Origin of the sequence: Streptomyces sp. NPDC001985 (assembly GCF_040296845.1) — a bacterium.
In the GTDB taxonomy this organism is placed as follows: Bacteria; Actinomycetota; Actinomycetes; order Streptomycetales; family Streptomycetaceae; genus Streptomyces.
The window spans coordinates 1-57,671 of the sequence record NZ_JBEOYB010000053.1 but is presented as its reverse complement, the minus strand read 5'-3'; the positions used below and the strand labels follow the sequence as shown (position 1 = coordinate 57,671).

41 protein-coding genes (1 of these 41 running past the window's edge) are annotated in these 57,671 nt (G+C 73.8%); 25 read left to right on the top strand and 16 right to left on the bottom strand.

Translation table 11 applies throughout. The features are described 5' to 3' along the window. The 8 genes from ABT122_RS23210 to ABT122_RS23175 form a co-directional block, all read left to right on the top strand. Positions 1 to 155: the 3' end of a nuclear transport factor 2 family protein gene (locus ABT122_RS23210; RefSeq protein WP_351555410.1), read on the top strand. The gene continues 259 nt to the left of window position 1, outside the view; only the last 155 of its 414 coding nucleotides appear in the window; its start codon lies off the left edge, out of view; its stop codon occupies positions 153 to 155. Beyond that, complete coding sequence (locus tag ABT122_RS23205) at positions 155 to 637, top strand: anthrone oxygenase family protein (protein ID WP_351555407.1); 483 nt, start codon at positions 155 to 157, stop codon at positions 635 to 637. Before ABT122_RS23210 ends, ABT122_RS23205 begins: the two co-directional genes overlap by 1 nt. Positions 638 to 805: 168 nt before the next feature. Further along, complete coding sequence (locus ABT122_RS23200) at positions 806 to 4,138, top strand: DUF6603 domain-containing protein (protein ID WP_351555404.1); 3,333 nt, start codon at positions 806 to 808, stop codon at positions 4,136 to 4,138. Positions 4,139 to 4,158: 20 nt separating this feature from the next. Continuing rightward, positions 4,159 to 6,345 carry a hypothetical protein gene (locus tag ABT122_RS23195; protein ID WP_351555401.1) on the top strand — a complete coding sequence of 729 codons (2,187 nt, stop codon included), beginning with the start codon at positions 4,159 to 4,161 and terminating at the stop codon, positions 6,343 to 6,345. 13 nt (positions 6,346 to 6,358) lie between these two features. Then, on the top strand, positions 6,359 to 10,039 hold the full coding sequence (locus tag ABT122_RS23190) for a hypothetical protein (RefSeq protein ID WP_351555399.1): 3,681 nt from the start codon (positions 6,359 to 6,361) through the stop codon (positions 10,037 to 10,039). After that, on the top strand, positions 10,036 to 11,130 hold the full coding sequence (locus ABT122_RS23185; protein WP_351555397.1) for a hypothetical protein: 1,095 nt from the start codon (positions 10,036 to 10,038) through the stop codon (positions 11,128 to 11,130). Before ABT122_RS23190 ends, ABT122_RS23185 begins: the two co-directional genes overlap by 4 nt. Positions 11,131 to 11,168: 38 nt before the next feature. Next, positions 11,169 to 12,713: a cell surface protein gene (locus tag ABT122_RS23180; RefSeq protein WP_351555395.1), complete on the top strand. Its 1,545-nt coding sequence runs from the start codon at positions 11,169 to 11,171 to the stop codon at positions 12,711 to 12,713. A gap of 32 nt (positions 12,714 to 12,745) precedes the next feature. Next, positions 12,746 to 13,876: a hypothetical protein gene (locus tag ABT122_RS23175; RefSeq protein WP_351555392.1), complete on the top strand. Its 1,131-nt coding sequence runs from the start codon at positions 12,746 to 12,748 to the stop codon at positions 13,874 to 13,876. Positions 13,877 to 14,034: 158 nt separating this feature from the next. Here ABT122_RS23175 and ABT122_RS23170 read toward each other — a convergent pair whose 3' ends face one another. Further along, positions 14,035 to 14,646, bottom strand: a complete 612-nt coding sequence (locus ABT122_RS23170; RefSeq protein ID WP_351555390.1) for a LysE/ArgO family amino acid transporter — start codon at positions 14,644 to 14,646, stop codon at positions 14,035 to 14,037. A 66-nt stretch (positions 14,647 to 14,712) separates the two neighbouring features. Here ABT122_RS23170 and ABT122_RS23165 point away from each other — a divergent pair, with 66 nt between their 5' ends. Next, the gene (locus tag ABT122_RS23165; RefSeq protein WP_351555388.1) at positions 14,713 to 15,633 is read left to right on the top strand and encodes a LysR family transcriptional regulator ArgP; all 921 of its coding nucleotides are present in this window, start codon (positions 14,713 to 14,715) and stop codon (positions 15,631 to 15,633) included. A 511-nt stretch (positions 15,634 to 16,144) separates the two neighbouring features. On the opposite strand, the gene ABT122_RS23160 is transcribed toward ABT122_RS23165, so the two are convergent. Beyond that, complete coding sequence (locus tag ABT122_RS23160; RefSeq protein WP_351555386.1) at positions 16,145 to 19,975, bottom strand: CHAT domain-containing protein; 3,831 nt, start codon at positions 19,973 to 19,975, stop codon at positions 16,145 to 16,147. Between the two features lie 70 nt (positions 19,976 to 20,045). Here ABT122_RS23160 and ABT122_RS23155 point away from each other — a divergent pair, with 70 nt between their 5' ends. The 3 genes from ABT122_RS23155 to ABT122_RS23145 all read left to right on the top strand — a co-directional run bounded on the left by ABT122_RS23155 (position 20,046) and on the right by ABT122_RS23145 (position 22,339). Then, on the top strand, positions 20,046 to 20,489 hold the full coding sequence (locus ABT122_RS23155; protein ID WP_351555384.1) for a hypothetical protein: 444 nt from the start codon (positions 20,046 to 20,048) through the stop codon (positions 20,487 to 20,489). A gap of 4 nt (positions 20,490 to 20,493) precedes the next feature. Further along, positions 20,494 to 21,378 carry a hypothetical protein gene (locus ABT122_RS23150; RefSeq protein WP_351555382.1) on the top strand — a complete coding sequence of 295 codons (885 nt, stop codon included), beginning with the start codon at positions 20,494 to 20,496 and terminating at the stop codon, positions 21,376 to 21,378. A gap of 220 nt (positions 21,379 to 21,598) precedes the next feature. After that, positions 21,599 to 22,339, top strand: a complete 741-nt coding sequence (locus ABT122_RS23145) for a class I SAM-dependent methyltransferase (protein ID WP_351555379.1) — start codon at positions 21,599 to 21,601, stop codon at positions 22,337 to 22,339. 192 nt (positions 22,340 to 22,531) lie between these two features. Here the strand turns inward: ABT122_RS23145 and ABT122_RS23140 are convergent, their stop codons facing one another. After that, the gene (locus ABT122_RS23140; RefSeq protein ID WP_351555376.1) at positions 22,532 to 23,956 is read right to left on the bottom strand and encodes a sulfatase-like hydrolase/transferase; all 1,425 of its coding nucleotides are present in this window, start codon (positions 23,954 to 23,956) and stop codon (positions 22,532 to 22,534) included. Between the two features lie 171 nt (positions 23,957 to 24,127). After that, positions 24,128 to 24,220 (bottom strand): putative leader peptide, encoded by a 93-nt coding sequence (locus tag ABT122_RS23135; protein ID WP_332903363.1) that lies wholly within the window; start codon positions 24,218 to 24,220, stop codon positions 24,128 to 24,130. Positions 24,221 to 24,598: 378 nt separating this feature from the next. On the opposite strand from ABT122_RS23135, the gene ABT122_RS23130 reads away from it, so the two are divergent. Further along, positions 24,599 to 24,814 carry a DUF6243 family protein gene (locus ABT122_RS23130; RefSeq protein ID WP_351555373.1) on the top strand — a complete coding sequence of 72 codons (216 nt, stop codon included), beginning with the start codon at positions 24,599 to 24,601 and terminating at the stop codon, positions 24,812 to 24,814. Positions 24,815 to 25,293: 479 nt separating this feature from the next. Here the strand turns inward: ABT122_RS23130 and ABT122_RS23125 are convergent, their stop codons facing one another. Continuing rightward, on the bottom strand, positions 25,294 to 25,701 hold the full coding sequence (locus tag ABT122_RS23125) for a VOC family protein (RefSeq protein ID WP_351555370.1): 408 nt from the start codon (positions 25,699 to 25,701) through the stop codon (positions 25,294 to 25,296). Between the two features lie 202 nt (positions 25,702 to 25,903). Then, positions 25,904 to 27,346: a polysaccharide lyase 6 family protein gene (locus ABT122_RS23120; protein ID WP_351555367.1), complete on the bottom strand. Its 1,443-nt coding sequence runs from the start codon at positions 27,344 to 27,346 to the stop codon at positions 25,904 to 25,906. Between the two features lie 597 nt (positions 27,347 to 27,943). Here ABT122_RS23120 and ABT122_RS23115 point away from each other — a divergent pair. From ABT122_RS23115 to ABT122_RS23095, 5 genes are all read left to right on the top strand, one after another. Then, a complete protein-coding gene (locus ABT122_RS23115) occupies positions 27,944 to 28,981 on the top strand; it encodes a helix-turn-helix transcriptional regulator (RefSeq protein ID WP_351555364.1) in 1,038 nt (345 codons plus the stop codon). Positions 28,982 to 29,350: 369 nt separating this feature from the next. Further along, a complete protein-coding gene (locus ABT122_RS23110) occupies positions 29,351 to 29,968 on the top strand; it encodes a cobalamin B12-binding domain-containing protein (protein WP_351555361.1) in 618 nt (205 codons plus the stop codon). Further along, positions 29,965 to 31,332, top strand: a complete 1,368-nt coding sequence (locus ABT122_RS23105) for a methylaspartate mutase (protein ID WP_351555358.1) — start codon at positions 29,965 to 29,967, stop codon at positions 31,330 to 31,332. Before ABT122_RS23110 ends, ABT122_RS23105 begins: the two co-directional genes overlap by 4 nt. Before the next feature lie 136 nt (positions 31,333 to 31,468). Then, positions 31,469 to 33,622: an FAD/NAD(P)-binding protein gene (locus tag ABT122_RS23100; RefSeq protein WP_351555355.1), complete on the top strand. Its 2,154-nt coding sequence runs from the start codon at positions 31,469 to 31,471 to the stop codon at positions 33,620 to 33,622. Beyond that, complete coding sequence (locus ABT122_RS23095; RefSeq protein WP_351555352.1) at positions 33,619 to 35,358, top strand: AMP-binding protein; 1,740 nt, start codon at positions 33,619 to 33,621, stop codon at positions 35,356 to 35,358. The genes ABT122_RS23100 and ABT122_RS23095 overlap by 4 nt, the downstream gene beginning before the upstream one ends. A 426-nt stretch (positions 35,359 to 35,784) precedes the next feature. On the opposite strand, the gene ABT122_RS23090 is transcribed toward ABT122_RS23095, so the two are convergent. From ABT122_RS23090 to ABT122_RS23075, 4 genes are all read right to left on the bottom strand, one after another. Continuing rightward, on the bottom strand, positions 35,785 to 36,543 hold the full coding sequence (locus tag ABT122_RS23090) for an iron ABC transporter ATP-binding protein (RefSeq protein ID WP_351555349.1): 759 nt from the start codon (positions 36,541 to 36,543) through the stop codon (positions 35,785 to 35,787). Beyond that, positions 36,540 to 37,589 carry an iron chelate uptake ABC transporter family permease subunit gene (locus ABT122_RS23085; protein ID WP_351555346.1) on the bottom strand — a complete coding sequence of 350 codons (1,050 nt, stop codon included), beginning with the start codon at positions 37,587 to 37,589 and terminating at the stop codon, positions 36,540 to 36,542. The genes ABT122_RS23090 and ABT122_RS23085 overlap by 4 nt, the downstream gene beginning before the upstream one ends. Then, a complete protein-coding gene (locus ABT122_RS23080) occupies positions 37,582 to 38,544 on the bottom strand; it encodes an iron chelate uptake ABC transporter family permease subunit (RefSeq protein WP_351555343.1) in 963 nt (320 codons plus the stop codon). Before ABT122_RS23080 ends, ABT122_RS23085 begins: the two co-directional genes overlap by 8 nt. Before the next feature lie 67 nt (positions 38,545 to 38,611). Next, positions 38,612 to 39,598, bottom strand: a complete 987-nt coding sequence (locus ABT122_RS23075) for a siderophore ABC transporter substrate-binding protein (protein WP_351555340.1) — start codon at positions 39,596 to 39,598, stop codon at positions 38,612 to 38,614. Between the two features lie 214 nt (positions 39,599 to 39,812). On the opposite strand from ABT122_RS23075, the gene ABT122_RS23070 reads away from it, so the two are divergent. Beyond that, positions 39,813 to 40,172: a hypothetical protein gene (locus ABT122_RS23070; protein ID WP_351555337.1), complete on the top strand. Its 360-nt coding sequence runs from the start codon at positions 39,813 to 39,815 to the stop codon at positions 40,170 to 40,172. Positions 40,173 to 40,298: 126 nt separating this feature from the next. Here the strand turns inward: ABT122_RS23070 and ABT122_RS23065 are convergent, their stop codons facing one another. Further along, positions 40,299 to 43,055, bottom strand: a complete 2,757-nt coding sequence (locus ABT122_RS23065) for a SpoIIE family protein phosphatase (protein ID WP_502976191.1) — start codon at positions 43,053 to 43,055, stop codon at positions 40,299 to 40,301. Between the two features lie 519 nt (positions 43,056 to 43,574). Between ABT122_RS23065 and ABT122_RS23060 the strand changes: the two genes are divergently transcribed. The 3 genes from ABT122_RS23060 (at position 43,575) to ABT122_RS23050 (ending at position 46,286) form a co-directional block, all read left to right on the top strand. Then, entirely contained in the window at positions 43,575 to 44,081 is a 507-nt protein-coding gene (locus tag ABT122_RS23060) for an RICIN domain-containing protein (protein ID WP_351555334.1), read from the top strand. Between the two features lie 564 nt (positions 44,082 to 44,645). After that, positions 44,646 to 45,392 carry a phosphotransferase family protein gene (locus ABT122_RS23055; RefSeq protein WP_351555331.1) on the top strand — a complete coding sequence of 249 codons (747 nt, stop codon included), beginning with the start codon at positions 44,646 to 44,648 and terminating at the stop codon, positions 45,390 to 45,392. A 288-nt stretch (positions 45,393 to 45,680) separates the two neighbouring features. After that, on the top strand, positions 45,681 to 46,286 hold the full coding sequence (locus tag ABT122_RS23050) for a GOLPH3/VPS74 family protein (RefSeq protein WP_351555328.1): 606 nt from the start codon (positions 45,681 to 45,683) through the stop codon (positions 46,284 to 46,286). A 213-nt stretch (positions 46,287 to 46,499) separates the two neighbouring features. Here the strand turns inward: ABT122_RS23050 and ABT122_RS23045 are convergent, their stop codons facing one another. Continuing rightward, positions 46,500 to 47,594: an endonuclease/exonuclease/phosphatase family protein gene (locus ABT122_RS23045; protein ID WP_351555325.1), complete on the bottom strand. Its 1,095-nt coding sequence runs from the start codon at positions 47,592 to 47,594 to the stop codon at positions 46,500 to 46,502. A gap of 333 nt (positions 47,595 to 47,927) precedes the next feature. Here ABT122_RS23045 and rph point away from each other — a divergent pair, with 333 nt between their 5' ends. Together rph and ABT122_RS23035 are read left to right on the top strand one after the other, a co-directional pair. Beyond that, a complete protein-coding gene (gene rph / locus ABT122_RS23040; protein WP_351555322.1) occupies positions 47,928 to 50,558 on the top strand; it encodes a rifamycin-inactivating phosphotransferase in 2,631 nt (876 codons plus the stop codon). A gap of 1,076 nt (positions 50,559 to 51,634) precedes the next feature. Continuing rightward, a complete protein-coding gene (locus ABT122_RS23035; protein ID WP_351555319.1) occupies positions 51,635 to 52,498 on the top strand; it encodes an AfsR/SARP family transcriptional regulator in 864 nt (287 codons plus the stop codon). 97 nt (positions 52,499 to 52,595) lie between these two features. Here ABT122_RS23035 and ABT122_RS23030 read toward each other — a convergent pair whose 3' ends face one another. The 4 genes from ABT122_RS23030 to ABT122_RS23015 all read right to left on the bottom strand — a co-directional run bounded on the left by ABT122_RS23030 (position 52,596) and on the right by ABT122_RS23015 (position 55,910). Then, entirely contained in the window at positions 52,596 to 53,387 is a 792-nt protein-coding gene (locus ABT122_RS23030) for a hypothetical protein (RefSeq protein WP_351555316.1), read from the bottom strand. 179 nt (positions 53,388 to 53,566) lie between these two features. Then, on the bottom strand, positions 53,567 to 54,337 hold the full coding sequence (locus ABT122_RS23025) for a thioesterase II family protein (protein WP_351555313.1): 771 nt from the start codon (positions 54,335 to 54,337) through the stop codon (positions 53,567 to 53,569). Further along, positions 54,334 to 55,626 (bottom strand): cytochrome P450, encoded by a 1,293-nt coding sequence (locus ABT122_RS23020; RefSeq protein ID WP_351555310.1) that lies wholly within the window; start codon positions 55,624 to 55,626, stop codon positions 54,334 to 54,336. Before ABT122_RS23020 ends, ABT122_RS23025 begins: the two co-directional genes overlap by 4 nt. Next, positions 55,623 to 55,910: an acyl carrier protein gene (locus ABT122_RS23015; RefSeq protein ID WP_351555307.1), complete on the bottom strand. Its 288-nt coding sequence runs from the start codon at positions 55,908 to 55,910 to the stop codon at positions 55,623 to 55,625. Before ABT122_RS23015 ends, ABT122_RS23020 begins: the two co-directional genes overlap by 4 nt. Positions 55,911 to 56,742: 832 nt before the next feature. On the opposite strand from ABT122_RS23015, the gene ABT122_RS23010 reads away from it, so the two are divergent. After that, on the top strand, positions 56,743 to 57,528 hold the full coding sequence (locus ABT122_RS23010; RefSeq protein WP_351555304.1) for a thioesterase II family protein: 786 nt from the start codon (positions 56,743 to 56,745) through the stop codon (positions 57,526 to 57,528). Positions 57,529 to 57,671: the final 143 nt, after the last annotated feature.

Below are 57,671 nucleotides of genomic sequence, written 5' to 3'. Positions count from 1 at the left end.
CGGCCCGCTTCACGATTCACGCCCGGATGCGCAAGGGCGAACCGATGGCCACACGCGTCCACATGTTCGCCGAGTTCACCCGCGACGGCCGGTTGCGACGGGCCGAGCAGCTCACCCGGTCCGTCGCCCCCACCGCGCCCGGGGCGGACGGGTGATGCGCGCGCGCGTCCGGTGGGTCCTGGGCCTCGCCCTGCTGTCCACCGGCGCCCTGGCCGGAGCGTTCGGCTACGGAGCGGCCAACCTCGTCCCCACCTTTCAGGCCGTACCGCTCGACATGAGGCTGTCCTTCCACGCTCAGCTGATGCGGATGAACGGCATCACCATGCAGGCCGCCATGGGCGTCTCGACGCTCAGCGCCCTCGCGCTCGCCGCGATGACACGTGGTGACCCGCGGTGGCTGGCCGCGGGAGCCGGGCTCCTCGCCCTGGCGTCCTTTCTGATCACGCGTCTCGGCAATGTCCCCATCAACGGCCGCGTCAAGGAGTGGGCGGCCGGCTCGGCGCCCGCCGGTCACGCCGAGGTCCTGGCTCGCTGGGAGGCGTTCAACCACGCGCGCACGGGCGCCGCGTTCGCGGCCTTCACGCTGCTGATCCTGCTCGCCCTGCGAGGTGGTGACACCGGCCGCCCCTCCCGGTGAGCCACGGGCCACGGGCCCGCGTCACGGCCGCGCCCCGGTGGTGGTCCCGGGGCACGGCGGCCGGCCTCCCGGGCGACTGTTCCGGAATCAATAAATCCAACCGAATATCTGTACGAACTATTGAATGGCCGGAAAAACCTGTTTCACCACCCCCTATACGGGTTTCCGGTGGAGGAGTCCGCCGCCCGTGCCATGATTCCGCCCGGCCTCACCACCACCTCGACGCCCGGGGAGATCATGGCCCTCTCGCTCCAGGAACTGCTCAGCCTCTTTCCCGGCTCCGACGACGACTTCGGCATCCCCTTCGAGCGGCTCAGAGACCTGGGAGGGGTGCCCGAACTGCTCGCGACCTGGCTCCAGTCGTCGGATCTGACCGTCAGGGGTTCCGTCCCGGACCGGGGGACCCTGACCGTCGAAGGGAACCTGTCCTTCACCCTGGTCGACGGAGCCTGCCCCGTGGTCGTGTCCTTCACCGCGGACGCCGCGCAGACGGTCACCGGGGTCAGCCTCGACTTCACCCTCCCGTCGTCGGACGACGCGGAGACAGCCGGTGCCGCCGGCGAGAACGGCGAGAACGGCGGGAGCGAAGAGGAGGACGAGGAGGACGAGGAGGACCCCGGTCTCGCGCCGCATCTCGTCCTCACCGCCGGCCTCCAGCTCTCCGCCGCGCTGTCCCTGCCCTTCGCCGGCGGGGAGAAGGAGATGGTCTTCACCGCCGGCTACGAGGGCGGCACCCTCACCGGCGACTGGTCCTCCGACGAGGGCCTGTCCTGGGACGACATCGCCGGCGCCCTCGGCACCGCCCCCGCCGAACTCCCGCCCGCGCTGGTGCCCTCGCTCCACCGGGTGGCCTTCGTCTACGAGAAGCGCAGGCGCGCCGTCGTCCTGAGCGCGCGCACCGAGTACGTCCAACTGGCCTGGGCCTCCCTGCCCCGGAGGCGCTCCGCCATCGGCACCGGACGCCGGCTGCGGGCCGTCCTGCTCCAGGGCGTCCACGAGGCGGGTCTCGCCGACCTCCCCACCATCGGCGAGCACATCCCGCTGGAGGACGATCTCGTCCTCGCCGGGCTCCAGGCGTTCCACCTCTCCGCCCCCATGAGGGCCCGCGCGGTGAAGGCCGTCAACGAGCTCATGGCCGACGCGGGCGTCGGACTCGGACTGCCCTCCCGCGATCTGACCGCCGGAGCCTCCGTCGCCATCACCGGCGGTATCGCCCTCACCGCCAGGAACTACGCCCTCGTCCATCCCTTGCGCCGCAGAAAGCCCGGCACCGGCCCGGGACCCGGACCGGTCCCGCCGCCCTTCGCGCCCGTACCCGCCGCTCCGCCGGTGCTCCCGGCCGTCGCCGGGGACGACGACACCCCCGAGCCGGCCAAGGCGTCCCTCCCCGTCGACGCCGTCCTCGGCCCCCTGCGGATCGCCGAGATCTCCCTCGGTTACGACGAGGGCACCGTCCGCGTCACCATCGACGCGACCCTCGACGCCGGAGGGGTGGAACTCAGCGCCTCCGGGCTCGGTTTCACCGTCCGCGTCGACGCGGGCGACGGCGACTGGGAGTTCACCCCCGTCCTCAGCGGTCTCGGGCTCGCCTACGACCGGCCCCCCGTCAGAATCGCCGGCGCCTTCCTCGCCAAGCGGTCCGAGCCGCCCTACGAGCAGCTCTTCGCGGGCATGGCGGTGATCGAGGCCAAGGTCGTCAGCGTCAAGGTCCTCGGCGCCTACGCCCGTGCCGAGGGAGGATTCCCCTCGCTCTTCCTCTACGGGGTCCTCGGCGGGCGCTCCGGCCTCGGGCCGCCCCCGTTCCAGGTGCGCGGCATCGCCGCGGGCTTCGGCTACAACAGCTCCGTACGGGTGCCCGCCCCCGCCGACACCCCGTACTTCCCCCTCGTCGCCGAACTCGCCCACGGCGGGGAGGCCCGGCCCCCGCTGGAGGTCCTGGACTCCCTGCTCGACGGCACCGGCGGCAGGGCCGCCTGGATCACCCCCGAACCCGGGCGGATCTGGTTCGCCCTCGGCATCGACTTCACCGTCTTCCGGATGGTCGACGCGCAGGCCCTCGCCCTGGTGGAGCTGGGCGACGACTTCACCGTCGCCGTCCTCGGACTCGCCACCGCCTCCTTCCCCCTCGGCCGGGGCGACGGCCCCGTCCTCGCCCGCGTCCAGCTCGCCCTCCAGGCGCTCTACACCTCGCGCGACGGCATGCTCGCGCTCGCCGCCGAACTCACCCCCGAGTCCTTCGTCCTCGACCCCGACTGCCGGCTCACCGGCGGGCTCGCCTACCGCACCTGGTTCTCCGGGGCCCACGCCGGGGACTTCGTCTTCACCCTCGGTGGCTACCACCGCGACCTCGACGTCCCCGCCCACTACCCGACCGTCCCCCGCCTCGGCTTCACCTGGGGCATCTCCGACGTCGTCACCATCCGGGGCGAGGCGTACTGCGCCCTCACCCCCGCCGCGCTGATGGCGGGCGGACGACTGGAGGTGGCGTTCCACTCGGGCATCGTCGACGCCTGGCTCACCGCCCGTCTGGACGCCCTGATCCAGTGGAAACCCTTCTGGTTCCGGCTGGGCATCGGCGTGCGCGTCGGCTTCTCCGTCGACCTGTGGCTCTTCACCGTGCGGGGCGAGGTCGGCGTCGACCTCGACCTGTGGGGGCCGCGCGTCGGCGGCATCGCCACCGTCCACCTCTGGTGCGTCGACTTCGACATCTCCTTCGGCGCGAGCGCCCGGAGGACCCCGCCCCCGGTCTCCTGGACCGAGTTCCAGGAACAGCTGCCCGCCCGGGACGAGATGCTGCGCATCACCCCCCTCAGCGGCATCCTCCCCGAGGACGAGTCCGTCCGGGCCCGCCGCGCCGCCGCCGGGGACGAGCGCTGGGTGGTCTCCGCCGACGGCTTCTCCTTCTCCACCACCACCGCCGTCCCCGCGTCCAGGGCCACGGCCGGGACGCGGGAGGTCGACGGCGAGCCCCTCGACATCCGGCCCATGGACGCCACCGGGATCGACTCCGCGCACACCCTGACCGTCACCCTGGACGATCGGCCCTTCGACCCCCACGCGCACGGCTGGGTGATCACGGAGGACACCTCCGCCGTGCCGCGGGCGCTCTGGGGCACCGGGGAGCCCGACGCCCACGACCCGCTCGTGCCCGGACGGCTCCTCGGGCTCACCGTCGTCGTACCGCCGCCGCAGGACGGCCCCACCCCCGGGGAGATGACCGATGTCTCCCTCGGCCACGAGGACCTGGCGCCCAGTGACGCCCTGCCCCTCACCCCCGCCGACCCGCCCGCCGGCCCCGTGCCCGAGCGCTGGCAGGGCAGCGGCCCCACCCCCATCGGCACCATCGCCGCCACCATCGCCGGGAGCACGGTTCCCGCCCGTGACGCCCTCCACGAGGAGCTGACCGCCCTCGGGCTCGCCCCGCCGGACCACCACGACCCCCTGGACGGCTTCGCCGCCCGTGCCGCGAGCACCTTCACCGCCGAACCGCTGACGATCTGACGCGCGCCACGGGAGCCGCCATGACCCAGACAGCCGCCGGGGAGACCCCCCGGTTCACCGTCCACTTCCACGACGACCACATCGCCCCCGCGCCCGCAGGGCTCTACACCGCCGCCCTCGAACACGTCATCGAGGGCCCCGGTGTCGACGACGCGCTGCCCGCCGTCCGCCAGGACTTCGAGATCCGGGCCCCGCAGTTCACCCTGGACACCTCCTTCGTCCACGCCCTGCACCCCGCGCCCGGTGCCTCCGGCGCCTTCGAGTACGTCCTGCCGCACATCACCCTCAACCGGCTGATCCTGCCGTGGGAACGCAGCCCCGACCCGGACGACCCCACCCTGCCCTGGCTGGCGCTGCTGCTCTTCGCCGAGGAGGAACTGCCCGGCGACCCCAAGGCCCAGGGCACCACCCGCACCCGCACCGTCCGCGAGCTGATCGGGACCGCCGACCCCGCCGTCCTCACTCCCGGCATCAACCGCGTCCCGGACGAACTGCTCGACAGCGAGTGCGCCACCGTCGACATCCCCGCCGACGTCTACACGGGCCTGATCCCGCGCAAGCGGGAACTGCGCCACCTCTGCCATCTGCGCCGGGTCCGCGACCGGCAGGCCGCCCGGGTCACCGGGCCCGCCGGCGAGATCCTGGAGGCCGGGGAGTACGGCGTCGTCGTCGCCAACCGCTTCCCCCGCACCGCCGGACGGTACGCGGCCCACCTCGTCTCCCTCGAAGGCTTCGCCGACCACCTCGGCGGCGCCCGCCCCACCCAGGACACCGTCCGGATGGTGTCCCTCGTCGCCTGGTCCTTCGAGGCGGCCCCCGACGCGGGCGGCCACTTCGCCGCCCTCGTCCGCGCGCTCGCCGAGGACCCGGTGGGACTCGGACTGCGGCTGACCGGCGGGCGGCCCGCACAGGGCCCCGCCGCCGACCGGCTCGCCCGGGGCTACGCACCCGTCGGCCATGTCCTGCCCTCCGGGGAGCGCACCCTCGCCTGGTACCGGGGGCCGTTCACCCCCGTCGTCCCCCGGCAGCCGCCCGGATTCGGCGACACCCCGCTGCTGCGCGCCGACGAAGCCCTGGTCTACCTCACCGACACCGGGGTCTTCGACGTCAGTTACGCCTCGGCCTTCACCCTCGGCCGGGCCCTGGCCCTGGCCGACGACACCCTCGCGAGCGCGCTCACCGCCTTCCGCTCCCGCTCCCGCCGGGTCGCGGCCAGAGCCCTGGCCCACTCCCGTACCGCCGTCTCCCTCGCGGCGGACAGCGCCCACCCGGCCCGCGACCGCTTCCACCGGCTCATCGAGGACGGACTCGGCGACCGGCTGCGCCAAGCCGCCCGCACCACCGGGACCCCCGCCGCCGGGAGCGCCCGCCGCCAGGGCGGGGGAGTGCCCCGCCCGCCGTCCGCCACCGCGCTGCGGAACGGGGCACTCCGCGCCGGGCCCCTCCACGAGGGCCTGCTCCGCGCCCTCGAACAGCCCCTCGCCGAACTGCGCGACACCGTCGACCAGGTGGCCCTGATCGCCCGGACACCCCTGCACCACCTGGTGCCCGACGCCCGGATGCTGCCACCGGAGAGCCTGCGGTTCTTCCATGTCGACCCCTGGTGGTGCACCGCCCTGCGGGACGGCGTCCTCAGCACCGGCATCGGCACCACCCTGGACGAGGAAGTCGCCCGCATGGCCCGCGCCACCCTCGGCGAACCCCGCCCGCTCTCCGGCCTCCTCATGCGCTCCGCGCTGGTCCGGGGCTGGCCCGAGGTCGTCGTCGAACCCCTGAGCACCGCGTCCGGACTCCTCGGCACCGTCCACCGCAGGGTGATCGGCCCCGATCTGCTCCTCTGCCTCATCGACGGCGTGCCCGACGAGGTCGTCCTCCGCGAGCCCCACGCCGGAATCCACTTCGGCGTCGACGAGAACGACCGCATCGGGCTGCGCCGGCTCACCCCACCGGTCGGGGACTCCCTCGGCGAGGAGGCGGCCTTCCCCGCCGACGGCGGCATCACCCGCTTCCTGCGGACCTCCCACGGCGGTGCCGTCCCCGAGATCCTGAGCGTCACCGAGGGCCCCGATCCGCTGGTTCCCGCGCTGGCCGCCGCCCTGCGGGAGCGCGGCGAACTCCCCGACGGCCAGGACCTGTCGCCCGGGGCGCTCGCCGCGGAACTCGTCAACGCGCCGCAGCGGATCTCCTTCACCCCCGGCCGACGTTAGGAACCCGTACGCGATGGACTCCACGACATCCCTGATCGTCCCCGTACAGGTGGACACGCTGCTGGTGAACAAGCGCGTCCGGGCCAACGAGCCCTTCCGCCGCTGGTATCCCGACTTCGAACGGCTCGACCAGCGGGAAGCGCCCGAACCCGACCCCTTCGGCAGCGCCTCGTCCGACAAGCCCGGCCTCGGCGCCCATGTGCACTGGCAGCTCCCCGACGCGCTGCGGCGCGGAGAACAGGACGGACCCGCCGGGCGGGTCGAGTTCCGGTACGTGCCCAACCGCTGGCTGGTCGTCCGCTACAGCCGCCCCGCGACCGCCCCCGGAGCGACCCCCACCGCCGCCGGCTGGGTCGTCGACAGCGACTTCCTCGACGACGACGAGGGCACCTCCGCCTTTCTCGACCCCGCCGCGCCCGGACTGGTGCCGGCCTGGATCGGCCGCGCCGTCCCCGTCACCACCGAACCCTTCGACGGACGGGTGTCCGACACCCCCTTCCTCACCGCCGTCGGCCCCGGGCTGCCCACCTTCTCCGCCTTCCAGCCCTACAACGAGAACGTCTTCTCCCTCCACGACCCGCTCACCGGCCTCACCGAACCCAGCCTCATCGGCTACGCCGTCGTCGGCTGGTACTCCGACCCGGAGTGGGACATCCTCCACGCGCCCCCCGGCGGCGATGTCCGCGCCTGGCTGGACACCCTGCGCTGGGCCACCACCGATCCCGCCCTCACACCCACCCGCTCCTACTGCGCGGGCACCTCCCTCGGTCTCCGCTGGGACCCCGACGGCGACCGCCCCACCCCCGACCGCAAACCGGACGACATCAACGCGATCGACATCGCCGTCGGCCATGTCGCCCCCGACGCCGCCACCGCGCTCACCCCCGCCGCCCTGGACGACCCCGAAGCGGCCCTGCTCTGGGAGGCGTTCGGCTACGACCTCCTCGACGTGCTCGACGAGGACGGCGAGAGCGCCCTCGACCAGGCCCTGCGCCGCACCTGGTTCGGCGCCGAGGAGGGCGGCCACCGGTGGCGCGTCGTCGACCGGCCCCGGCCGCCGGGCGGGGAACGGCGGCAGCGCGCCGCCCGCGAGATCACGGCGGAGCGGGAGTGGCTGGACGGGCTCAACCGGGCCCAGTCCGACCACGACACCGCCCTGCGCGAACTCGCCCACCTCCAGCGCCGGCTCTACGGACTGTGGTGGCTGCGGGGCCGCCGCACCAGGCCCCCCGGGTGGGACACCCTCTGCGACGCCCGGCTCGACCCGGCGGCGGCGGACTCCCTCGCCACGGACGTACGGACCGCCACCGAAGCGCTGTTCGGCGCGGACGGGCTGCGCTCGAAGGTCCCCTGGGGCGACACCGCCGGGGAACTGGCCGGGAGGATCGCCGAGTTCGCCGAGGGCCACATCGCCCCCGACCGCGAACTCCAGCGCTGCCCCGAACCCTCCTTCCACAGCACCCCCGACCCCTCCATCGTCGTCCGGGGGGCCCGGCTCGACCGCCCGCTGACCGACGAGGACGCCCTGCCCTGCCGTACCGCGGCCGAGACCGTCACCGGTGTCGTCATCGACGGTGCCATGGCCCCGGCCCCGGCCGAGCCGCCCGCGCCCCGGCTCGGCGGAGTCCCCGGACAGGACGTGATCGCCGCGCTGCTGAAGGAGTTCTTCCTCCTCGACCGGGCGGCCCTCAGCGGCGACGACCTGGAACAGGCCATCGCCGACCCCGGCACCCGGGTGCGGGGCAGCGTCGCCCGCTGGACCCGCCCCTGGGAACAGCCCTGGTCCCCGCTCCACCTCGTCTGGAAGACGGACTGCCACCCCACCCCGTACCACAGCGCCGGCACGGACCACTGGAGCTTCGACGGCACCCGCTACACCTGGGACGGCACCGGCGCCGTGGACCCCGCCACCCTCACCGGACGGGCCCTCCTCAACCCGCTGCTCCCCTTCAACACCCGCTCCCGGCTCACCCAGCACATCCGCACCCACCCCCGGGGGCCCGTGGCCGAACTGGCGGCCCTGCGGGAGAGGACCGCCGAGGACGACGAGCTGTCCCAGCGCATCGACGGGGTGAACCTCTGGCTCGCCCAGCACTCGCCCGCCTTCAACCTCCGGACCGACCTCGTCGACACCAGCAGCTCCCGCGTTCCGCTGAGCGAGGTGCCCGACCCCGGCCCGGTGAGCGAGCCGCCGAGGGAGTTCCGCCCCGTCCGCGCCGGACAGCTCGCCTTCGAACAGCTCCATGTCATCGACCGCTTCGGCCGCTCCCTCGCCGTCATCAGCCCCGACAACCATCTCCAGTACGCGGTGAAGCGCGCCGACAGCGTGGTCCCGGACATCCCGGTCAACGAGGAGAACGCGTACCGCTACATCCAGCTCCCGCCCCGGCTGCTCCAGCCCGCCCGGCTCCGCTTCGACTTCGTCTCCGCCGCCGACGACCACCGGCGGATCGTGGCCGACGACGGCCCCGAGGCGGCGGACGGGGACACCCCCGTCTGCGGCTGGCTGATCGTCAACCGGCTCGCGGACTCCCTGCTGGTGCACGCCCCCGACGGCACCGCGCTCGGTGAGATCAGGGCGGTGCTCGACACCGCGCACCGGAGGGCGGCCGACTGGGACCCGCTGCCCGGTTCCCCGTACCCGGAGGCCGGCGACGGCACCGGCCCCGGGCGGGAGTTCCGGCAGGACCTGCCCCACCTCCACGGCTTCGTCACCGGACTCCTCGACGGCGGCCCCGACGCCTTCGACGCCCTGCTCGCCACCGTGGACAGCGCCCTGTCCGCGACCGCGCCCCAGGGCGAGGACACCAGCCTCGCCGCACTCGTGGGACGGCCCATGGCCCTGCTGCGCGGCCGGGTACGGCTGGAGCTGGACGGGCCCGCGATGACCGCGTCCTCCTGGGAGGAGGTCCTCGCCCCCTCCGCGCCCGAGTTCACCGAGTACCGGTGGAATGTCCGGCTGGGAGCGGGGGACATCGTCAGCGACGGGCTGGCGGGATTCTTCACCGGCACCGACTACACCACGCTCCACACGGTCGCCGAGCGCCCCTCCGCCGGGCCCGCCGGCCCACCGGACCCTGACCGGGACGGTGACGGCGAGCGCGCCGGCGGCGGACCCGGCGCCCCGGGCTACACCGTCCCCATCGACGGCCGCGAGATCGCGCTGCGGGCGCGCCCCGCGCGCGGTGACCATTCCCCCGAGGGCTCCCGCGAGGACGAGGACACCGCCTGGCTGACCCTGCTCGCCGATCCCTGGGCCGCCGTCCACGCGGTCAGCGACATCCTGCCGGTGGCCCGGCTGGAGCTGCCGGAGACCTGGGTGCGCACGCCGCTGGGCCGGGTCCGGCTCGCGTTCCGGACGGGTCCGCTGCTCGCGGGCGTCCGGAAGGTTCCCGGAGCGGAGGGAGCGGAGGGAGCGGAGGGAGCGGGAGGCGCGCGGGGCGAGGAGGGCGCCGAGGCCGTCGACCATCTGGTGATGCCCCACCCCTCCGGCCGGCGCGGCACCTGGTCCTGGGCCGAGCCCGCGCCCGGGAGCGGCGGGGCCGGTGACTGGACCACTCTTCCCCTCGCCCCGCCCGACCCCGCCCTGGCCCTCTCCGACACCACCCCCGCGGCCCGCTCCGGCTACCTACGGCTCAGCGGGGCACTCGACGAGTCCGGCTCCGGCGAACAGCCCCCAGGGAGCAGCGCATGACCACCCCCCTCGGCTATCGCGTCCGCACCAGCCCCTCCCCGCTGCGGATCAGCACCGCCGCGCGGGACAGCCACGCGACCGTCGAGGTCGTCGTCACCAACGACGGCCCGGAGCCCGCCGTCCGGGAGGCCGTCACCGTCTCCCTTCCCTCCGGCACCGGGCCCGGCAGCCTCACCGCGCTGCCGCAGGCCGTCAGCGCCCGGGTCGACGACCCCGCGTGGACGGCGGAGCACCGGGGCGGCGGGGTCTTCGCGCTCCGCCCGGCCGTCCCCGGCACCCCGCTGCCGCCCGGTGGCCGGATCACGCTCACCCTGACCGGGGTCGTCGTGGACCGGGTGCCCGGCACCGTGACCGTGGACATCGCCGAGGCCCTTCCGCCGGGCGGTCCGCGGCGGACCACGGCGGCGCACGCGGTACGGCTGGCGAAGGCCGCCCCCGACGCCCTGCTGGAGGACTTCCGGCCCGACAGCGCGGGCGTGGCCAACGGCGAGACGGTGACCCTGACCTGGAAGTGCCGGGAGGGCCCCGACTTCGAGCTGTTCCACGACGACCAGCGCATGCCCGTCAACGGCTTCATCAGCGACGGCAGCGGCCGCTGGACCTCGCCGCCCCTGACCCGGGCCACCGCCTTCATGCTGCTGGCCTCCACCACCGAGGACGGAGCGCCGGTCACCTACGGGCTGACCACCGCCGTGACCGTGGACATCCCCGATCTGGAGGTCGGCGATCTCGACGCCAACGGCACGGTCAGGCTCTTCGGACAGGCCCAGGAGCTCCCGGTCACCACCCAGAGCGAGGCCACGACGTACTTCGCCGACACCGACGGGATCTTGACCGGATACGTCAAGACCGTGTCGTCCGGCAACATGGCCGAACTCTCCGTGCTGGTCACCCCGCCGGGGCTGGGACGGCAGAAGTTCGCCGCCCAGTCCTGGGACGTGCGCGGCGGCACCGACAACCAGGAGGCGAGCCTCTTCGTCCCCGTGCCGAAGGACTCGGTGATCCGGGTCGTCTCCAAGGGGCTCGACTTCACCGCCGCCCTGACCTGGTTCCCCTTCGGCACCGGCCCGCTGCGCGAGCACACCCCTTGACGACCGCCGACCGGCCACGCGACCCCAGGAGTCCCGCCATGACCTCCCTCGTCCCCTCCGGTATCGACGCCGCGTTCGGCGTCCCCGGCCCCTCCGGCCCGCTGATCTGGTTCGTCCGGGGCGGCTGGGCGGTGGAACACGACGCGGGGGCGGTCGCCCCGCCCCTGCGCGGCGCCGCCGTCGCCGACCTGTGGCCGAAGCTGCCCGCCGCCTACCGGGGCGGGTTCGACGGCGCCTGCGCCACCGACGGCCCGGAGGTCCACTTCTTCAGGGGCGCGACCACCGTCCGGTACGACGTGGTGCGGAACGAACCCGTCGGCGGTACCTCCCCGGTCGCGATCGGCAGCCGCTTCCCCGGACTGAACAGGGACGCCCCCGACTTCACCCAGGGCATCGACGCCGGGTTGCCGAACCCCGACGGCACGCTCTACTTCTTCCGGGGCGAACGGTGTGCCGTCTACGACCCCGAGGCCGACGAGGTCCTCGACCACGGCACCATCGCCGAGATCTGGCGCACCCCCGAGTTCCCCGACGCGGAGGTCCACCGGGGTGTCGCGGCGGCCTTCAGCCACCCCGCGACCAGCAATGGCCATCTGGTCACCCGCGACGGCGTCCGGGCCGCGCGGTGCAACACGGACCGGGGCAGGATCACCTCCGAGCCGGCACCGCTGCGGGAGCGCTGGCCCCACCGGACCTTCCTCGCCGTGACCGACAGCACCGAGGAACTGCTCCGGGTCCACGACGCGGCGACCGGGCAGCTGATCCGGCAGACCTCGATCGGGCGCTCGGGCCAGGTCGCGTTCTCCGCCGACGGCTTCCTCGGCTTCGCCCCCGTCCACCAGGACCGCCATCTGGTCGTCTGCGACCTGACGGCGGGGACGCTGGACACCGTGGACCTCGGGGGCAGCCCCTACGGGGTCACGGCGCTGCCCGACGGCTCCGCCGTCTGGGTCGGGGATCTCGAAGGCCCGTGCGTCCACGCCGTCGACACCGCCACCGGAACCGTCACACCGATCGAGGCCGGACGCACTCCCTCGGCGCTGGTGGCCGCCCCCGACGGGCGCTTCGTCCATGTGAGCTGCCGGGGCGACGGGGACGTGGCGGTGGTGGACACCGCGAGCGGCACCGTGAGCCGCAGGCTGGGCGAGCTGTCCACACCGGCGGATGTGGTGGTCACCCCCGACGGCCGCGGCCTCGCGGTCCTCGACCCGTCGTCCGGCAGCAGCTTCGTCGCCCTGCTGACCACCTCGGGGGCCGGTTCGGCCCGGCTGGTGGAGACCGGCCGGGATCTCATGGGCATCGCCGCGGCCCCGGACTCCCGCACGGTCTACGCCGCCGACCTCGGACGCGAGGTCCGGGTGATCGACATCCCGGGCGCGGCCCAGACCGGCACCATCACGGCCGGCGGACGGTCCTCCTCGGTCGCCGTCACCCCCGAGGGCGACCGGCTTCTCGTCGTGGGACAGCGGGCGGACCGGGTCGAGATCTTCGACACCGCGAGCGGCGAGAAGACCGGGGAGATCCCGCTCGGCGCGGCCCTCACCGAGTACGCCTATCTCTCCACCGGCCCCGCCTGGGGCTGAGCGCACCACCGGACGGAGAAAGGAGCACCGCCATGGCCCGCCGCAGCCCGGGGGAGAGCCTCCTCGCGGTCACGTACACCGTGACCACCCGGCCCTCGCCCCTCCAGGTGTCCCAGGGCGCCACCCCGGCCCTGGCCTCCGTGGACGTGGTCCTCACCAACCACCGGGACGAGACCGTGGTCCCCGAGGAGATCGTCTTCGCCTTTCCGGTGGGGGACGGCCCAGGGGACCTCACGGCCAACCCCGGCGGTATCGAGCCCCGCCTCGACGACTCCAGACGCTGGCGGCTGGAGCCCGAGTCCGACCGCCCCGGCGCCTTTCTGCTCACGCCCAAACGCGGGGGCGAACTGGAGCCGGGGGAGGAGTTGGTGGTGACCTTCGCCCATATCCAGATCAATCCGGCGGTCGGCACCAGCAGGCTCACGGTCACCGAGGCCGTGGAGGGCGGCGGCGGGCCCCAGCACGAGGACCACCCCCTGGCCAAGGTCCCCGCCGGGTTCACCGTCGGCGACCTCCGCCCCCAGTACCTCCTCGTCGAGAGCGGTGAGGGCGCCGTCCTCACCTGGCGCGGCGAGAGCGGGCCCGGGGCCGTCTACACCATGCTCCACGCCGGTGAGCCCGTCGATGTCACCCGGGTCAGACGCTGGGAGTCCCCAGCCCTCCACCAGGACACCGCGTTCACCCTGGTGGTCGAGGTGACGGTGGACGGCGGCACCGCCGAGTACGCGCTGAGCACCCTGGTCACCGTCGCCCGGCCCGATCTGACGGTCCGCCGTCTCACGGTCGGGGGCAGGGTCGCCCTGACCCCCGTCCCCGTGGAGTTCGCGCTCGACGAGGATGTCCTCGTGCGCGAGTGCGCGGCGGAGACCGACGGCCTGCTGATCGGGCACATCCTCGCCGACGAGGACATCACCGACCCCGCCGCACCGGCGCCGACCCTCGCGGTGACCGTCACCGTCGGGGGAGCCGCCCGCCGCAGCAGTGTGCAGTCCCGGACCGCCGCCCGCTCACCCGAGGACCCGGGGAGCGGTCTGACGGCCCTGGTGCCCCGGGGAGCGGCCGTCCGGATCACCCGCGACGACCGCGCCGCGCACACCCACCGGCTCACCTGGATTCCGTTCGGCACCGGCGAACTGGGGACCGCTCCCGAGGCCGTGCCCTAGGTCGTCTCTTCCGGATCGTGCCGGGCTCGCGAGCCCCGACACCGCGCCCCGCCGCGTGGTCGTCGGTCGCCGGCGCTCCGCGTGGGCTCCCTCCTCCGCCTCGCGATCCACGGCACCGGACCCCGCTCACCGGTCCGGCCCGATCCGAGAGAAACTCCCTAGCCACCCACCAGCAGGTTCACCCCGAGAACGACCATGGTCGTGGCGACCAGGCCGTCCAGCACCCGCCAGGAGGACGGCTTGGCCAGGGGACGGCTCAGCAGCCGCGCGCCGAAACCGAGCGCCGTGAACCAGCACAGGCTCGCGAGCACGGCCCCCGTGCCGAAGGCCCAGCGCAGCGGCCCGCGGTCGGCCGCGATGGAGCCGAGCAGCAGCACCGTGTCGAGGTACACATGGGGGTTGAGCCACGTCAGGGCCAGACAGGTGAGCACGGCACGGCGCCGGGACCCGCCGGGGGCGTCGCTCGCCCGCAGAGCCGAGGGGCGGAACACCCGCCGCGCGGCGACGAGTCCGTAGCCGATGAGGAAGAGACCACCCACCAGGGCGACCGTGGTCAGCGCCGCCGGCCAGGCCGTGACGAGCGCACCGATGCCGGCGACGCCCAGGACGATGAGCACCGCGTCGGACAGGGCGCAGATGCCCACGACGGGCAGGACCGCCTCGCGCCGGAGCCCCTGGCGCAGCACGAAGGCGTTCTGCGCGCCGATGGCGACGATGAGCGAGAGACCGGTGGTGAAGCCGGCGATGACGGTGATGAGTTCCTGGGGCATGCGGGCCACCGTAGAAAGCCCTGCGCCATCAGTACAGCTACGTTTTCTTCACTATCATGAGCGGATGTGATGAGAGAGCTTCCACTGGACCAGGTGCGGACCCTGCTGGCCGTGATCGACGAGGGGACGTTCGAGGCCGCGGCGAACGTGCTGCATGTGACACCGTCCGCGGTGAGCCAGCGGGTGAAGGCGCTGGAGCAGCACACGGGACGGGTGCTGCTGCTCCGCACCAAGCCGGTGCGGCCGACACCGTCCGGTGAGATCGTGGTGGGCTTCGCCCGCCGGCTCGCCCTGCTGGAGCGCGAGGCGCGGTCCGCGCTGGGCATGGCGGGCCCGGACGAGCCGATCCAGATGTCCGTCGCGGTGAACTCCGACTCGCTGGCCACCTGGTTCCTGGCGGCGCTCGGCAGGGTGCCGGAGGAGTGGCGGCTCTGCTACGAACTGCGCCGCGAGGACCAGGACCACACGGCCGCCCTGCTGCGCGACGGCCTGGTGATGGCGGCGGTGACCTCGTCGCCGGAGGCCGTGGCGGGGTGTTCGGCGCGCCTGCTGGGACATATGCGGTACGTCCCGGTGGCACAGCCCCGCTTCGCCGCCCGCCTGCTGGGCCGGGGGACGGACTCCGACCCGGTCGGCCTCCTGGCCGCTGCCCCGATGGTCTGTTTCGACCGGCGCGACGACATCCAGGACGCCTTCGTGCGGAGACTGCGGCCCGGCCTCCCGGCGAACCTCCGGCGCCACTGCGTGCCCACATCGGAGGGTTTCGTGGAGGCGGTGGCGGCGGGCATGGGCTGGGGCATGGTCCCCCTCGTCCAGGCCGCCCCGCTGCTCGCCTCCGGCCGTCTGGTCGACCTCGTCCCCGGCCACGCGACGGATGTCCCGCTGTACTGGCAGCAGTGGAAGCTGGACTCACCGGCGCTGGCCGCCGTGGCCGAGGCGGTGGCGGCCGAGGCCGCCGAAGCGCTGAGCGACCCGGAGCCGTCCTGATCGCCGCCGGAATACGGCGCTACGCCTCGGACAGGCTCCGCGCGGGGGCGCGGAGCCCAGGGCAGCGGCCCCGGGGCCGGACGGAGCCCCTGCCCCTCTCGCCCGCCGCGTGGCCCGCACTGTCGCGCCCGGCCCGCCGCCCGCCGCCGGTTCACGGACTCCCCGGCAGGGAAGGGGATCGAACCAGGAAGCAGGCCCTGACGCGTCCGCTCGGTGCGGGGGCCTCGACGGGGACGGCGGGGATCGACGGAGCCGGCGGGGCCAGGGGCGGATCGTCGGGCGGGGCTGCTTCCCGCCGCGCCGGGGAGCCGCTGCCCCGGACTCCGCGTGGAACGGGTGCCCGAGCGGCGCGGGCCACCCCGTCGGCCGCTGGCTCGACCGGGGGAACGGCCCGTCGCCCGTGGCGCGCCGGGCCGCCGTGCTGAACGGCGTCCGGCTCCCCGGGCCGCCGGAGGCCGGGGCGGCCCGCTGACGGTCGCGTACCCCGCCCCCGGTGTGTGCTCCCGCGCGCTCAGGGCCCCGCGTGGACCTGACAGGCCCACAGACTCGGTGTCCGCGGATACTCCTCCCGCACCTCGCGGACCGTCCGGTGCAGCGCCGCCGCCGTGCCCGCCACCTCCAGCGAACCGTCGGCCGCCGCCAGCCGCTCGTAGACACCCCGCGCGATCCGCGCTCCCACGATGTCGTCCACCTGCCACAGCGAGCCGATGACATGGGGGAAACCGGCCATCTGGAACGCGCTCACGATGTGCACCGACTCATCGGCCAGTCCGGGGCTGGTGCGCAGGGTGTCGCACGCCGACAGATAGGCCAGCCGCGCCCCGGGCAGCCGCAGCCGGGCCAGCTCGCGGACCGTCGGCGAACCCGCCGGCCCGTGCAGCACCAGCCGGCTGTCCGACGGGCGCAGCGGATCGCTGACGGCATGACAGGCGAAGTGCGCGTACGGGTGCTCCCGCAGCAGCCTCTCCACCGCGGCACGGTTCGCCGCGCCGCCGTTCAGCACCACGGCACCGGGCAGCCGCTCGCCGAGCCAGCGGGCCTCCTCGCGCGCGCCCGGCAGCCCGGGCAGCCCCTCCGCGTCCGGGACCGCCACCACGAGCACCCGCCCCGGCGGGCCGGAACTCCCGCGCAGCCGGGCCCTGGCGTGGTGCAGCGCCCGCAGCGTCGGTGTGTACGAGGACACCACCAGGTCCAGCGCGCCCGGCCCGCCGCCCGCCGGGGCCGCCGCGTGCAGCGGAAGCGACCCGAGCGGCCCGCCCGGCGACCACCACAGTCTCGGCGGCAGCACCCCGGGGGCCGGGGGAGCGGTCAGCCCCAGCCACCCCAGCACCGGGCCGGCGACCGCCTCCCACAGCCACTCCAGCGTCCTCCGCACCTCCTCCTGCGCCCGCAGCGCCCCTTTCCGGCCGCACTCGGGCGCCGCCAGCAGCGCCAGCGCATCCTGGAAGCGCCCGGTGCGCGCGGCGACCTCCCGGGCGGTGAGCCCCGGCAGCGGTACCGCGCCGACCGACCCGGCGGTGATGACCAGCGCCCCGCCCGGGCCGCCCCCGGGCGACTCCGGGCCGCCGGGGGAGTGGACGAGCACCACCGGACCGTCCGCCGCCATCGCCCGCAGCTCGCCCTCCTCCCACGCGCGGACCGGGCTGAACAGCCGCAGCCCGGGAAACCGGTCCCGGATACGGCCGATCAGCTCCCGCCACTCGGCCGCCGCCTCCTGCCGGGCGTCCGCGGCCGTCCCCCCGCCGTGCCCCGCCGGCGCCCCCTCACCGCCCTCACCCGCCCATGGCCCGCCCCCGGCGGTCGCCGCGTCCAGCCGCTCCCGCAGCCGGAGAAACCGGCCGGCCAGCTCCGGCGCGCGGGACGCCAGCTCGGTGAGGTCACCGGCCACGTCGAAGGCGTGCGAGAGCAGCACCCCCCGCGCCTGCTCCAGCAGCCGCACCGCGAGCCCCGGGTCGCCGCAGCGCAGCGCACAGGCCGCTGCCTCGGCACCCAGACCCACCGTCCGGCTCAGCCGGAACTCCTGGTCGTCGCGGACCAGATGGCGCGGCGAGACGGCGGGCAGCAGATCGACCGCCGTGGTGAAACCCTCCAGCGCCCGCTCCGGGCGGTCCAGCGCCGCCCATGCCCTGCCCCACTCCCGCGCCGCGTCCAGCCGGTCGGACGGCGCCCCGTGCGGCTCCAGGGCCCCGGCGCGGAACGCCTCCGCCGCCGCCGTCAGATCCGCCCGTGACGGGCCCCGGCCCCGGGGTTCCGCCAGCACCGTCCCCAGGTGCCACAGCCGGGCCGTGAGGTTGGGGTGCCCGTCCGGTGTCGCGTCCACCGCCGCGCGCAGCAGCGCGACCACCTCGTCCCGCGCCGCGCCCGACCCGGGCGCCCGCACTCCCGCGTACCGCGCCTGCGCCGCCGCCACCAGCGCGCCCGCCCGGTACGCCGCCCCGTGCGGAGCGTCCGCGACCACCCCGTCCGCCAGCGCCGCCGCCTCCCGCAGATACCGCCGCCGGCCGCTCACCCCGGCCAGCGTCAGCAGCGCCAGCGCCAGATTCAGCCGCCGCTGCGGCAGCAGCGGCTCCGTGTCCGGTGTCAGCCGCACCGCCTCCCGCAGCCGTTCCACCGCCCCGGCGACCGCGTCCGGGTCCGGCGCGCGCTCGGTGCCGTGCAGCATCGCCGCCCCGGTCGCCGACACGATCGCCGCCCGCTGGGCGGGCGGCAGCCCCGGCAGCGCCGCCGCCCGCTCCCGGCACTCCACCGCCTCCCGCAGATCCGCCGAGTCGTCGGCCAGCCGGAACCGCGCCAGCAGCGCGCCGCTGAGATTGAGCAGCCGCCCGCCGAGCATCGAGTGCTCCCCGGGGGTGAGCGCCACGCACGCGCGCAGCACCTCGACCGCCTCCGCCGGACCGGCCCCCGGCGCTCCCGCCCGATGGCCGGTGAGCAGCACACTTCCCAGGTCGTTGAGGACGGCGGCCCGCTGCGGATGCCCCGGAGGCGTCAGCGTCAGCGCCTCCCGCAGCCGCGCCACCGCCGTCGCCGCGTCCCCGGGGCCGCCGGCCCCGCGCTCGTACCGGGCTCGCAGCTCCAGACCGGTGTTCACCAGCCACTGAAGCCGCCGGCCCACCGGCTCCGGGCCGTCCGCGCCGCCGTCCTCCGGGACCTCGCCGGCCAGGGCCCGTTCCCGCGACCCGTCCGGGTCCGCCGGGTCGCCGCCGCCCCGGCCGCGCAACCGCAGCGCGGTCGCCAGCGTCTCCCGCGCCCTGGCCCGCCCCCGGGGATCGGACCACGGCGTACCGTCCGCCTCCCGCAGCAGAGCGATCGCCTCGGTGAGATCCGCCGGAGCCGCCACGAACCGGTACCGCAGGACCAGCGCCCCCGCCAGCGCCGCCAGCCCCGCGCCGCGCCCTTCCGGATGGCCCGGCGCCGCCCGCCGGAGGAGGGCGACGATCTCGTCGTGCTCCCGGGCGCCGCCGCCGTCCCGGGCCAGCCGCAACTGGAGCATCAGGCCCAGATTCCCCTGATACCGGCCGAGTTCGGGGTCGCGCCGCCCGGTCTGGTCCACAACGTCGCGGGCGGCGCCGATCGCCTCGTCCAGATCCTCCGGGTGGTGCCCGCGCTCGTACCGCTCGGCGAGCGACAGCGCGTAGTTGCTCAGCGCCGGCAGCCGGTCCGGATCGTCCTCCGGGAGGAGCCGCACGGTCCGCCGGATCATCCGCAGGGCGTCGTCCAGCAGATCCGCGTCGTTCCAGGCGCGGGCCGCCGCGAACTGAGCCGCCGCCAGATGCGACAGCAGCGACGCGTGCGCCGCCCGGTCGTCCTCCGGGGTGGCGAGCACCGCCAGCGTCCCGGCGCCGACGGCGGACGCCAGCAGCTCGTCCCGGGACCGGCCCGACCCCCGGAGTCCGGCGGCGAACGCGGCGAGCCGCCCGTCGTCCCCGGGACCCGCCCGCCGGGCACCCTCGGCCGCCGCCAGCGACGCCCGGCAGACCGCGTCCCACTCGGCAGGACCGTCCGCCCCGTCCGGACGCGGCCGGGTGCCGACGGGCACCGCAGCGAAGCCGGCGGCCAGTTCGGCCGGTACGGCGCCGGGGTCCGCCGCCCACACCGGATGCAGCAGCGTCCCCGCGCAGACGCCCTCGACCCTGCCCCGGCCCTCCCCGAGCGCCCCGCAGCGGGCCCAGTACAGCCATCCCGCCAGCCACCGGGCCGACAGATCCGTCCGGAGGTCGCACCCCCGCAGCAGACCCCTCAACTCGGCGTCCGCCGCCGGGCCGAACAGGGCCGCGGCCTCCCCGCTCTCCTCCGCCCGCCGCAGCCGGCCGGCCACCGCGCTCCGCCAGTCGATTCCCGCCATGCCCCGTCGGTCCTTCCCCCGTCACCGGTCCGTGTGCCAACTCTGCCCCGACTACGGCAGACTGATCACTATGACGGCATCGGACAGGACCCGGGAACGCGCCGCGTCCATCGCCGCGCTCTGCCTGTTCCTCGGCGAGGCCGGCGGCCCGCACCGAGGCGACCGGAGGGTCTCCGGAGCCGCCGAGCGGGCCCGCGAACTGCTCACCGGGGCCGCCCGGCCCGGGCTCCCCGACGACGCCCTCCGGGATCTCGACGAAGCCCTCGGGGCACTCGACGAAGCGCTCCGCGCGGCCGGGGACCCCCGCGGCCTCCGCGGTCGCGGCAGGGGCCCCGGGGGTCCCGTGCCCGGACCCGGGCTGCCCGGCCTCGGCCGGACCGTCAAGGTGGCGGTCTGCCCCGGCGAACTGCTGCCGTGCGGGCGCCGCGAACGCGCGAAGGACCTGTGGCCGGCTCCCGTCTGCGCGGCCCACGGCGGCCGGATGGCCAAGGAACGGCTCGGCCGGGAGCCGTGACCCGATGAACCCGTTGCTCGCCACGCTCGGCGGCAAGCTCACCGAGCGCTGGCTCAATCTGCTGGTCCTGCCCGGCGCGCTCTTCCTCGGGGCCGCCGCCGCCGGGACCACCCTCGGCCACGCCCACGCGCTCGACCCCGGCCGGCTGCGCGCCGCCCTGGACGACCTGGCCGCCCGCCCGGCGCTGGACCGCGCCGGGACAGCGGCCGTCGTGGTGGCCGCGGTGCTGCTGCTCTCCTCCGCGCTCTCCCTGGCGGCGCAGTTCCTCGGCACGGCGATCGAACGCCACTGGCTCCGCGAGACCCGCTTCCCGCTCTCCCGGGCCCTCGCCCGCCGCCGTGCGGCCCGCTGGGCCGAACTGGACCGGCGGGTCGGCGAGGCCATCACCGACCCGGACGCTCCCGCGGCCGGGATCGTACGCCTCACCCGCGCCCGCGACCGCCTCGCCCTGGCCCCGCCGACCCGCCCCACCTGGTACGGCGACCGGATGGAGGCCGCCGCCGAACGCGTCCTCGCCGTCTACGCCGTCGATCTCGCCGCCGTGTGGCCCCGGCTGTGGCTGATCCTGGCCGAACCGGCCCAGCGGCAGATCGAGACCGCCCGCGCCGGGCTCGCCGCCGCCGCCCGCCTGGCGGCCTGGTCCCTCGGCTGTCTCGCCCTCGCCGTCTGGTGGTGGCCCGCCCTCCTGGCCGCCGCCGGCTGCGCGGCGATCGCCCGCACCCGGGCCCGCGAGTCCGTCGAGGCGCTGGCGGAACTGGTGGAGGCGGCCGTGGACGTCCACGGCCGCGATCTGGCCGTGCTGACGGGCATCGCGGACCCGGAGACGGCGGAGCCGCTCAGCCGCGACGCCGGGGACCGGATGTCCGAGTACTTCCGCAAGGCCGGCTGAGACGCGGACCGGAGGCGCCGGCCCCGGTTGTGGGCCATGTCCCGGGCCCGGTTCGGGCGGCGGCCCGGGGAGACGCCCGCAGCGCGGAGGGGCCCCGGGACCACCCGCCCCGGCGCCGAGGGGTTCGCCCGCCGAAGCCGGTCGCGCGGGCGTCCTCACCGCCCTGTTGGCTGAAAGAAATCGTGCGCGCCGCTCCGGGCTCCGCGCGTACGGTCTGCCGATGGACGATCGGGATGGTTATTTCGGCGAGCGTGTCGCGGCGGTCTACGACCAGCGGGAAGGAGAGATGTTCGCCCCGGGCGTGGTGGACCCGACGGTTGACTTCCTGGCGGGTCTGGCCGGCGGCGGGCGCGCCCTCGAACTGGCAATCGGGACGGGGCGTATCGCGCTGCCGCTGGCCCGGCGCGGTGTCGAGGTCCACGGCATCGACGTCTCCCGGGCGATGGTCGGCCGGCTGCGTGCCAAGCCGGGTGGTGAGGCGATCGGTGTCACGATCGGTGATGTCGCGACGGCGAGGGTGGACGGGACGTTCTCCCTCGCGTATCTGCTCTTCAACACGATCATGAACCTGACGACGCAGGCGGAACAGGTGGCCTGTTTCCGCAACGCCGCGGCTCATCTGGAACCCGGTGGCCGCTTCGTGATCGAGGTGATGGTTCCCGATCTGCGCAGACTCCCGGCCGGGCAGAACGCCGTGCCCCACCACGTGGGCCCGGATCGGTGGGCCGTGGACATCTACGATGTCGCCACCCAGGCGACGAGTTCGAACTACATCGCGTTCGCCGACGGCCGGGGCGAACTCTTCTCGATTCCCTTCCGGTACGTATGGCCGTCCGAACTCGATCTGATGGCCCAGCTGGCCGGGCTGACACCGCGCGAGCGGTGGGACGGGTGGACGAGGGAGCCCTTCACCAGTGAGAGCCGCCGGCACGTCTCGGTCTGGGAGAAGCCCGTCGGCTGAGACCGAGGCGCACCGGTCCCGCCCGGGTGCCGGCCTCAGCGCCTGGAGCCCCCTGCTCCCGGCCTCCGCGCGGACCAGGGCCGCCCGGCTCCGCCCCCGCCCCCGCCTCGTGGGGCGTCCTCTCCCGGCGGCTCCCGGAGGCGGCCCCGGCGGGCCCGGTCGGCCGACCGGGCCCGCCGTGCGAGGACCGTGTCACGAGGCGTACGGCAGCAGCCCCCGGTCGATCCCCTCCCACGCGGTCCTCAGCTCCGCCAGCAGCCCGGGCTGTACGGCGGCCTGGTCGGCCTGCTCACGGAGGTCCTCGGAGAGCCGGTAGAGGCGGTCCCTGCCGTCCTTTCCGCGGTAGTACTTCCACTCGCCGCGCCGCAGCGCCCGCTCCCCCCGGACCCGCCAGAACAGGTCGCGCGAAGGTGCCTCGGCGCCGTGGAGCAGATAGCCGGCGAGGCTGACACCGTCGAGCGGGTACGCCGGATGCGGCCGCGCGCCGCCCACCTCCAGAAGGGTCGCCGTCCAGTCGGGGGAGTACACCGGGACCCGGCTGACCTGCCCGCCCTCGATCCGCGCGGGCCACCGCAGGATCGAGGGCACCCGGATACCGCCGTCCTGGAGCGACCCCTTGTTGCCGCTGAGCGGCCAGTTGTACGAGAAGCGCTCGCCGCCGTTGTCGCTGGCGAAGAACACCAGGGTGTCCTTCTCCTGCCCGGACCGCTTCAGGGCGGTGAGCACCTTGCCGACCGAGCGGTCGAGGTCCTCCACCATCTGCCGGTACTTCGCCAGCGAGCCCCCGTCCTGGTGCCACAGCGCCCGCCGGTCGCCCGCCTTGATCCGGCGGACGATCTCGGCGCTGGTCTCCTCGTCGCCGTCGGCGATCCATGGCCAGTGCGGGGTGGTGAAGTTCAGGTTGAGCAGCCAGGGCGCGCGCCCCTGGTCGCGGCTGACGTACTCGACGGCCCGCTCGGTCAGGACGCGGGTGTAGTAGCGCAGGTCCCTGTACTCGGCGTCGCCCTCGTATAGGTCGTACTCCCCACCGGAGCTCAGCTTCGAGTAGTACTCCAGCGCCCCGCCGAAGTTGCCGAAGAACTCGTCCCAACCGGACCGGGTGGGGCTGTAGTCGGGCAGATGGCCGCAGTGCCACTTGCCGATCAGCGCGGTGCGGTACCCGCTGTCGCGCAGGAGCGAGGCAAGGGTGGGATGGGTGGGTTCGAGCCCCACCGAGCGGTCCGCTATCGGCTCGGCGAGCCCGCCTTTCGTACGGCCCGGGTAGCGGCCGGTGTAGAGGCTGAACCGGGTGGGCGAGCAGGTCGCGGAGCCGCTGTACGCGTCGGTGAAGCGCACACCCTGCCGGGCGAGCCGGTCCAGATGGGGGGTGCGGATCTCCGGGGCGCCGTAGGAGGACAGATCGGCCCAGCCCAGGTCGTCCCCCAGGATGAACAGCACGTTGGGGCGGCGGGCGCGCCCGCCGGGGGCGCGGGTGGCGCGGAACGGACGTTCGCCGGGAGGCGTTGCGGCGCTGTCGGCGGCGGCGTCGGCGGCGGCGGAGAGTCCGAGGGCCGCCGCGGCCCCGGCGGCGGTACCGCCGAAGGCGCGCCGGGACAGAGGGGAGTCGAAGGAGGTCACAGGGGTGCTCCAGGGCAGGGATGCGGGCTCCGGGGGGGTGCGTGGCACCGCGCGGAGACGGGGGCCGGGAGCCGGGACGGGGACCGGGGCTGCCGGGTGAGGGGAGCGGCGTGCCGGGGCGTGCCGGATCAGCCGGAGGGCTGACGAAGCGTCAGAGGAGGGCGGGGTGCGTCAGACGCGACGACAGATGGCGCTCGCGACACGGACCAGGTCGACGTGGCGGCGCTCCACAAGACGGACCCGCAGGTCACCCAGTGGCTGCATGGCTCCAGACCCTCCCCGATCCCCTTCCTCCTGTCAACGGCCCGCCCACCCCTCGAACCTCCGCCGGAGCCCGGCCGGCAGCGAGCACCCCGCTCTCCCCGGGCCGGGCGGTGTGCCCGCCGCCGCGCCGCACCGGGAGGCACCGCGCCACGGTGACGACAGGTGCCTGATCCGCGACGGAGAGTCCGGTCGCCGCCGGGGCCGCGAACGGGCTGGTGCGCGCGGTCGGCGGAACCGGGTAACCTCTTTGACATGTTCTTCCAGGCGCCGATTCACGAGTGAGAGCGTGATGGGCCGCCGCTGACGTCCTTCGATGTCGCCGCCCGTCCCCCACCGATGAATCCGTAGATCACTTCACCTTACTTACCGGGAGAGCCCGTGACCGTGAGCAAGAACATCAACAATCCCGTGGGCATGGGTGGCGGCCAGCGCAAGAGGCTGTCCCGCGCCGAACGGCAGAACAACGGCCCGCACCGCAACCTCGACCGCCAGAGCGCGGCCGACCAGAAGGCGGAGCTGGTGCGCAAGATGCGCGAGAAGGCGGGCGCGGCCGGGAGCGCCGGGCAGGCGGGCGACGACACCGCTCAGAGCTGACGTCCACCGCCCCGGGGCGGCACCGCACGGACAGGGCCCGGACCGCGACACGCGGTCCGGGCCCTGCGCTGCCTGTTGCCGTACCGGGCTGGTGGACGACAGGGGCGGTGCCGAGGGTGTCCCGTGCGAGCTGCTGTGCGTGCCGGTGGCGCTGCGGGACGCGGTGCGGCGCCGGGAGATCCGGGTAGTGGGGGCGAACCGGTGGCGCGGCCCGGGGGGCGACCCGCCGGCGGACTTCGAGGGACCGGGCAGGTCCCGCGCCGGTTCACCCGGTCCCGCGCGGGAGGACCCGGGCGTCCCGGAGGCCGTCGGGACGGCGCACGGCGAACGCGCCGCCCCAGCGGCGGGGCCGCAGCCCCGGGCAGTCGCTCGGCGCCGCTCGCCACCCGGCGGCGGCCCTGCGGGAACAGGGCCCGGACCTGCGGGGCGGGTTCCGGTGCGGCCGGCGGCCGGAGAGCGCCGGGGCGCGGGCGCGCGCGTCAGTTCTCGCCGGCCGACGGGTCCATCCACACGACCTCCCAGGTGTGTCCGTCCGGGTCGTCGAAGGCCCGGCCGTACATGAAGCCGTGGTCCTGGGTCTCGCCGGTGGGTGTTCCGCCTGCCGCGACGGCCTTCTCCACCAGTTCGTCGACCTTCTCCCGGCTCTCCGCGCTGAGCGCGAGCAGCACCTCGCTGGAGGTGGTCGAGTCCACGATCCGCTTCTTCGTGAACTCGTTGTACTTCTGGTGGGTGTGCACCATCACGACAATGGTGTCGCCGAGCGGTATCGACGCCGTGGTGTCGTCGCTGAACCGGTCATTGATCGAGTAACCCAGTTCGGTGAAGAACTTCCTGGACACGTCGAGGTCGCGGGTGGCCAGGTTGATGAAGATCATCTGCTGGTGCATGGCTGGGTCTCTCCCGGGGTCGTCATGGTGTTCGAGAGGGTGGACCGGGCCGTGGCGCGGAACTCATCGGTGGCCCTCCGGGGATTTTCCGGATTCCGGTGGTCGCCCTCACGGTCGCGGGCCCGGGAGACGGGCGGACGGCTCCCGCGCCGCTCCGGCCGGGCGGCGCGGTGGCCCGGCCGGAGCGGCGCTCACGGGGTGCTCACGCCGCGTTCGGGCCCACGTCCGCCGGGGTCAGCGGGGAACGGACCGGTGCCGCCGTCGCGTACTGGTCCGAGCCGATGTCACGGCTGCCGCCACGGGGGTGGCCGTCGATGTCGTCGTTCACGGGATGGGCCGTCGGCACGGCCGCGCCGATGGCCGGGCTGCCCGGCGAGAGACGGAACACCCCGTCGGCCCCCTGCTGGAGACGGGGATCGGCGCGGACGAAGCCGCCGGAGGGGACGGTCCCGTCGGCCGCCCGGCCCCACAGCAGATTGCCCTGCCAGGTGAAGCCGGTGTGCTGCCCGAGCGCGACCAGGCTGCCCGCGTCGGCGACCAGGATGTTGTTGCTGAGGACGGCGTTCCGGGGCTCGTGGGCGCGGTTCTCGCCCACGATGGCGCGGGCGTTGCGGGCCAGGGTGTTGTGCGTGATCAGCGCGCGGTCGCAGGCGTCGTAGCCCCGCCGCTGCGCCGGCGGCTCGCCGGGGACGTGGTCGCGGGCGGTACCGCTGCCGATCACGAGCGCGCGCCCGGACAGTCCCGTCAGATGGTTGTTGAACACCGTGTGGTCGTTCCCGTGGAGACGGATGCCCTCGGTCCCGCCGATGAGGTGGTTGCCGTGCACCAGCGTGCCGTTGCCGTGGCGCAGCACGATGCCTCCGGCGCAGTCGCGGAGGGTGTTGTGGCGGATGACGTTGCCGGAGGACTTCACCGAGATGGCCTCGGGGTCTCCGTCGCACTGCTCGAAGAGGTTGTACTCCACCACGGCTCCGGCGCTGTCCATCGCGCGGTGGCTGACGCCGAGCCGGATGGACTCGCCGCCGTTGTCCCCGGGGTAGGTGTGGCGGGCGAAGTGGTTGCGGAGGACGCTGAGGCCCTTGACCATCGTCTCCCGGTCGGGGTCGACGGGTCCGTCGGGTCCGTCGGCGACGAGGAACACGCCCTGGGTGGAGCGGTCGTGGAAGTGGTTGCGGTCGATCTTGACTCCGTCCGCCTTCACCACGACCCAGTCCACGCCCGCGTTGTCGGCGAATCCGAAGTCGTTGCGGGTGAGCCGGATGTCGGAGCAGTCCGCCGGGATCACCAGGGACTGGTGCTGCCGGAAGGCGAAGCCGCTGATGGTGACGGAGCTGGAGTCGCGCAGGACGAAGCTCCGATCGCCCTGGAGCACCGCGCCGCCCCGGCTCTGGGAGACGATGGTGATGTGCGTGCCGGCGCCGTGCCTGCCCGTGATCCGGATGCCGCCGGCGGGAACGGTGTAGGTGCCGTTGGCCAGGACGATCCGGTCACCGGGCGCGGCACGGTCGATCTCCCGCTGGAGGTCGGCGATGGAGCTGACGGTCACCGTGGCGGCGGACGCGCCGGTGGTGGTCAGGGCCGTGATCGGTGCGGTCGCGAAGGCCGCGCCGATCAGAGTGCCGGTGAGGAAGGTACGTCGCTGCATGGGGCCTCTTCTGCTGGGGGAGCCTTGTGGGCCTCCCGTGAACCCGGGCCCACGCCATGGGCCCGCCACGGGGAAGGAGGGGGCCGGGGCGCTTCGGGTTCCCTCACCGTTCCCGCGAGTTCGGGTTGTCCGACGGGCACATCGCCCGCCTCCGGGCGAGGGTGGGCCCGACGCGATCGCGAGTACGCCGGTGTGCGGGTGCGGGTGCGGGTGCGGGTGCGGGTGCGGGTGCGGGCGCGGGCGCGGAGCGCGGGTACGCCGGAGTCCGGTGTTCCGGTGCGGCCCGGCCCGGTTCGCGCTGGAACGGCGGCAGCCGGAACCCCGGCCCGAGGGCGTGCGCGCGCCGCCGCCCCGACGGGAGGGCCACGCCACCACCACTGTGCGACCGCGATGGCGCTGTGCGGTTCCTCCGTCGCATGGCGTATCGGGAGCCGTGGTTGTGGGTCCCGGCCACCCGGTGGGCTCGCCGCGGCTCGCGCCGCGCGGACACGCGCCGCCGCGCCGGAACATCTAGTGTGACGTTCAATCAAAATGGTGGAAAATACTACATAGTGCTACTTTTGTCTCATGCGTCGTATGACGGTCGACGACCGGCGGATGAGACGTGAACTTGGCTATGTCGCGGTCCAGCGGGCCGGCGCCGACGACCGGGGGCGGACCCTCTCACGGCTGATCGCCGCGGTCGTCCCCCACGACGCCTTCACCCTCGTCGGCTCCGACCCGGCGATCGGCCTCGGTTTCGGGAGCTTCAGCTTCTGGCACGGATTCCCGCCCGGGCTCGTCAAGGACCTCGTCCGCCATCGCCATGAGCAGGACAGCCCCTGGTGCGCCGACCCGGCCGTCCCGGGCGCCGCCCCCACCCACATCGTCACCGTCGGTGACCCGCTCCTGCCCCCGGCCGACCGGATGCGCGCCGAGGTCCTCGCGGCACACCGGGCCGCGTCCGAACTCCGCCTGCTGCTCCGCGACGAGCACGGCGTCTGGGGGATGCTCGCCCTGATCCGCTTCGAGGGCGGGCAGCCCTTCGACACGCAGGACGCCCGCCTGGCCGCCCTGCTCTCGCCCGCGCTGATCGGCGCCGTCCGGCGGCACGTCCTCGCGGGCCCGCTGCTGCCCGCCGCCCCGGCGCTCCCGGCCGGGGTGATCACCATGGGGCCCGACCACCGCGTCAGGACGGTCAGCCCGCAGGCCGTCGCATGGCTGGACCTCTTCCGTACGCGCGGCCGGCAGGTCGTCCCGGAGTGGATGCCCGAGGTCTTCCTCATGGCGCTCTCCCTCGCCACCCGGAGCCCGGACCGCCCGGGCGACAGCGCGGCGCCGCTCGTCTGCTCCCCGCCCGCCGTCTGCGGACGCTGGATCGTCTGCCAGGGACAGACGCTCGGCGACGAAGGGGATGTCGCGCTGGTGATCGAGGCCCCTGTCGGCGACCTCGTCCTGCCCTCGTTCTGCGCCTGGTACGGCATCACGCCCCGTGAACACGACGTCATCGACGAACTCCGCTCGGGCGCGGCCACCCAGCGCATCGCCCGCCGCCTCGATCTCTCGGTGCACACGGTCAACGACCACCTCAAGGCCGTCTTCCGCAAGACGGGCGCGGACGGTCGCGACGAACTCATCGCCGCACTGGGCCACTGACCACCCGCCGCACCGGGTGACCGACCCGACCGACCCGACCGGCCCGACCGGCCCGCCCCGGGTCCCGCCCCGCTCCCGGCACCTCACCGTCTGACCCCGCCCCGGACACCACCGGTGCCTTGCCCCGCGCCGCCTCCCTGTCCGCCGCCACCCCTGAACCCCCCAGAACTCGGGATACCCCTGTCCGCCGCCCCGGCACAGACTCGGAGAGCACGCACGCACCCTCCCCGTTCGGACCGTCCTGATGATCTCCCCCGGAGACCCGCGCCCCGACCCGACCCGGGCCGGCCCCGGGACCGGGACCGGACCCCGACCCGGACGGACGACCGCGCCCCCGCCGCGCCCCGAGTACCCGAGGAGACCCCCCCCATGACCCCCATCGCCCCGGCCCCCGCCGCGCCCCGAGAACCGCTCACCGGGTACGCGCCCCCGCGTCCCGAGCCCCCGCGCCGGCATGTCCTCGTCTCCGGTGTCTCCTCCGACGCCCACACCTGGAACCTCGTCTTCCTGCATCTGCTCCTGGAGGAGATGGGGTACCGGGTGACCAACCTCGGCAGCTGCGTCCCCGACGACCTGCTGATCGACACCTGCCGCCGGCTGCGCCCCGACGCCCTGGTGATCAGCAGCGTCAACGGCCACGGAGCCCTGGACGGCGGCAGGGTCATCACCCGGCTGAGGCACCACCCCGAACTGCGGCGCCTCTTCGCCGTCATCGGCGGCAAGCTGGGCGTCGACGGCACTGCCGGCGCCCATGGGCCCCGGCTGCTCGCCGCCGGGTTCGACGCCGTCTTCGAGGACGGCGGGGCGGCCGAGGACTTCCGCCGCCGCCTCCACCGGGCCGTACCCGTGCTCGCCGGCGCCCACGGGACGGCGGCCCCCCGGATCGAGCACCGCCCCGCGCGGCGGAGCGCGTACCCGCGCACCCCCGGGACCACGGACGGCATCGAGCCGCCCCGAGGGCGCGCCACCGTGGAAGGAGCGCCATGAAACCCCCGTACCGCCCCGGACGGAACACCGTGGAGGCCCGCGCACCCCGGGGGAACGCCGTGCGCCCCCGGCCGGTCTCCGCCTTCGCCGCCGCCGTCGAGGCCGCGCGCCGACGCGGAGAGCTGGTGGTGCAGCCCCGTATGGGCTTCCCCGACCCGTCCGCGATGCGGCACGGGCTGCTGGCGGTCCGCGCCGCGCGCGCCCGCACGGTCGGCACCGTCACCCTCGACAGCTACACACGCGTCGGCGACCACGCCCGAGCCCGCGCCGCCCTCGGTTCCGGGGCCGCCCTCAACGGCTACCCGCTCCTCGCGCACGGCGCGGGGGCCACCCGGCGGATGCTGGAGGGGCTCGTGGACGGGGCGTCCGGCTTCGCCGTGCAGATACGCCATGGCTCGGCCGACCCGTACGCCATCGTGCGGGCCCTGCTGGACTCGGGGCTCGACGCCACCGAGGGAGGCCCGGTCTCGTACTGCCTGCCCTACAGCCGCACCCCGCTCGCCGCTTCGGTGGACGCGTGGGCCCGCGGCTGCGAACTGCTCGCCGAGCGCTCCGGCGGCGCCGCCCATCTGGAGAGCTTCGGCGGCTGTCTGCTCGGGCAGCTCTGCCCGCCCTCCCTGCTGGTCGCGATCGCTCTGCTGGAAGGGCTGTTCTTCCGCCGGTACGGGCTCCGCAGCATCTCCCTCAGCTACGCCCAGCAGACCAGCCCCGCCCAGGACGCCGAGGCGCTCGCCGCGCTGCGGACCCTCGCCGCCGCGTACCTCCCCGGTGCCGATGTGCATCTCGTCCTCTACACCTACATGGGCGTGTTCCCGCGCTCCCGGCACGGCGCGCTGCGGCTGCTGCGGGCCAGTGCCGAACTCGCCGCCCGCAGCGGTGTCGAGCGGCTCATCGTGAAGACCCCGGCCGAGGCCCACCGCATCCCCACCGTCGGGGAGAACGTCCTCGCCCTGGAGGAGGCGGCCGGCGCCGCCCGGCGCACACCGCGCCCGGAGGCCGCCCACCGCGACGGAGCCGGCGGCGAGTTCGGCGTCCTCGCCGAGGCCCGCACCCTGGTGGAGACCGTCATCGGCCTCGCGCCCGATATCGGCACCGCCCTGATCCGCGCCTTCGCCACCGGGCTGCTGGACGTGCCGTACTGCCTGCATCCCGACAACGCCAATCGCGCGCGGGGCTTCATCGACCGGCGCGGCAGCCTCCAGTGGCGCGGCGGCGGCGCGATGCCGGTGCGCGCGGCCACCGGTCCCGAAGGACGGCCGCTGAGGGCCGGGGAACTGCTCGACATGCTCGGGTACGTCCAGCGGGCCCACGACCGCGAGCCGGAACCCCTCGCCCTCGCCCCGGCCCCGCCCGGGTCTCCGTGACAGAAGAGGTGAGAACCCCGTGCGACACACTCCGCCCCACCCCGTGCACACCCCGCCCCACCCCGTGCGCGCCGAGGACCCGCCCCCGCCTACCCGGGGGAGGCCCCCCGGCCGGAGACGAACGACGGGAACCGCCATGCCCGGAACGACCGCCCCCGCCCCCGCCCTCACCCTCGCCGTCGTCGGCGGCGGCCCACGCGGCATCGCCGTGCTGGAGCGGCTCGCCGTGCGCCTGGACGAGGCGGCCGAACGAGCCCGGCGCGCCGGCCTGAGACCCGCCGCCGTCACCCTCCACGCCATCGACGCCCACGAGGTCGGCGCGGGGCGGATCTGGCGCACCGACCAGTCCGGCTGGTACACGATGAACACCGTCGCGGGCCAGGTCACCATGTACTCCGGCGGTCCCGACGGCGGGCCGCCGCGACCGGGCGCCGGGCCCTCGCTCGGCGAATGGCTCGCCGCCCACGCCCGGCCCGGCGAACGCGTCACCGGGCCAAACGACTACGCCCCCCGGGCCGTGTACGGCCGCTACCTGCGTTCGGTGCACCGCTCGATCGCCGCCCATCCGCCGCCCCGCACGCGGCTCGTCTCCCACACCGCGCGGGTCGACACCCTCGTACCCCTGCCCGGGGGCGGCTACCGGCTCACCCTGGACCGTCCCCCGCACACCCTGCGCGCCCACGCGGTCCTGCTCGCCACCGGCCACCCGCGCAACGAGCCCGAGGCATCAGAGCGCGAGATGCTGTGCTTCGCCCACCGCCACCCGGGCGTGCGCTACGTCCGTGGCGACGCGGCGGCCGACCTGGAGGCCGAACTCGGCGAGTCCGCCGTCCCGCCCGGTGCCCCGATCGCCGTACGGGGGCTCGGACTCTCCTTCTACGATGTGCTGCTGACCCTCACCGTGGGCCGGGGCGGGCGCTTCGTCCGCGCCCCGGGCGGAACCCTGCGCTACGAACCCGGAGGCCGGGAACCGCGCATCCTCGCGGGCTCTCGCGGCGGGCTCCCCATTCCCGCGCGCGGACGCAACGAGAAGAGCCCCGGCCACCGTCACCGCGCGCTCTTCCTCACCCCGTCCGCGCTCGCCGCCGCCCGCGCGCGGCGTGCCACCGCCACAGGCGGCGACTCCCGGCTGGACTTCGCCGAGGACGTTCTGCCGCTGCTGCTGAAGGAGGTGGAACACGTCTACTGGACGGCGCACGTCCGGTCCCGCTCCGGGGCCCGGCGCGCCGCCCGCTTCGCCGTGCGCCACGCCGCCGCCCTGCACGAGGGCCGCGACGCCGCGGCGCTCCGCGCCCGCGAAGGGCTGGGCGACATCCCGCCGCTCGATCTGGCGGCGCTCGCCCGGCCGTTCGCCGACGAGGACTTCTCCGGCCCCGGGGAGTTCCGCGACCGGGTCCTCCGCGCCGTGGACCAGGATCTGGCCGAAGCCGCCCTCGGCAACGTCGGCGGCCCGCTGAAGGCCGCGCTCGACGTCCTGAGGGACATCCGCTCCACCCTCCGCGACGCGGTCGACCACGGCGGTCTGCTGCCCCGCTCCCACCGGGACGACTTCGTGCGCGGCTTCCTCCCGCTCAACTCGCTTCTGTCGGCGGGCCCGCCCGCCGAACGCGTCGAGCAGCTCCGCGCGCTGATCCACCGGGGCCTGGTCGAGATCGTCGGCCCCCAGACGGTGTTCCGGGCCGACGAGGAGCGCGGCCGGTTCACCGTCTCCTCACCCCGTGTGCGGGGCTCCACCCGCACGGCCGCCGTGCTCGTGGACGCCCGCGTCCCCGCGCCGGATCTGCGCCGTGACACCTCGCCTCTGACCCGATGGCTTCTCGCACAGGGGCTGATCAGGGAGTTCGTCACCGTGAGCCCCGACGGGGAGAGACACCCCACCGGCGGACTCGATGTCACCGACGGCTGCGGCCGGGTGCTGAACGGCCGGGGCGAGCCGATGGCCGGCCTCTACGCCCTCGGCATTCCCACCGAGCACACCCGCTGGTTCACCCAGGTCGGCGCGGGCCGGCCCGGGGTGCCCACCCGCTTCCACCAGGAGGCCGACGCGGTTGCCGCCGCGATGCTCGCCGACCGTCCGTCGGCGCGGGCCGCCGGGCCGCTCCGTCCCCGTCCCCGTCCCCGTCCCCGTCCCCGTCCCCGTCCCGCACGAGGACGCCCCGCCGCCGCTCCACCGGCCTCCCCGGAGCCGTACCCCTGCGCGCCGGACCCGTACCCCCGCGCGCCGGACCCGTACCGCCCAGCGCCGGAGCCGGCCGTGTCCCCGCACCCCACCGGGAAGGCCCCGCGATGAACACCCGACCCCCCTGCCCCACGGCCGTCTTCCGGGCGGCGCGCGACACGCTGCTGCGGCACCGCACCGATCCGGCCGCCGCCGGCCGGGACTTCCGGTGGCCGCGCCCCGCCGCCTTCAACTGGGCGCTCGACTGGTTCGACGCCGTCGCCGCCGACCCGGCCCGGCGGGACCGAACAGCGCTGCGCCTGGTGCGCGGAGCCCGCCCCGAGGACGACACCGTCCTCACCTGGGGGGAGCTGTCCCGCCGCTCCGCCCGGCTCGCCAACTGGCTCCACGGCCTCGGTCTGAGGCGGGGCGACCCCGTTCTGCTGCTGCTCGACAACCAGGAGGCGCTGTGGGAGACCATGCTCGCCTGCGTCGGACTCGGCGCCGTCCTGGTCCCGACCTACATCACCGCCACCGCCCCCGAACTCGACGACCGCGCCGAACGCGCGCGGGTGCGCTGCGTCGTCGCCGACGCCGCGCTGATCGAGCGTTCGCCGGGATGGCGCCCCGATGTCCCCCTCGCGATCGCCGTACCGGCCGCCGGGCCCGGCTGGACGTCGTACGAGGACCACCGCGCGGCCTCCGCGGCCTTCCGCCCCGACGGACCGACGGGCGCCCACGACCCGCTGCTGCGGTACTTCACCTCCGGCACCACCACCCGGCCCAAGCTCGTCGAGCACACCCACACCAGCTATCCGGTCGGCCATCTCTCCGGCATGTACTGGAACGGCCTGCTCCCCGGCGACGTCCACCTCAACCTCTCGGCGCCCGGCTGGGCCAAACACGCCTGGAGCTCCTTCTTCACCCCGTGGAACGCGGAGGCCGCCGTCGTCGCCCTGGACTCGGTGGCGTCCGCCCGGCCGGACGCCGTCCTCGACGTGCTGCGCACCCGCGCCGTCACCTCGTTGTGCGCCCCGCCCGCCGTGTGGCGCGCCCTCCTCGCCGAGGGTCCCGGACCCCGTCCGCCCGCGCTGCGGGAGGCGGTCTCCGCCGGTGAGCCCCTGGACGCGGGGCTGCTCGACTCCTTCCGGCGGGCCTGGGGAATCGATGTGCGCGACGGCTACGGCCAGACCGAGACCACCGCCCGCCTCGGCTGGACGCCGGGCACGAGCCCCCTCCCCGGCCATATCGGCAGCCCTCTGCCGGGCTGCGGGGCCCTGCTGATCGACCCGGACACCGGACGCGAGGCCGCCACCGGAACGCCCGGTGAGCTCTGTCTCGACCTCGCGGAGCACCCCGTCGGACTGATGCGGGGCTATCCGGACGACCCCGTCCGCACCGCCGAGACCTTCGCCGGCGGTCTCTACCGCACCGGGGACCTCATGGTCCGTTCCCCGGGCGGAGTGCTGCGCTGTCTGGGACGCACCGACGACCAGTTCAACTCCTTCGGCCACCGCCTCTCCCCGCAGGAACTGGAGGCCGCCGTGCTGCGCTGCCCGGCCGTCCGCGAGGCCGCCGTCGTCCCCGTGCCGGACCCGGCGGGCAGCCGGGTCCCCAAGGCGTACGCCGTCCTCGCGCCCGGAGCCCGCGCCGGCACCGCCGCCGAAGCGGTCTTCGCCCTGCTGCGGGCCGAACTCCCGGAGGAGAAGCGGATCCGCGCCCTGGAGTTCCGTGCCTCACTGCCGCGCACCCCCTCGGGGAAGGTGCGCCGCGCGGCCCTGCGGGACGCGCCCCCGGGGACGGAGCACCGGCCGAGAGCCCCGGGAACCCCGCCGACGACACGCTCCGGGGGGCCGGCGCCGGTGTGACCGTCCGCCGCGGCCGCACGTCTCCGGTCCTCCCCGGAAACGGTCCCCGGCGGCCCCGGCGGCCCCGGCGGCCCCGGCGGCCCGCCGGGAACGCCGTCGACGCCGTCCCGATCCCGGCGTCGACGAGGACGGGATCGGCGGACAGCCCCTGGCCGGACGGTGCGGGCGCGGGCGCGACGCCCGGGCCGGCGGAGCCGTCCCCAACCTGTCGGCCCGGGCACGGCCCCTCTCCGCCCGCCCCGGCGGGGACGACACGTCCTCCGCCGGACGCCCGGCCCGTGGCCGCTCCGTCCGTTCCGGAGCACGTCCCGTTCGCGCGCCCGGTCCGGGGCGTCCTCCCCGGGCCCCGGCGCCTGTCCCCGCCGCACGCCGCACGCCGCACGGCGTGTTCCCGTGAGGACGGGTCCCCGGCGGCCCGGCGCCGGCTCAGCGGTAGTAGACCGCCGTCCGCTTCCCGTCGACCTCGTGGACCTGGACGGGAGTGTCGAACACCTCGCTGAGCACCTCGGCGCGCATCATCGCGTCGACCGTGCCGGAGGCGGCGACACGGCCGTCGCGGAGGGCGATGATCCGGTCGGAGTAGGTGGCGGCGAAGTTGATGTCGTGGACGATCAGGACGACGGTCTTGCCGAGTTCGTCGGCGGCGCGGCGCAGCTGGCTCATCATCCGCACGGAGTGCTTCATGTCCAGGTTGTTGAGCGGCTCGTCGAGCAGGACGTACCGGGTGTCCTGGGCGAGCACCATCGCCACATAGGCGCGCTGCCGCTGTCCGCCGGAGAGCTGGTCGAGATAGCGGTGCTGGAGGTCGCCGAGGTGGAGGAATTCGAGCGCCTCGTCGATATGGGCGATGTCCTGCGGGGTCAGCCGTCCCCGACTGTGCGGGAAACGCCCGAAGGAGACGAGTTCGCGCACGGTCACCCGGGCGGTGAAGTGGTTCTCCTGGCGGAGGATGGACAGCGTCCGCGCCACGTCCTGCGACTTGGCCCGGTGCACGTCGAGACCGTCGACGGTCACGGTGCCCGACGTCGGCTCGGCGAGCCGGCCGATGATGGTCAGCAGCGTGGACTTGCCGGCGCCGTTGGGGCCCACGAGCGAGGTGACCCCGCCCGCCGGTATCCGCCCGGACACCGGACCGAGCACGACGTCGTCGCCGTACGCCTTGCGGATGTCGGTGAACTCGATCACAGGGTGCCCTTCCGGAGGAGATGGACGAGGAAGATCGCCCCGCCGAGGAACTCGATGACGACGGTGAGCATGCCGGAGGCGTAGAACACGTGCTCCATGACGAACTGGCCGCCCGCCAGGGTGATCAGTCCGATGAGGAACGCCATCGGCAGGACCACGGAGTGCCGGTGGGTGCCGGACATCTGGTAGGCGAGCATCGCGGTGACGAAGCCGAAGAAGGTCATGGGGCCCGCGAGCGCGGTCGACATCGCGATCAGCAGGGAGATCAGCAGCAGCATCAGCGACAGCTCGCGCTTGTGGGCGATGCCCAGGTTCGTGGCGGCGTCCCGGCCGAGGAGCAGCGTGTCGAGCCGGTGGCGGCGCTGCCAGACCACGGCCGCGACGACCAGGCAGACGATGCCCGCGACGGGCAGATACTCCGCCTCGGCGCTGCTGAGCCGTCCGAACAGCCGGGCCGAGAGCACGTCGTACTCGGCCGGTGAGAGCAGCCGCTGAAGGAAGTCGGACAGACTGCGGAAGGCCAGCCCCAGCACCACACCGACCAGCAGCAGCACATGGATGCTGCCCTTGCGGCCGGAGAACAGCCAGCCGAACAGCAGCATCGTGAAACCGGCCATCAGCAGTGTCTGGGTGACGAGCTTCGGCAGCCCGTCCGTCACGGCGAGCACACTGCCGCCGAAGACGGAGACCAGGAGGGTCTGCATCAGGATGTAGACGGAGTCGAACCCCATGATCGACGGGGTGAGAATCCGGTTGTGGGTGATGGTCTGGAACACCACCGTTCCCACGGCCTGGGCGAACGCGACCACCGTCATCGTCCCGAGCATGGTCAGCCGGCGCTCGAAGGCGAACGCGAAGGACCCCTCGATGAAGAGGAAGAGGAAGCAGACCACCGCGACGGCGGCGATCGCGCCCGCCACGGCGAGCCGCGCGGCGACGGGCAGCCCCCGGCGGGCGCGGCCGGACGAGGCCGCCGTACGGGCGCCGCCGCCGTCCCGGGCGGCACCGGACGGGGGCGCGGTGGCCGTCAGCCGGTTCTCAGACATGGGCCTTCCCTCGCTGACGCAGGATCATCACGACGAACACGACCGCTCCGACGGCCCCGAGCACCACCGTCGACGGAATCTCCAGCGGGAAGACGACGAGCCGCCCCACGAGATCGCAGGCGATCATCAGGGCCACGCTGCTGAGCACCACCCACGGGAGGTTCCGGCGGATGTCGTCGCCGCGTGCCATCGAGACGAGGTTCGGCACGATCAGGCCCAGGAAGGGGATGAATCCGACGACGACGGTGGTCACCCCCGTGGCCAGGGCGACCATGACCAGACCGGTGAACATGATCCGGCGGTAGGGGAGCCCCAGGCTGGTGGCGGTGTCCCGGCCGAGCCCGGCGATGGTGAAGCGGTCCGCCGCCAGATAGAGACCGACGACGATGGCCCCCACCACCCACAGCGGCTCGTAGTTCCCGCGCACCACCGAGCTGAACCCGCCCGAGCGCCAGGTGGCGAGCATCTGCAGCAGATTCGTGGACGAGGCGATGTACAGCGTCACCGCGCTCACCAGGGCGCCCAGCATGATGCCCACGATCGGCACGATCACCTGCGACTTGAGCGCGATCCGCCCGAGGACGACCAGGAAGACAAGAGCGCCGGCGAACGCGAAGGCGCTGGCGGCGCCCATCCGCACCATGGGCGAGGCGGCCGGTACGAGCAGGGTGAGGAGCAGGACACCGAGGGCCGCCCACTCGCTGGTGCCCGTGGTGGTCGGCTCGACGAAACGATTCTGTACGAGCATCTGCATGATCACGCCGGAGACGGCCATCGCGGCCGCGGCGAAGACCAGGGCGAGGGTGCGGGGCACCCGGGAGATCAGGAACATCCGCCGGGCCTCGGGGTCCGTGACCAGGGCGCGCAGATCGATGTCGTAACCGCCGATGAACAGCGAGGCGGTGACCAGGGCCAGCACGAGGAGTGCGGCCAGTATGAGCGGGAGTCGGCGCATGGGGCTTCCGGGACGGGTGGGGTGAGCGGCCCCCGGCTCAGCCGGGGGCCGCTCGGAGGTGGAAGTGTCAGCCGGCCGCGTTGAACGCGGTCGCCACCGTGGTGAAGGAGTCCGTGTACGCCTGGATGCCCTCGGTCAGGTAGAAGTCGCTGGACAGGTAGACGACCTGGTCCTTGGTGCGGAAGGTGGTCTTCTCCCAGGCCTCCATGCCGTCCACGACCTTCTTCGCGGCGATCGCCTCACCGGACTCGGGGCCCACGGCCGCGTCCCGGTCCAGCATGATCATCCAGTCGGGGTTGAGCTTGGCGATCGTCTCGGGGGCGAGCCCCGAGTTGTCGTGCACGGAGGTGCTCTCCTCGCCCTCGGCGGCGAGGACGTTCTTCAGGTTCAGCGGCTCGGCGAGCCGGCCGATCCGGCTGGCCCCGTTGTCGATCTTCCCGGCGCTGGCGACGGCGAGGAACACGCTCTCGCCCCGGGTGGCGTCGGTGGCCGACTTCTGCGCCTTGTCCAGGGCGGCGACGATCTCCTTGGCCTTGGCCTCCTCGCCGAAGATCTTCCCGAGCTGCTCGGTCTGGGTCCTCAGCGACGCGACGTACCCGTCCTTGGCCTCGTCGGACGGGGCGATGTCGATCGTCTTGCCGATCTTGGACAGCTTGTCGTGGTGGTCGGTGAACCGGTAGCCGCCGATGATGAGGTCGGGGCCACTGGCGTTGAGCGCCTCGAACTTGGGCTCACGGTGGGTGCCGACGTCCTTGATGGACGCGTCGTTCTTCCAGTCCTCGTAGCCCTCCTGCGGGAGGAGCGCCTTGGGCACCGCGACGGGCTTGACGCCGAACGCCTTGAGCGTCGCGAACGACGTGTTGTCGAGCGCGGCGACCTTGGAGGGCTTCCGCGGTACGTCGAGCCGGCCCTGGGCGGTCGTGACGGTGACCTCACCCTGGCTCTTGTCCGATTCGGACGCCTTGCCGGACTCCCCGCACGCGCTCAGCGCGATGCCCGCGCACAGGACCGTGCTGGTGACGAGGATGGACTTGCGAAAACGGACGGAACGCACGGCGGATGACTCCCGGGGACACAAGGCGCGACGGAACACCGCAGGGTGATGAAGCCGCGAAGATCTGATGACTTAACTGAGCCTAACCTAACCATGAATCGATCTTTTCGGAGGGTCCACTTCCGCTTGCTGCCGCCGCTCCGCCGGCCGGTGCGGCCCGGCGGGCCCCGCGCCCTCCCTCCCCCCGGCAGTCCCCGGCGGGGCGGTGACTACCATGATTGTTCGCACTCGTGACGAAGGGACCGATCCGCTCATGGCGCCCAAGAGCAAGCCCCCTGTCGTACTCCTCCACGATGTCGAGGCCGTTCACGCGGATCTCGTCACCGCGCTGGAGGCGGCCGGTCCGTCGTCCCGGCCCGGGCTCCAGGAGGCCCTGCGCATCGTCGGACACCACCGCTCGCTGACCGATGAGGAGCGGACGGCGGAATGGGTGCGGCGGACCCTCCGCGACGCGGACGCCGATCCGGCCCGCGACCATGTCCACGCCGTCAAGGCGCTGCGCGAGGCCGTGCCCGGACTCGGTCTCATCGCCGCCAACGACCTCGTCAGGACCTCCGGCCGGGGCCGGGCCTGAGGACCGGGGGCGACGCCGCCCCGCCGCTCACCCGCTCCGGACTCCCGCCCGCCGCGCGCGGGCCCGCCGCGACGGGCGCCGCCGCCCCGTCCGGCGGGGAGCGGAGCAGGGCCCGGGGCAGCTCGCTCACAGATCCCACTGTTCGAGGAGCACCCCCGCGGGGTCGGGGCCGAGAGGAGCGGCGGCCGGACCCTGGAGGGACTGCTCGGTCCAGATGACCTTGCCCTCCGCGGTGTAGCGGGTGCCCCAGCGATCGGCGAGCTGGGCCACCAGGAAGAGCCCTCTCCCGCCCTCGTCGGTGAGCAGCGCCCGGCGCAGATGCGGGGAGGTGGCTGATCCGTCGAAGACCTCGCAGATCAGCGAGGTGCTGTGGATGAGCCGTACGGTCACGGGCTGCCCGGCGTAGCGGATGGCGTTGGTGACGAGTTCGCTGAGGATCAGTTCGGTGGTGAAGACGATCTCCTCCAGACCCCAGTCCCGGAGCGTGCGGGCGCACGCGGCGCGCACGGTGCCCACCGCCGCGCTGTCGGACGGCACGTCCCACTCGGCGATCCGGTCGGGGTCCAGCCGTTCGGTGCGGGCCACCAGCAGGGCGATGTCGTCCTGGTGTCGGGCTCCCGGCATGGCGGGCAGCAGCGCCTCGCAGGTCTCCTGGGCACTGATACCGGGCCGTCCGGCGACCGCGTCCCGGAGCCGGGCGAGGCCCGTGTCGATGTCGTGGTCGCGGCTCTCGATCAGCCCGTCGGTGTAGAGGATCAGGCGCGAGCCCGCGGGGAGCCGGAGCACCGCGGTCTCGATGGGCAGTCCGCTGCCGGTGCCGAGGGGCGGTGAGACGGGGACGTCGGGGAACTCGAACCGGCCGTCGGGCAGGGCCAGTCCGGCCGGCGGGTGCCCGGCCCGGGCCATGGCGCAGTCACCGGTCACCGGGTCGTAGACGGCGTACAGGCAGGTGGCCCCCGTGATGTCGAGGCCGTCGCCGTTCGTCCCGTGCTCCTGGTCCATGCGGGTGACCAGCTCGTCCAGGTGGCTGAGGATGTCCTCGGGAGGGAGGTCCAGGGCGGAGAAGTTGTGGACCGCGGTGCGGAGCCGTCCCATGGTGGCCGCGGCGTGCAGGCCGTGGCCGACGACATCACCGACGACCAGGGCCACCCGGCTGCCGGGCAGCGGAATGACGTCGAACCAGTCACCGCCCGCACCGGCCTCGGCGGGAAGATAGCGGTAGGCGACGTCGACGGCCTCCTGGACGGGCAGATGGCGCGGCATCAGACTGCGCTGGAGCGTGACGGCCATGGCGTGCTCACGGGTGTAGCGGCGCGCGTTGTCGAGGGAGACGGCGGCGCGGGCGGTGATCTCCTCGGCCAGCGCGCGGTCCTCCTCGTCGAAGGGATCGGGCCGCTCCGAACGCCAGAAGGTGGCGATGCCGAGAAGGACTCCTCTGGCCCTCAGGGGCGCGGTGATCAGGGAGTGGATGCCGTCCTCGACGATCCGCCGGGCCCGTTCCGGGGCCTGCGCGTGCCAGCCCGGGGCGTCGGCCAGGTCCGGTTCGAGGACGGCCCGGCCGGTGATCATTCCCTGCGCCTGCGGGGTGGAGGGGACCGGACGGATCAGCTCGCCCTCCGGATAGAGCGGGGGATGCTCACGGATGCCCGCCAGGCACACCCGGCGCAGCTCCTGTTCCGTGCCGTGGACCTCCTCGCCGCGCAGGACGGGCTCCGCCAGGTCGACGGTGACGAAGTCGGCGAACCGGGGGACGGTGGCCTCGGCCAGCTCTCTCGCGGTGCGCGGCACTTCGAGGGTGGTTCCGATGCGGGTCCCGGCGTCGTGGAGGATCTCCAGGCGGTGGCGGGCCGTCTCGGCCCTGGCGGAGGCGGCGCGGAGTTCGGTGGTGTCCCGCACCGTCGCGACCCGGCTCCGCCGGGCGGTGGCGCCCTCGGTGGGGCGCTGGCTGATGACGAGGGTGCGGTCCCCGACGCGGTGGAACTCGTCGGTCGCCTCCCGGCCGGAGACGAGCAGTTCCGCGATCTCGGGGGGCAGGTCCGTCCGGGCGACCGCGCGGCCCTCGGTGTCGGCGGGCAGGTCCAGGATGCGCCGGGCCTCGTCGTTGGCGAGCAGGAACTTGCCGTCGGTGTCGACGATCAGAACACCCTCGCGCACGGAGTGGAGCACCGCGTCGTGGTGATCGTACAGCCGGGTGATCTCGGCGGGGCCGAGTCCATGGGTCTGCCGCAGCAGCCGCCGGCTGAGGAGCGCGCCGCCGCCGACGGTGAGCAGGACGGCGCCGCCGGTGGCCGTCAGAACGAGCGGCAGCCGCTGTGCGGCGGCGGAGTTGATACGGGCGATGGTGATCCCCGCCCCGACGGCTCCGACCACGACCCCGTCCGCCCGCCGGACGGGAACATAGGCCCTGACCTGCGGGCCGAGCGATCCCGTTCGCTTCTCGACCACGGTCCGGCCCCGGAGCAGGAGAGGCAGCCTGGCCGAACTGCGCTTGCCGATGCGGTTGCTCAGCGGATGGGTGAGACGGGTGCCCCTGCGGTTGAGGACCACCACGAAGTCGACGTCGGCACCCTCGCGGGCCTTCTCCGCGCGGGGCTGGAGGATCGCCGTCGGATGCGCGGACTCGATCGCCGCCGCCGTGCCGGGGGCGTCGGCGAAGCCCTCGGCGAGGGCGAGGGAGCGGCTGCGGGCCTCCTGTGCCTTCTCCTGGCGTGCCATCAGCAACAGCAGCAGAACCGCTCCGGCGGCGAGCAGCAGCACGACGGCGAGCTGGAGCAGGAACATCTGTCCGATGACACTGCGGGCTCCCCAGAGAGGACTGCCCCCTCCGCGCCGGGCGGATCGCTTCCTCCCGGTCGCCGGAGAGACATCCTCGGAACGCTTCATTCCCTCCATAGTGCACTTATATCGTTACTTATATGGCTGTACAGGAGTAACTCTGCCTCCGAGCAGGCGTGTCGGCCGTGAATGGTTCAACGGACCCGCGCGCCGCACGGAGAAGGCGGCGGCCCGGCCGCCTCGGCGGGCTCGGGCCGGCCGAGGACCGGCGCGCCGGCGGTGCCCCGCCCCGGGGGTACGGCACGGTGCCCCCGGCGGCCCGTCTCCGGCGGCCGCGGCGCGCCCTCGCAGCGAGCACCGGCCGGGCCGCGTGAACGCGGGGCAGCGCTCCAGCGGCCTCTTCCGGCCGGTGGAGCGCGGCCCCGGTGGGTCCGTTCGCGCCGGGTGAGCCGGTCCCCGGCCGGCGTGAAGGCCCGCCGTTCCCTGTCAAGGAGCGCGGAACGGACCACTGTGCCGGAGATCAGGACAGTTCCCGCAGCGACCGGATGGACGGTCCCGGGGGAGGGCAGGACGGTTCCGCCGAACATGTCGAGCGATCCAGGGAGCGGAAGAATGAAGGCTCATGCGATGAGGCGGGTCAGGATGGTGGCGGCTGCGCTCCTGCTGTTCACGGCGGCGGCCACTCCGGCCGCCGCCGCGGCGGACAGTGGCTGGCAGGGCGCCGCCGACACCCCGTGGAACTGGAAGAACGCCAATGGAATGAAGTGTCTGGAGATACCGGGCGGCAGCACCGCCTACGCCTCACCCGCCACCCAGCGGACGTGCGACGGCACGAACTGGCAGCTCTGGGTGAATGAGGTCAGCGGGAAGCTGACAGAGATCAGAAACCACCACACGGGTATGTGCCTGGACGCCGCCAACGGCAGCACGGCAGACGGTGCGATCATCGCGCAGCGGACATGCAACGGTATGACATGGCAGAAGTGGCGTGCGTTCTTCCAGAGCAGCGGCGCCTATCAGATCGTCAACGAGCACTCCCAGAAGTGCCTGGAGGTCCTCGGCGGCAGCACGGCGGACGGCGCGAGTGTCGTCCAGCGCTCCTGCACCCCGGTGCCCTGGCAGTACTGGTACTGATCGCCGGCCGGAGACGACCGGCCCCGCCGGCCCCTCGCCCAGTGGTACGGAGCGCTCTGCCCGCCCCTGCCACGGGGGCGAGCAGCCCCGCGCGGGCGCCGGAACCCTCCGGACGGGGAACCCCGCTCCCGGCCCGACCGGCGGCCCGGGCAACCTCATGCGCCGGACCGCCGACCGGCGCCGGACCGGTGTCGTCCCACCCGTGCCACTCCGCCTCCCGGACGGCCGTCGGGATGAGGCTCCCCGGAGCGTCCTCGCCGGGCCCGGTGGTCGCCCGCTCCCCGGGCGCGCCGCCCCGCGCCTCCCGGACCTGGTGCACTCGCCCCCGGGCCCCGGGAGAGCGGTGTGGGGTCCGAGTCGTCCGCGCGGCGGACCCCGGTGACGGCGACGGTGCCCTCCTGGTCCGGCAGCCGGGCAGGGGCCCCGGTGCCGCGGCCGGCGGATCGACCCGGCCGGCGGCAGGCTGGTGTCGTGCCCGGCGCCCGCGCCGACGGGACGAGGGCCCCGTCACCGCACACGAAAACCCCGCGACCCCGGCGGTCGTCCCCGGGATACTGGGCGCCCATGGACGAGGTCGAAGTCGTGGTTGCCCATGCCGAGCGCGCCACCCTGCGCGTCGGTGACATGTTCCTGAAGGTGGACGCCGATCAGGCGCGCGTCGACGCCGAGGTCGAGGCGATGTCCCTCGCGCCGGTCCCGACCCCGGCGATCCTGTGGCGCGAGCCGCCCGTACTCGCGATCGCCGCACTCCCGGGGACGGCGCTCGGGCGCCTCGGCGGGCCGTCGGCCGGGTCACCCGGGGCATGGGCCGCGGCGGGCGCCGCCCTCCGTACGCTGCACGACGCGCCCCTGCCGCCGCGGACGGGCCGGGCCGGCCGGAGCACCGTCGCCCTGGCGGCGGAACTCGACGACGAGTGCGCGTCGCTCGTGACGAACGGTGTCCTCCCCGCCGGCCTGGTCACCCGCAACCGCGAGGTCGCCGAGGCCGCGCTCCGGCCGTGGACACCGGCGTTCACCCACGGCGACCTGCAGATCGCGCACGTCTTCGTCGACGGCGGCAGGGTCACCGGCATCATCGACTGGTCCGAGGCGGGCCGGGGTGACGCCCTGTACGACCTGGCCACCCTCACCCTCGGACACGAGGAGCACCTCGACGACGTCATCGCCGGCTACGGCAGCGGCGTTGATCTCGGCGTGATCCACGCGTGGTGGTCGCTGCGAAGCCTGCTCGCGGTTGGCTGGCTGATCGAGCACGGCTTCGACCCCTTCGCACCGGGCTGCGAGGTCGACGTGCTGCGGTCCCGGATGTGAGGCCGCGCGGGCCGGGGGACCGTTGTCAGTGGCGGGTGCCATCATCGCCGTACGGCCTCGGTGGAGGGGAACCCCGTTCGACCGGCGGGAGTTCGCCACCCCCGGTGGCGCGGGGTGTCCACCGGCGGACGGAGGCGCGCCCCACCGGGCCGCCGGTCGGCCCACGGACAGGACGGAGGAGGGCGATACTGATCGTGAGAGTCGCTCTCGGCACGCGGGGCAGACGCCCCGGACACGGGCCGGGCGGCGCGGACGTACCTGTGCCGGTGTCTTCGAGGGGAGCTGTTCATGACCACGGCGAAAGACCTGTTCATCATCGCCATGGGCCCGGAGGCCGGGCACTCCGTGGGACAGGGCGATCTGTCGCTCGCCCTCGCGGGGGCCGAGCTGATCGATCTCATCGGTGCGGGGACGGTCGCGGTGGACGGCGACCGCATCGTGCCGGGCGGGCCGCCGGCCCCGGACGACCGGCTCGTGGCGGGGGCCGCGGCGGAAGTCGTCCGGCAGGAGCCCCATGAGCGGATCGAGGAGTGGCTGTGGCGCCGGGGCCGGGATCTGTCGGCCGTGTACCAGGCCGCCCTGGAGGAGGACGGCGAGCTGATCCGCGGGCGAAGCGGCGCGTCGCCCTTCGGTCCACGGCGGGTGGAACCGGCCGACACACCCTCGCGCCACCGGGCGGTCTCCCGCTGGGAGGAGGCCGAACCCGTCCTGGGCGCCCTCGCCGCGGCTGTGGGTATCGGCACCGAGGAGTCCGGCGATGAGCCCGGCCTCACGGACGAGGCGGTGACCGCCGTGGTGGCCGCCGTCCACGACGCGGTGATGGAACTGGAGGCCGTGCGCCAGAGGAGGTCCATCGAGAGCGCGGCCTTCGCCAACCTCTGGCGCGGGGTCTGAGCGCGCCGGGGAGGGCGCGGCGCCGCACCGGGCGGCGAGGGGAGAGAGCGGCCACCGGCCGGCAGCGGGGACGACGCCCACCGCGGGTGGTGCCGGGCCGGCCCGGCCACCGCCGTACGGGACAGCGTGAGCGCGGGCCCGCCGGGGCGCTCACGCGCGGAAGGGCGAGGCCCAGGGGACCGGGCCGGTGACCGCCCGGGGAGACGGTCCCGCTCAGCGCGTGGACACCCGGAAGGTGCTGAGCACGGCCTTGTGGTCGGTCGGCCACGTCCAGGTGGGCTCCCAGAACCTCTCCCTGCCCGGCTCCTGGACCCGCTCGTTGCGCACAATGGTGCTGGACGGGCCGACGATCACGCTGTCGAGCAGCCGTATCCGCCGGTCCGGGTGGTAGAAGACGAAGTCGATCCGGTCCCGCTCGTCCGCCTTCGGCGCCCAGGTGAGCTGCCCCACGTCGGCGCCCGGGTTGTCGCTCGGCCAGGTGAAGCCCGGCCTGCGGACGGGGTCCGGGTGGATCACGCGATAGCTGTCGCGGAAGCCGGCGTCCTCGATCGCCTTCGTGGTCGACCACATGACGACGGCGCCGTTGTGGTCGAACCGGTTCCGGGTCCGGCGGGTCCAGTCCCGGTGAGAGGGCTCGTTGAAGTCACCGGCCAGCAGCGTCAGCCGCCCCTTGGCGCGCTCCCTCGCGGCGTCCGCGAGCACCGTCCTCGTCACCTTCGTGCGTCCCGACGCCGTGTTGAGCCGTGTGATCAGCCCGGTATCGGTGACCGGACCGGTCGGGATCTCGTTCCAGCCGTACTCGGAGGTCTCCAGGGGCGACGGCGTGCCGCCGCCGTAACCGCGCGGCAGATAGGTGACGTAGTAGCGGTACTCCAGATGCCCGGAGTAGGCGGCGACCTCGGTGCCGTCGACCGAGACGACCGCCTTCGACCAGTACGGGAAGGACGCGTGCTCGATGATCGGGTAGCGCGAGATCACCGCGGGGTCGACCGGGTTCTCGTTGTCGAAGTAGGTCAGCCCGCGCTCGGCGAGATCGGCCAGGAGATGGGCCACCCGCTCCGGGTTCGACTCGCTGAGCATCACCACGTCCGGTTCCACCGCGGCGATGGTGTCGGCGATTCCCGCCCGGCCGCCCGGCACCCGGCTGCCGCCGAGCCAGATGTTGAACTGCATGACCCTGAGCGTTCGGTGCGAGGGCCCGCGGTGCTTCCGCCCGTCCCTCGGGGCGGCCTCCGCCGTTCCCGTGGCGAGCACTCCCGCTCCGACGGTCGCGCCGACCATCCCGAGCACTTCGCGACGCTTGACCATCCGTGACCTCCAGTGAGTGCCATGTATCCATGGCCCGGTCACGATCCGACACGGGCCGGGACAAGCGTCGAGGCCTCTCGTGTATGACGCGTGAACTCAGGAGCAACGTCAGATGTTGAATGATCAATAGTGTCTCCGGGGGGTGGTGCGGCCGTCAGCCGCACCCTCGCCCACCGGCCCCGGAGCACATGACAAAGGCAAGGAGAGCGCTCTCCTTGCCATGCTCAACTTATAGCGCACGGGGGGGCTTGCCACAAGGCCCCGGTGCCGGCGGAAAATCGTCCACCGACGCCACCAGCAGGTGGTTCGACGGAGTGGGAGGCGCCGGTCGCGATGACGGAGACGTACGTGCTGGATCTTGAAGAGGCCGACGAGACGCGGACAGCGGCCGTCGGCGGCAAGGGCGCGCAGCTGGGCGGGCTGTCGCGGATCGACGGCATCCGCGTGCCGGACGGTTTCTGTGTGACGACGGATGCCTTCCGGCGGGTGATGGCGGATGTCCCGTCGATCGGCGACCGCCTCGACCGGTTGTCCCGGGTGGACCCGGACGACCGGGAGGCCGTCCGCACGCTCAGCGCGGAGATCCGCCGGGCCGTCGAGGGGACCCCCGTCCCGGACGACCTCGCGGAGGCGGTCACCGGCGCGCTCTCCCGGCACGGCGAACGGGCCACCGCCTATGCCGTACGGTCCAGCGCGACGGCGGAGGATCTGCCGACGGCCTCCTTCGCCGGGCAGCAGGACACGTATCTCAACGTGGTGGGGCCGGCGTCGGTGCTCCGGCACATCAGCCGCTGCTGGGCCTCGCTCTTCACCGAACGGGCCGTGGTCTACCGGCGGCGGAACGGCATCGACCACCGCACGGTCCACATGGCCGTGGTCGTGCAGCGGATGGTGTTCCCGGAGGCGTCCGGCGTCCTGTTCACGGCCGACCCCGTCACGGGCAACCGGAAGGTCGCCACCGTGGACGCCGGTTTCGGTCTCGGTGAGGCCCTGGTCTCCGGTCTGGTCAACCCGGACGTCTTCGCGGTGCGGGACGGTGGGATCGTCACCAGGACCATCGCCGCCAAGGAGCGGGCCGTCCACGCCCTGCCGGCCGGCGGCACGCGGGAGGTGGCGGTCGACCCGGGGCGGCAGCGGGAGCCCGCGCTGACCGATGCGCAGGTCGTCCGGCTCGTCCGGCTCGGGCGCCGGATCGAGGGACACTTCGGCCGCCCGCAGGACATCGAATGGTGTCTGGTCGAGGACGGTTTCCGGATCGTTCAGAGCCGGCCGATCACCACCCTGTTCCCCGTTCCCGCCGCCGAGGCCGGCGACCCGGAGAACCGTGTCTATGTCTCGGTCGGCCATCAGCAGATGATGACCGACCCCATGAAACCCCTGGGTCTGTCCGTGTGGCAGCTGACGGCCATGGCGCCGATGCGGGAGGCGGGCGGGCGGCTGTTCGTCGACGCCACCGGGCGGCTGACCTCGCCCACGGGCCGGGCCGGCCTCCTGGAGCTCATCGGCAGAGGTGACCCGCTGGTGCGGGACGCGCTGGAGACCGTTCTGGACCGCGACGACTTCATCCCGCTGCTCCCGGACCCGGAACCCGGCCCGGCCCGGGACCCCGGCGGGCCGCCGGCCCCGATCGGGACGGACGCGGCCGTCGTCACCGGGCTGGTCGAACGCAGCCGGGCCTCGGTCGCGGACCTGGAGCGCGCTGTCGCGACGAAGACCGGACCGGCGCTGTTCGACTTCCTGCTGGAGGCCTTCGACGAGCACCGGCGGGTGATCGCCGATCCGCTGAGCCTCCAGGTCATCACGGCGGGAATGGAAGCCACCTGGTGGCTCAACGACCGGCTGCGGGAATGGCTGGGGGAGAGGAACGCGGCCGACACGCTCACCCTGTCCGCCCCCGGCAACATCACCTCCGAGATGGGACTGGAACTCCTGGACGTCGCGGACGCGATCCGCCCGCACCCCGAGGTGGTGGCGTTGCTGCGGCGCGTCGCCGACGAGGACTTCCCGGACGGGCCGGACGACTGGCTGGACGCGCTGGCGGAGCTGCCGGGCGGAGCCGGGGCGCGCGAGGCCCTGGAGGGCTACCTCGACCGGTACGGCATGCGCTGCACCGGCGAGATCGACATCACGCGACCGCGCTGGCGCGAGCGGCCCGACGCACTCGTTCCGGCGATCCTCGACAACATCAGGAACTTCGGGCCGGGCGCCGCCGGCCGGCGCTTCGAGGAGGGGCGGCGGACGGCGCTGGAGAAGGAACTCGACGTGCTGGCCCGTCTGCGGGCCCTGCCGGACGGGGACCGCAGGGCCGACGAGACCAAGCGGATGATCGACCGGGTGAGGACCTTCATCGGCTACCGCGAGTACCCGAAGTACGACATCGTCAGCCGCTACCTCGTCTACCGGCGGGCTCTGCTGGCGGAGGCGGCGCGCCTGGCGCGGGCCGGCGTGCTGACCGAGCGGGAGGACGCGTTCTTCCTCACCTTCGGGGAGTTCCACGAGGCCGTGCGCTCACGGCGGGTGGACGACGGGCTGGTCCGGCGGCGCGCGGAGGAGTTCCGGTCGTACGCCGCGCTCACCCCGCCCCGGGTGCTCACCTCCGACGGCGAGGCCGTCACCGGGACGTACCGGCGCGAGGACGTGCCGGCCGGTGCCCTGGCCGGCCTGCCGGTCTCCGCCGGGACCGTCGAGGGAAGGGCGCGGGTCGTCCTCGACATCGCGGACGCCGATCTCGAAGCGGGCGACATCCTGGTCACGACCTTCACCGACCCCGGCTGGTCGCCGCTGTTCGTCGGGATCGCGGGCCTGGTGACCGAGGTGGGCGGTCTGATGACCCATGGCGCGGTGATCGCCAGGGAGTACGGTCTGCCGGCCGTGGTGGGCGTGGACCGCGCCACCCGGCTGATCCGGGACGGGCAGCGCATCCGGGTGCACGGAACCGACGGCCACATCGAGTTCCTCACCTGACCGCCGGTGCCCGGTTCCTCGGACGGTGTGCCGGGGCGGCGTCGTGACCGGTGGGCAGGGCGTGCGGGTCCGCCCCGTACCCGCGGCCGGGCACCCTTGTTGAACCGACTGTCACGCGGCGGGTGCGCTGCCGGTCTCCGGCGCGCCCGCCGCTCCGCGTGTCCGGGCCGACGGCCGGCGGGGCGCGGTTCAGCCCGGCGGGGATCGCTTCCCGGAGCGGCCGGAGAACGGAACAGGGACGGAATGGCCGAGCCCATCTCCTCCGCGAAACGCTGAACAGCGTGTCCGGAAATTCGGTTTATTCCTTGTCCGTTCGTGGGTGCGAGGTCCTCAACGCGCCGATCAGCGGTCGACGACGATCAAGCCATTCCCTGCGCTGCGGCCCCCGATAGCGTGGGCGGTATAGACCGGTGGCAGTTCGCGGCCAACGGATGGATCTTGGTTGCGCATCCTGTCCGGGTGCCGAACGAGCGCCTCGCGATGGGCGGCCGCAGCCCGGATCGCGCCGCCCGGCCGGCTTTTCGAGCACGGCCCGGAACCTCGCGCGGGATTCGCGAAAGGTCCCGGCCACTCGTGCGTTTCCTAACGGTGTGTCAAAATGCGAGGCGTGCGACCGGAAACGCAAACGCGCCTACCACAATCCGCGTCGACTGCGCACTCTCCGGGCGGCGAGATCGAGTCCGTTGTGACGATCCGAACCAGCGGCCGGAAAAACACCTAAATCGCCAGAATTGAGGTTGGGGCCGCCCGCACGATGTCTGGTTGACCTCAGTCAGAGGCGGTACGGTCATGTCCACGGTTGTACCTGGCTGTTCGTTCGATCGCTGTAGATGCATCATCGAAGCCCGCTGCGGCGGGTACTTGAGTGTAGGGGACCAAGGGGAGCGAACCAGGGACTGCGGCGGGAATGCCGCAGAGAATGAGAGTGAGGGCATGTGTCAGCAGCGCGCGGCGGTGAGGATGTGAGCGCTCTTGTCCGGCGGCGTTCCGACGCTCACCACATTGTCGAGGTGGGTTCCCGGAATCGGGCTGCGTCGTTCTGCGATGTCCCGGTGCATGGGGGTGGGGAGACGGGGATGAACGGACACTGGATTCCGCACATCGAGGTCGCCTTACTGGGTTCCCTGGTTGTGCGGGTGAACGGAAATCCGGCGGTGCCGTCCGCGCCGAAACTCAGACAGCTCGTCGCGCTCCTGCTGCTGCACGCGAATCGCGCGGTCACGATTCCCGTGTTGGCCAAGGAGCTGTGGGAGGATCACCCGCCTCCGAGTTCGGTGGCCACCCTCCAGAACTATGTGCGTCATCTGCGCAAATTCCTTGGGAAATCGCTGGGTGTCACGCCCGAACAGGTCATGCGCGATGTTCTTCTGACGAAGTCCGGTGGATATCTCTTCCATATCGAGTCCGGTGAGACGGATCTTCAGGTTTATGAGCGAACCCTCGCCGATGGGCGGGCCGCCCTCGCCGAGGGGCGCGATGAGGTGGCGTCGCATCGCATCGGGGAGGCATTGAGTGTGTGGCGCGGCTCCCCGATGGCCGATGTGAAGCCGGGGCCGCTGCTCGACGTACAGATCATGCGGCTCCGGGAGTCCCGGCTCATCGCGCTGGAGCAGCGCATCGAGGCCGATATGCGGTTGGGGCGGCACTACGACGTTCTGAGCGAGTTGATAGAGCTGGTCGCCGAGCACCCGCTGAACGAGAGTCTGCACGCCCAGCTGATGCTCGCCTTTCACCGCTGTGGCCGTCGCTCCCAGGCTCTGGCCACCTTTCAACGGCTGCGTCGGCTGCTGAACAAGGAGTTGGGCGTGGGGTCCTCCCTGAGACTGGAGAGGCTGCACCGGGCGATCCTCACCTGCGACCCGATCCTGGACATCCCACAGAACACGGGAGCCCATGTGGTGGTCAACCGGCTGATCGGCACGGTTCCCCGATCGGCCTGAGCCCCTCGGCGATCTCCGCCCCGTGCCGGTGCCCGGGCAGCCGTCGACGGGGACCCGGCCCTGTCTCTCCCCGGCGCGGGCGGTGCCGCCGTCCCGGTCACAGCAGCGCCGGGCCGTGGGGTGGGGTGGCGGGCGCGAAGACCGGGAGTCCGCGCAGCCGCTGAAGACCGAGTGCTTCCAGCTCCGCCACGTGCTGGCGGCTGAGCGCCATGAGGAAGTCCTCCTGGGCTCGGGCCATGGCCCGGCGCTCCCGGATGTCGCCGGCGTACATGCGCACCAGATCCCGGCCGATGGCGATGTGCGCGGGCTCGTCCGCCTCGATGGTCTCGATGTCCTTCATGATGTCGGGCGAGGTGACCAGCCGCAGGACGTTCTTCTCCTGCCGGTCGTGGACCGAGAGGACGACCTCGCCCGAGTACTGGTTCGCCGCCGCCAGTTCGGCGGCGGAGGCGCTGCTCACCTGGGTGCTCAGCATCTCCCGCAGATGGGAGGGGACCGAGTAGCGCTGGAGCCGCCACTCGCCGTTGCGCCGTTTGACGGCGGCGGCGAATATCTCGTAATGGCGGGTCTCCTCCACGATCTGCTGGGTCAGCCGGAGTTTGAGCAGCACTTCGGAGTCCGGGAGCAGGGTGATCTGCCGGGCGGGGGTGACCGCGCCGAAGTACCACTCCCCGAACGACCGGCGCCGCAGATAGGCGATCTCCCGTTCGATCCGCTCCTCCGGCGGCACACCGAGGAGGGCGTAGGCATCGGGGTCGTAGAGGTCGTTGGCGATCGCCATGGCGCGGTCGTAGAGCGTGTCGGCGAAATCGGTGTCCGACGGTTCTCCCAGACGGGAGTCCTCCAGAGCCGAGAGCTGGGGCAGGGAGAGAGAGGCTCCCTCATCCATGACTTTCCTCCTTGACGGACCCCGGAGGGGCGGTGGACCGGCCGGACCGGTGAGGGGGGAGTGCGCACGCGGTGCCGGCGGCCGCGTCCGGGTGTCGTACGACGGCTCACCGGGCGGTGGCTCACCGGGCGGTGGTCCACAGGGCGGTCGTGGGGTGCCGGTCGGCGGGGCGGGATCGTTCACGGCGCCGCTCCCTCCCGCCCGCCGGCGAGCGCCGTGCGCACGGTGCCGAGCACCTCGTCCCGGCAGTGGTCGATGAAGAAGTGCCCCCCGGGGTACAGGTGGGTGGCGCAGGGGCCGGAGGTGTGCCGCTTCCAGCCGTCGAGCTGCCCGGCCGACACCCAGGGGTCGCCGTCACCGCCGAACACGGTGACGGGACACTCCAGCGGGGGACCGGGCGACGGCACATAACTCTCGCTCATCGCGAAGTCGGCCCGGACGACGGGGACGACATGGTCCATGAGCGCGGCGTCGTTGAGGATGTCCTCGGGGGTGGCGCCGTACTCGCGCAGGACCTGGATCAGCGATTCCCGGTCGAGCCGGCTGAACGGCCGCTCGGGGCTGCGGATGTGCGGCGCGGCCCGGCTGCACACGAACAGGTGCGCCACCCCGCGGCCCATCGCCTCCAGCCTCCGGGCCACCTCGAAGGCCAGGACCGCGCCCAGGCTGTAGCCGAACAGGGCGATGGGCTCGCGGTCGGCGGCGAGGACCGGTGTGAGCGAGTCGGCGACCGTGTGGAGATGGCGGGCGGGCGGGAGGCGGGTGAGCCGGCCGCGCCCGGGCAGCTCGATCGTGACCGTCTCCACGTCGGGGGCGAGGTGTGTTCCCCAGGAGCGGTAGAAGGTCGAGGACCCCCCGGCGAACGGCAGGCAGTACAGGCGCAGACGGGACGCGGGCAGCCGGTGGTGGCAGTCCAGCCAGTCCGGTGTCACCACAAGGGAGTCGGTCATCGGGCCTCCGCCGCGAGGGTGCCCGGCAGCGGCAGCGCCGCCGGCCGGGCGGTGAGCCGGACCGGCATGCGCTTGAAGCCCGCGACGAAACTGGACACCAGGTGATCCACCGTCCCCGCCGGCTCGATGCCCTCCACCCGGCTCGCCAGCTCGGAGACGAACAGCCTCAGGGCGACCCGGGCGAGTCCGGCGCCGATGCAGAAGTGCGGTCCGTAGCCGAAGGCGACATGCCGGTTGGGCGTGCGCGCGACATCGAAGGTGTACGGGTCGGGGAACACCGCGTCGTCGCGGTTGGCCGAACCGAGCCAGGCCGTCACGGGCTCACCGGCCCGGATCAGTTGTCCGTGCAGCTCGATGTCGCTGACCGCGTACCGCATGAAATGGCTGGCCGGTGAGGTCCAGCGCAGGCCCTCCTCGACACAGGTGTTGATCAGGGCGGGGTCCCGGGCCAGCCGGGCGTACTGGTCGGGGTGTTCGGCGAGGGCGAGGACGGTGCCACTGGTGGTGTGCGGGGTGGTCACATTGGCGCCGAGCAGCAGGCTGTAGCAGTTGAACAGGATCTGCTCGTCCGTGAGCGGCTCCCCCTCGAACCGCATGGACATCAGCACGCCGATGAGGTCGTCGCCGGGGTCGCTCCGGTCGCGCCGCTTGAGCTCCTCGTGGAAGACGGCGAACAGCTCGTGGTGCGCCTGGCGCAGGGTGTCCAGGGGGGTGCCCTGCTGGTAGTCGGGGTCGTCGTAGGCGATCGTCATGGTGGTGAGCCGCGCGGTGTGCGCCCACACCTCGGACGGGATGCCCATGAGCGTCCCGGCGAAGGCCATGGGGAACATCAGCGCGGCCTGCCCCAGGTCAAAGACCTCCCCGTCCAGCGCCGGCTCCAGCAGATCGAGAGCGATCTTCCGGAACTGCGCCTCCCTGGCCTGGACCGAGCGCATTCCGAGGGCCCGGTTGAGCGGCTCGCGGAGCCGGGTGTGCTCGGGCGGGTCGGTGTCGGGCATCATCTGGCCCGCCGCGATGTCGGGCATGTTGAGATCGACGATGCAGAGCATGGTGCCCCGGCGCGAGGTGAACTCCTGGTGGCTGCGGAGGACCCGGCACACATCGGCGTGGCGGGTCACGGCCCAGAAGGCCTCCCGGCCGTTGAGGGCCGGCTGTTGGTGGAGCGGCTGATCGCGGCGGAGGCGGGCCCAGAGGGCATGGGGGTCCCCCTCGGCGTAGAAGCGGGAGTCCAGCAGATTGACGGAACCCGGGTCGACCGCGGTGTCCGGAGCGGAGGAGGTGAGTTTCACGCGGGCTCGCTCCCGTCGTGGTGCGGGGTCGTGGAGCACAGATCCGTGACGACCCGGGTGAGCCCGGCGACCGTGGGCGACCGGTAGAAGGAGCGCGGCGGCACGTCCACGCCGAAGGACTGCTGGATGGTCTCGGTGAGCCTCATGGCGAGCAGGGAGTTCCCGCCGTGCACGAAGAAGTCGCCCTCGGGGCTGATGTCCTCGCGGGAGAGGACCTTCCGGAAGATGTGCAGCAGTTCGCTCTCGATGTCCTCCCCCGAGGGGGTGACGCGCATATCGTCCATGATCTCCACATCCTTGTTGGTGGCCTGCCCGCTCCGTGGTGGCCGGCCGCTCGGCGGAGCGGTCGCCATGAGCCCGGGTCCGCGGACGGCGAGCGACCCCTCACCCCCCGGTGGTCGGCGGGCGGTGCGGGGCGGCGCGCGCGGCGGTGTCCAAGGGTGAGTCCGGGTCCTCCTCCCGCACCGTCCCGGAGCCGTCCGTGTGCCGGGGCCCCGGCCCGGCCGGCCCGCTTCCGGAGCGCGAGCCGAGGGGAAGGGTGGAGCTCCCGGGGATCGGGAGGGCAAGGGTGAATGGTTTCTTGAGTCGCGCCGGGAACGATGCCCTCCGGGGCGGCGGCGTCCGGCAGGCGGTCGGGGGAAGCGCTCGGTCGGGTGCTGCGGACATTCCGTCGGCCGGCGGTGTCCGCCGTACGGTCGCCGAATGCGGAGGGATTCTTCCCGGGCCGACCCGTCAGCGCTCAACGACGGTGTGCGTGATCGGCAGCGGAGTCTTGTCCCCGGAATAATACAGAGGTGGCTTCCGCTGTCGACACGCCTTGACGGCAACCCGGAAGATGCCTCTAATCAAGTCATGGTCACTTCGCTTCCATCGGAATGTTCCCGGGCTGTCGATTCGCTGGGGGAAAAGGAGTTCCGTGAAATATGTGGAGTGCGGGGGAGAGGATATGCACTCCCGTGGATTCAGCGGTCGTCAAGGTCCTCCTGAGCGGGCCGATTGCCTTCGGGACCCGCTCGCGGCCGTGCGCGGACGCGTATCCGTCTCGCCGGCGAGACAGAACCCACGACAGTCCGTCCGTGCCACGAGCGGCGGACCGACCACCAAGGAGGGGAACCCGTGGACGGGGCGACGACAGGGGCACAGCCGGCGGGCCGGCCGGCCATGGCCCGGCGAACCAGCGGATCGCGGTGGCTGCTGCGGCCCCCGGCGGAGGACTGCGAGATCCGGCTGTTCTGCTTTCCGTACTCGGGCTGCGGAGCCACCATGTACCGCAACTGGCCCGAGCGCATAGGGCGGATCGAGGTGCTGCCCCTCCAGCTCCCCGGCCGGGAGAACCGGATGCGCGAACCGCACTTCGCCACGTACGAGCGTCTCGCGGACGACTTCGCCGACGAGTTCGCGCCCTGCCTCGACCGCCCCTTCGCCTTCTTCGGGCACTGCGGAGGGGCGCTGCCGGCGTTCGAGGCCGTGGTGCGGCTGGCGGAGCGCGGGCTGCCCGCTCCGCTGCGGCTCTTCGTCTCGTCCCAGGTCGCCCCGCACGAGGGGCCCTACGGACGGTTTCTCGGGCTCTCCGACGATCAGCTGGCCGATGAGCTGCGCACCCTGCTGGGCGCCCTGGGCGGGGGCAGAACACCCCCGCCCCAGCTGCTCGAACTGTATCTGGAGGTCCTCGTCGCCGATGTCGAGGCCAACCGGAAGTACCGCAAGCCCGCCGAGGTCGGCATCCCCTGCCCGATCACCGCCATCGGCTGGGACCGGGACGCGGAGGTCCCCCACCGGCTGATGAGCGGCTGGCAGGACTGCGCGCCGACCCGGTCCGTCCTCCTCGGCGGCGAGCACTACACCTTCCTCGACGCCCCGGGCCCGCTGATCGACGTGTTCGCGGCCGACCTGCTGCCCTGACCCGGTCCGCCGGCGGCCCGCGGACCCGCCCGGCCTCCGCCCCCGGGGCGGGGGGCGGGCGGGCGGGGGCCGCGGGCGGGTCCGGCACGGCGGGGGGGGCGCGCCCCGGCCCCGCCGGGCGCGGGCGCCCCCCCGTGCCCCCC

Coding starts and splice junctions, on each gene's coding strand:
- ABT122_RS23205 (WP_351555407.1), top strand. CDS start 155: ATGCGCGCGCGCGTCCGGTGGGTCCTGGGCCTCGCCCTGCTGTCCACC.
- ABT122_RS23195 (WP_351555401.1), top strand. CDS start 4,159: ATGACCCAGACAGCCGCCGGGGAGACCCCCCGGTTCACCGTCCACTTC.
- ABT122_RS23190 (WP_351555399.1), top strand. CDS start 6,359: ATGGACTCCACGACATCCCTGATCGTCCCCGTACAGGTGGACACGCTG.
- ABT122_RS23185 (WP_351555397.1), top strand. CDS start 10,036: ATGACCACCCCCCTCGGCTATCGCGTCCGCACCAGCCCCTCCCCGCTG.
- ABT122_RS23180 (WP_351555395.1), top strand. CDS start 11,169: ATGACCTCCCTCGTCCCCTCCGGTATCGACGCCGCGTTCGGCGTCCCC.
- ABT122_RS23175 (WP_351555392.1), top strand. CDS start 12,746: ATGGCCCGCCGCAGCCCGGGGGAGAGCCTCCTCGCGGTCACGTACACC.
- ABT122_RS23170 (WP_351555390.1), bottom strand. CDS start 14,646: ATGCCCCAGGAACTCATCACCGTCATCGCCGGCTTCACCACCGGTCTC.
- ABT122_RS23160 (WP_351555386.1), bottom strand. CDS start 19,975: ATGGCGGGAATCGACTGGCGGAGCGCGGTGGCCGGCCGGCTGCGGCGG.
- ABT122_RS23155 (WP_351555384.1), top strand. CDS start 20,046: ATGACGGCATCGGACAGGACCCGGGAACGCGCCGCGTCCATCGCCGCG.
- ABT122_RS23150 (WP_351555382.1), top strand. CDS start 20,494: ATGAACCCGTTGCTCGCCACGCTCGGCGGCAAGCTCACCGAGCGCTGG.
- ABT122_RS23145 (WP_351555379.1), top strand. CDS start 21,599: ATGGACGATCGGGATGGTTATTTCGGCGAGCGTGTCGCGGCGGTCTAC.
- ABT122_RS23135 (WP_332903363.1), bottom strand. CDS start 24,220: ATGCAGCCACTGGGTGACCTGCGGGTCCGTCTTGTGGAGCGCCGCCAC.
- ABT122_RS23125 (WP_351555370.1), bottom strand. CDS start 25,701: ATGCACCAGCAGATGATCTTCATCAACCTGGCCACCCGCGACCTCGAC.
- ABT122_RS23120 (WP_351555367.1), bottom strand. CDS start 27,346: ATGCAGCGACGTACCTTCCTCACCGGCACTCTGATCGGCGCGGCCTTC.
- ABT122_RS23115 (WP_351555364.1), top strand. CDS start 27,944: ATGAGACGTGAACTTGGCTATGTCGCGGTCCAGCGGGCCGGCGCCGAC.
- ABT122_RS23110 (WP_351555361.1), top strand. CDS start 29,351: ATGACCCCCATCGCCCCGGCCCCCGCCGCGCCCCGAGAACCGCTCACC.
- ABT122_RS23105 (WP_351555358.1), top strand. CDS start 29,965: ATGAAACCCCCGTACCGCCCCGGACGGAACACCGTGGAGGCCCGCGCA.
- ABT122_RS23100 (WP_351555355.1), top strand. CDS start 31,469: ATGCCCGGAACGACCGCCCCCGCCCCCGCCCTCACCCTCGCCGTCGTC.
- ABT122_RS23095 (WP_351555352.1), top strand. CDS start 33,619: ATGAACACCCGACCCCCCTGCCCCACGGCCGTCTTCCGGGCGGCGCGC.
- ABT122_RS23085 (WP_351555346.1), bottom strand. CDS start 37,589: ATGTCTGAGAACCGGCTGACGGCCACCGCGCCCCCGTCCGGTGCCGCC.
- ABT122_RS23080 (WP_351555343.1), bottom strand. CDS start 38,544: ATGCGCCGACTCCCGCTCATACTGGCCGCACTCCTCGTGCTGGCCCTG.
- ABT122_RS23070 (WP_351555337.1), top strand. CDS start 39,813: ATGATTGTTCGCACTCGTGACGAAGGGACCGATCCGCTCATGGCGCCC.
- ABT122_RS23065 (WP_502976191.1), bottom strand. CDS start 43,055: ATGAAGCGTTCCGAGGATGTCTCTCCGGCGACCGGGAGGAAGCGATCC.
- ABT122_RS23060 (WP_351555334.1), top strand. CDS start 43,575: ATGAGGCGGGTCAGGATGGTGGCGGCTGCGCTCCTGCTGTTCACGGCG.
- ABT122_RS23055 (WP_351555331.1), top strand. CDS start 44,646: ATGGACGAGGTCGAAGTCGTGGTTGCCCATGCCGAGCGCGCCACCCTG.
- ABT122_RS23050 (WP_351555328.1), top strand. CDS start 45,681: ATGACCACGGCGAAAGACCTGTTCATCATCGCCATGGGCCCGGAGGCC.
- ABT122_RS23045 (WP_351555325.1), bottom strand. CDS start 47,594: ATGGTCAAGCGTCGCGAAGTGCTCGGGATGGTCGGCGCGACCGTCGGA.
- rph (WP_351555322.1), top strand. CDS start 47,928: ATGACGGAGACGTACGTGCTGGATCTTGAAGAGGCCGACGAGACGCGG.
- ABT122_RS23035 (WP_351555319.1), top strand. CDS start 51,635: ATGAACGGACACTGGATTCCGCACATCGAGGTCGCCTTACTGGGTTCC.
- ABT122_RS23030 (WP_351555316.1), bottom strand. CDS start 53,387: ATGGATGAGGGAGCCTCTCTCTCCCTGCCCCAGCTCTCGGCTCTGGAG.
- ABT122_RS23025 (WP_351555313.1), bottom strand. CDS start 54,337: ATGACCGACTCCCTTGTGGTGACACCGGACTGGCTGGACTGCCACCAC.
- ABT122_RS23015 (WP_351555307.1), bottom strand. CDS start 55,910: ATGGACGATATGCGCGTCACCCCCTCGGGGGAGGACATCGAGAGCGAA.